Genomic DNA, 55503 nt, shown 5'->3' on the forward strand with positions numbered 1-55503 from the left:
GTGAGCCGGCCGTCGGCTTCGGCCAGGATGGCGCGGCACAGCACCACGGACGCCCGCGGCGCCGGGGCGTCCCTGTCTCCCAGGGCCCCCTCGAAGGTGTCGGCCAGGTCGGCGGCGCGGCCGAGCTGACCGGCGGCGACCAGGGCCGCGACCCGTGCCGGGGCGAACTCGACGGCCCGGGACCAGATGCCGCCGCTGACGGCGATCTCGGCCGGCTGGTCGGTGAGGCGGAGCGCCTCCTCGACCTCGCCGTCGCGCAGGCACAGCTGCGCCAGCGCGGCCGCGGCCTCGATGCGTTGCTGGTCGTCGCGTCCGGCGAAGCGCAGGCGTGCCTCCGCTGCCTCCCGGTCCCCGGCGGCGGCCTCGATCAGGCCCGCCACGAGCGCGGCCTCGCACCGGTCCTTCAGCCGTACGCCGCCGTCGTCGTCGACCAGCCGCGCCGTCCGCTCGGCGAGTCCCGGCCAGGCGCCGGTGAACCAGTCGAGGTGGGCCCGGGAGGAGGCGATGCTGTCGAGGTAGTCCAGGAGCTGGTGGCGCTCGGCGAGTGCCTGGGCCGTGGCCAGCCGTGCCCTGGCCTCGTCGTACCGGCCCCACCTCGTCGCCTCCTCGCCGACGTTCGTGTGTCCTATCGCGACGATGGCCGCCGCCCGGGGATCGGAGACGTCGTCCGGGATCTGCCGGGCCGCGTCCCAGCCGGCCTCCTCGCCGAGCATGAGCAGCGCGAAGGCGCGTTCCACGAACAGGCGCAGCCGGTCGTGGGAGGCCATCGCCTGGGCCAGCGGCGGTGCTTCCTGCAGCCACCGCAGGTGCTCCGCGACAGGGCGTGCGTTCCCCAGGGGCAGGGCGAGCAGGATGCGGGCGCGCGGCGCCTCCGGCGAGTCCAGTGCGAGATGGGGCACCGCCCGCAGGATCTCGAAGCGGCCCGCCTCGATCTCTCCCGCCACCATGAGGACCCGGCCGACCTGGAAGCGGACCAGGGCCTGCTGTCCCGGCGTCAGGACCTGGCCGCAGAGGGCCGCTCGCAGCGCGTCGATGGTCTTCGAGTACGGGTCGGAACCGGACAGCGCCTGGAACTGGATCTTCGTCACCAGCCGTACCAGCGGTTCCGCCGGGAGGGCCACGGTGGTCACCAGGCTGTGCAGTAGCAGTGCCGAGGTGGCCACGTCTCCGGACTGGACGCAGAGGTCGGCCGCCTGCTCGGTGTACCGGCACGCGGCGTCGACCTCGCCGGCCAGCCGGAAGTGCCGGGCCAACTGCGCCACCGGCGGCAGCGGCCATCGCTCCAGTGCCCGGCCCGCGCGCAGGTGCATGGCGCGCCGCTCCTCGGCCGGGATGGCGTCGTACACGGCGTGACACGCGAGCGAGTGACGGAACGACCACTGCCCGGGCCTGTCCTCACGCAGCAGGCCGCAGCCGAGCGCTTCGGCCGCTTGCGCGGCGAACCGGTCCTCGGGCAGGCCGGTCACGGCCCTCAGGGTCGCGTGGTCGGCCGGGCCGGACAGTACCGACACCGCGTACAGGACGGTCCGGACATCGGGCCGGAGCCGCTGGACGCGTTCGAGCATGGCGTCGCGGATCGTGGGCGGCACGTCGATGCGGTCCAGCCGGCGCCGTGCCCACCCGCCGTCCTGGCTGATCAGGTCGGCCCTGTCGTGCATCAGCCGCACCGACTCCTCCACCGCCAGCGGCACACCCTCCGTGCGTGCGTGCAGGAAGGTCGCGAACTCGGTCGAGACGTGTCCGTCGGCCAGCATCGACGAGACGAACGACGCGGTCTCGGGGATGTCCAGCGGCTGCAGTGTCAGCCTGACCAGGTGCGCGTCGGCTGGCGGCCGGGAGGACAGCCGCAACAGCAGCGAGTCGGCGGGCACTTCCTCCCGCCGGTAGGTCAGCACCACGCTCAGCGTCTGCGGTCGGCGGGAGACCAGGAACAACAGGAACTCCAGCGTCGCCTCGTCCGCCCAGTGCACGTCCTCGATCGCCAGCACCGCGACGTCGAGCCGTCCGAGGACCTCGACGAACGCGCGAAACAGCCGGTGCCGGGCGGCGCTCGCGTCCTCCAGTGGCTCCGGCGCGGGAGGCAGGTCGTCGGCCCACTCGGGGAACAGGGGCCGCAGCGCACCGCCCAGCCCGCTCAGCCCCAGGGTGGCAACGTTGTCAACACCGTCGCGCACCGCGTCCACGACCGCCCCGAGCGTGTACGGCACCCGCAACTCCGGGCAGGCCCCGACGAGGACACGACGTCCCCGCTCGGCCTGCGACCCCAGGAATTCGCGCAACAGCCGGGTCTTGCCGATACCCGCCTCACCTTCGAGCAGGACGAGCGCGGGGGCCGGCCCGAGCGCCCCGCCCAGGGCGGCGAGCTCCCGCTCCCGGCCCACGAACCGCGGCCCGGAGAGCGCCGGATGCCGACCGGCATCGGTCTGGGTCCGTCCAGCCACCGTCCGCTCCCTTGATCGATCAACGCCACGCCGGTGCTGACTTTATCCGGGAGAGATCATTTGGGTGGCGGTACCGGCTCGGACAGCTGAACGACGAGCGATCCCGCGGGCTCCTCGTACGGGGTCGCCATCGCCGTCGGGCATGTTCCCGGCGCCGACGCGGTGCCTGCCGGTCGCCGGGCACGCCGACACGCGCAGGAGGGCCTCCTCGCGTCACCCGGATGGGCTAATCGCACGGCGCCCGCGGACGTCTCGTGCTGGCCTGGAGGGGGTGTACGAGCGAGGCGACACCATGTGCGACCTGCGGCAACACTATGTCGGCCCCACCCCATCGCCGACCGGCGCAGCATCCGAAATCGCCGCGTGTCGCCCGCACAGACCACAACCACGGGAGTAACCCATGGCTGACCCCACGAAGAGCAGCGGCGGCGGCATGATGGACGAGCTGCAGGCACTGCTCGAGGGTGCGACGAAGCTCCTGAGCGACAGCGGCCTGAAGGGCGTCGTCGACTCATGGCTCGGCAACGGTCCCAACGAACCGGTCACGACGAGGCAGATCGAGGACGCGTTCGGCGCCGACAAGGTGGCCGAGGCCAGCAAGCAGGCCGGCGTGAAGCCCGACGCCCTCGCCGCCGAACTGCCCGAGGTCATCGACAAGGCATCTCCCGACGGCAAGATCGACATACGCAGTAGCAGCATCGAGCCGTCCTCCATCGACGCCCGCAAGGAATCGGTCATCGACGTGCTGGGCCACACGATCGAGCGCCGCGGGTGACCACCTGCGACGACCGTCCCAGGGCCGGCGCTCACCCGTAGCGCCGGCCCTGTCCGTTCCGGATCACGGTGCCGGAGCAGCCCTTTCCGCACCCGCGGCAACTCGTACGCGTTGAAGGCGGTAGAAGAGGTGGTCGTCGTGGAGTGAGGGGGCGGGAAGACGTGGACGTGTACGAAGCCGTGGACAGTCGCCGGGCGGTGCGGGCGTTCAGCGACGCGCCGGTGTCCAAGGAGACGCTGGAGAGAGTGCTGGCCGCGGCGACGCGGGCTCCGTCGAGCGGCAACCTCCAGCCCTGGCATGTGTACGTCGTGACCGGCGAGCCCTTGGCCGACCTGAAGCGGCGCGCGACGGGCAGGGCGCTGGCGGGAGACCCGGGTGACGATCGGGAGTACCCCATGTACCCGGCCGAACTGGCCTCTCCCTATCTGGACCGCTTCTCCGCCGCGGCCGCCCAGCGGTACCAAGCACTGGGGATCGAGCGCGACGACCCCGACAGGCCCAGGAAGATCGCGGCCTTGAACTCGGAGGCGTTCGGGGCGCCGGTCGTCCTGTTCTGCTACCTCGACCGGACGATGGGGCTCGGACAGTGGGCCGACGCGGGGATGTACCTGCAGACGGTCATGCTGTTGCTGAGGGCGGAAGGCCTGCACAGTTGCCCCCAGGTGATGTGGACCATGTACCGCAGGACCGTCAGCCAGGCCGTCGGGGCAAGCGACGGCCTCGTGCTGTTCTGCGGCGTCGCGGTGGGCTTCGAGAAGGAAGGCGTGCCTCGACTGCGCACGGGCCGCGCGGACATCACGGAGACGGTGAGCTTCGTCGGGACGTGACCGCCGGGCCCAGCGGAGCCTTCGCCCCGCTGCTTGTCAGTAGCGGTGGCCGGGCCAGTGCGGATCCGTCCAGCGGTCCTCGCCCGTGAGTCCGAGCAACCGTATGCGGTGCTGCAGCCCGGTCGACGCGCCCGACTCACGGAGCCGGGCGGCACCGTGACCGAGGAGCCAGGCGACCAGTTCGGCGCGCATCTCCTCTTCGTCGTGCTCGTACCACCCGATGTACCACGGCAGGCCGTCCCCCAGGAGTTGGTACTCCCAATCCGCCGCCGCGTCAGCGAGGCGCCGGTCGCTGAGGTGCCCGGTCTGTTGCTGCCATGCGGCAAGCCAGGGGCGGAGTGTTCCTGATGCCTCCGCGCACATCACCAGGACCTGGTGCGCCGGGACGGCCGCGTCCGGGTCGGTAAGGCTCTGCGCCCACCAGGCGTGCAGGAACTCGTGTACCGGAGCGGCGTGGTCGTCGGGCCACTGCTGCCAGTGGCCGCGGGCGAAGGACGTCCCGGCTTCTTCCAGCCGGAACATGGGGTCCGCGCCGTCGGCGACAAGGGCCCGGGAGAACTGCGGCAGGATACGGCGCGCCACAGCCGCGTCGTCGGTCCAGTCGACGGCCTGCCAGGTCCGGCGCAGGAGGTCCGGCTCGAGCATCACCTCCGGCGTCTTCAGGAGGGCGAGCTCCTCCGGACTTCCCCAGTGACATTCGCAGTTGTGCTCGTCCGGATGTGCGGTCATGCCCCGGACGGTGACGGCGAGGTCGTCCAGGGCTGCGTCGAGTCGGCGACGTGCGGGATGGTCGGCGAGATGCATGATGTGCCCGGCCTTCGAGGGACTCCGCGCGGCTTCCGCCGGGCGAAGATCACTACGTTGGTCGATCGGGCTCCTTGCGCACGAACGGGGCGGCGTACTCCGACGGCGAGACGGCCCGCGTCGCCATGGCGGTTGCTTCGCGTCCTGGTTGGAAGCGACTACAGGCTGCGCGCGGTGATGTCGCCGTAGGAGGTGGTCGCGTGGATGTCCAGGTCGGCGGCATCACCGTCGGTGTTCTTGAGGGCGTTGTGGATCCGGCCGTAGGCGGTGCCGGCGTCCAGTGAGGCGGAGGCTCCGCGGGCGGCGCCCACCGAGATCCCGCCGTGCTCGGTCCGCAGTGTGACGGTGCCGCGTACGGCTTCGGTGATGAGGAGGTCGCCCTTCTGGGTGCTGATCTCGGCGGGGCCGCCCAGGCGTCCGACGGCGATGTCGCCGGCGAGGACGGAGATGCGGGCGCTCTCGGTCTCGTCGAGCTTGACCGTGGCCTGCTGGCCCTCGAAGACGACGTCGCCGAGCCGTCCCACGCCGCGGAGTTCGGCGGCGGCCGCCTTCGCCTCGATGCGGGAGCCGGTGGGCAGTTGGACCGTCACGTCGACGGACCCGGATGCGCCGAGGATCCGGCTCTTCGCCGCCGGGAGCTCGATCCGCAGCACGCCGTCACGGTAGGCGACCTCGGCCTGCTCCGCCGCCTTCACGTCGCGGCTCTTCGCGGCGTCCGCGGGCAGGACCTCGACGGTGGCGTCGGCCCGGTCGGCGGCGATGAACCGGATGCGCCCGGCGGGGACGTCGAGGACGGCCAGGATCGGGGCGGGGGTGTCGAACTTCTGCATCGTGCTCTCCTTCGTCTCCATCGGGCGCCGGTGCGTCCCGGTGTTTCTGACAAAAGAAACGCTACGTTGCGTTCGCTGATACGGCAACAGATTTGTTGCACAACTAGCGCATCATTGCAGGTCATTGCTGAGAATTCATTGCAATGGTTGTGGACGCAATGCAACGCCTTATCCTCAGGGCATTGCAATGGATGAAAGGTGAACGCTACAGAGAAGACCCTGCGACAGCTGCTACGCGGAGCAGCCCGCGACACTTTCCGGCGGCACCTGAGAGCCAGGCCCACATCCCCGATGGACGGCGGGCCTCGATGGGCACACGGCCCACCCGTCGCTACGACCTCAGCCCGTCGCGGCCCGGCGCCAGGCGGAGGCGAGAGCGATGCGCTGGAGTTGCCGCGTGGTCAGGACGGGTTCGGCCCGGGACGCGGGCAGTTGGTAGGCGGGCGCGTTGACCGCGGTGATCACCACGCGCAGGCCGTCGGTGCGCAGCGCCGGGGGCAGCAGGTCGGCGATGGTGTCGGTGATCTGACGGCCGGTCATCCTGGGGACGAGCGACGTTCCGGGTAGAGCGGTCCGCGGGACGGGCGTGGCGGACAGGACGGGCTTCCAGGCGGGTGAACCGGCGATGGCCGCGAGGGCCTTCGCCGTCAGGGGAAGCGGGGACTCCCCGGTCGTCGGGCTCCCTGTGGCACCAGGGGCCTGTGAGACGAACACCTGGGTGCCGTCCTTGTGGGTGAGCAGCGTGGTCAGCACTGCCGCCCCCGACGGTCGCTTCTCGTCCGCCGGGGACCGGTCCTGCGTGAGCAGGGCTCCGTCGGACAGCCGGGCCCGCGTGCAGCGGCTGTACGGGTGATAGGCCGAGTCGGGACACGTCGAGAACTGCTCGGGTATTGGAAGCGAGTACCGGTTCACGGTGACCGTGAGCCGTGCATCACGATCGCCCGACGACGACCGGCTGCTGCTGAACGTCGCCGCTCCGCGGGGCTTTTGCCCGTGTCGTGGCGCCATGTACGCGACCCGCGACGGCCGTACGGGGGCCGGCGTTTGACCTTACGATTGCCCTTACGTGCGGGCGCTGATACGTCACCTCGCCAACGTGGCGATAGGGGCTGTCCCGGTGATCGCCATCGCGAACGGCGGGTGGACGGAAGAGGGATGTGATGACGTCACCCGGATTCCCAAGGCTGCAGGAACGCGTCAGGGAGTTGTCGGACGAGCAGCGGTACGCGGACGCGTACCGCCTCGTCACCGACGAGGGGCCGCAGTTCACAGAGAACGAATCGGACGTCTACTACCTGCGGTCGTGTGCGGCCGCACGGATGGGTGATGCCGACCTCGCCGTGGCACTCTTGCGAGAGGCCCTGGCGCGGGGCCACTGGTACGGCGAAGTGTTACTGCGTCAGTCGCCGTCCTGGGACTTCTTGCAGGGCACGGCCGACTTCGAGGAGGCGGCGCGTGAAAGCACGGCTCGCCAGCGAGCCGCCTCCGGCCCGTCGCGCTACCTCGCCATGGGCCACGAAGCCGGGGCGGAGCAGTACCGCGCTGTCGTCGCCCTGCATGGCAACGGCGGGAACGCCCACGAATCGATGAGCGGCTGGCGAGGGGTCGTGGGCGAAGGCCGACTGCTCGTGGCCTTCCAGTCCTCGCAGTGGATCGCACGCAATCGCGCTGTCTGGGACGACGAGGCCGTGGCCCTGCGGGACGTCCGCGAACAGTACGCGGCGCTGACGGCGGATCGCCGGTTGGACCCGGGTCACCTGGTCGTCGCGGGCTTCTCCATGGGCGCCGAGACCGCCTTGCGCACGGCGCTCGAAGGGAGTGTCCCGGCGCGTGGCTTCGTCCTGCTGGGGATGGCCGGGCCGCGTACTGCCCACCCTGCGTCCTGGATGCCGTTCATCGAGAGGCGGCGCCGGAGCGGCCTTCCGTTGCGCGGCTTCTTCTTGGTGGGCGCGGACGACGACGGCGGCGTGCGGTACGAGAAGCTGTCCGCACTCGCCGGTTTTCTCGCCTCGCAGGGAGTCCCCTGCGAGGTGGAGGTGCTGCCGGGACTCGGGCACGAGTATCCGGGCGACCTTCTCCCCCACATCAGGCGGGCACTCGCCTTCATCGACTCGGACGACCGGGGACACGCCGTCGCCGACGGTCCTTCGTCTGCTTCGTAGGGCGCAGCGGGACGCCCAGGGGTGCCACGCGTCACGGCCGGCCGGGCGCTGTTCCCCCACGCGGCGCGCCCGGCCTGCCCTTGCGGGCGTGCGCCCGCACTCAGCCTTCCGTGACCCGGATGATCGTCTTGCCGGGGGTGCGGCGCCCCTTGTGGGTGAAGGCTGCGGGTGCCTCGGACAGGGGCAGCACATCCCCGACGATCGGCTTGAGTCGGCCGTCCCGGACCCGCTGGACGAGGTCCGCGAGACGTGCCCGGTCGACCTCGACGACGAAGAAGACGGCCCGCCCGTCGTCGGGCTGGACGGTTGGTGGCTCCGCGATGGTGACGAGCGTGCCGCCGGCGCGGACCAGCGCCGTCGAGCGTTCGAGGATGTCGCCGCCGAACACATCGAGTACCAGGTCGACCTTGCCGACGTCTTCGAGCCGGTCGTTCTGCAGGTCCACGAACGCGTCCGCGCCGAGATCGAGCGCGGTGCTCCTGCCCGCGGCCCGGCCGGTGCCGATCACCCTGGCGCCCGCCTCGCGTGCCAGCTGCACGGCGATCGACCCGACCCCTCCCGTGGCGCCGTGGATCAAGACGGTCCGGCCCGTGGTGAGGTGCCCGTGGTCAAAGAGGCCCTGCCATGCGGTCAGCCCGGAGATCGGCAGCGCGGCGGCCACCGTGTGGTCGACGTCCACCGGGAGCGGAGCGAGATTGCGGGCCTCCACCGCGACGTACTCGGCCAGTGAGCCGTTCCGGGTCCAGTCGGCCAGTCCGAACACCCGCTGGCCCACGGTCAGGCCCGTGGTTCCGTAGCCCAGTTCGGCCACGACGCCCGACAGTTCGTGCCCGGGTACGCTCGGCGTCCGGTCACGGCCGGCCCGGTCGGACCAGGTTCCCGGCCACTCGAGCTCCCCCGGCGTGAAGCCCGCGGCGTGCACCCGTACGATGACGTCGTTCTCGGCGGCGTGCGGGTGGGGCATGTCGGTGAGCGAGAGCCCATCGGCTCCGGCGTTCCGGTCCCGAGCGGTGACGGCTTGCATGACAAGTCCTCTCTTAAGCAAATTTACCCATCAGAATTTCGCCGACGCGGAAAGACCATTCACTGTTCGGCGCGCACGAGAATCCATGACCACACCAAGATATCGGCACCATCGCAGAGAATCGTTCTGCGCTTTGTCATGAATTCCCTCTGCCATCAACAAGCGCTCGGTGAGCGATCCCTTCGCTATGAGGTCGGCTCCGACCCTCGGTCTGCGAGTCCGCGCGCATCCTGCCCCCGAGAGGCCCGAGAGCACGTGACCGGCCGGCGTGGAGGGCGGCACCCATGGAGAGCACCCCGACGAACACGACGTACAGGTAGCCCGTGGTCTCCAGTCCCCACACGGGAGCCGCGAACCCCGCCGCGAGGGCGGGGAGGCTCAGCGCCGCGTAGCTGATCACGTAGACGGCGGAGAAGACCTCCGACCGCGACTTCGCGCTCGTGACCTCACTGATCACGCGGAGGCTGCCGTTGAAGGTCAGGCCGACCCCCAGCCCCGCGACGACCGCCCCGCCCGCAGAGACGAGCGGTGACGCGAGAGCCATGGCGACCGCCAGTCCGGCCGCGCCCAGGGCCAGGAGCACCGCTCCCAGCAGGGTGGCGAGCCGAGCCGTGTGCCGCACGGACCACAAGCCGCCCACGCTGTTGGCCAGGAACAGCACTGCGATGCCGAGTCCGCCCGCGGCGCCGGACCGCACGTGCAGGACGTCTCTCACCAGCGATGGGGTGAGCGCGAGGAACAGCCCCGTGACGGACCACCCTGCGACGAGGGCGGGGACGGACGCGAGAAACGCCGGCCGGACATCCCGGGGGACCCGGACCCTGAGACGCAGCAACGCCAGTCCACCGGCGCGTGGGGCGCGCGTCTCGGGCATCGCGAGGACGACCGCGGCCAGAACCACGAACGTGCAGGTGAGGACGGGAAAGACGTACGCGTCGGGACGCGGGGTGAACCGGACCAGCAACCCCACCGTCCCGGCGCCGGCGGCCATGCCGAAACTCGTGCCCACCGCCGTCATCGTCGGCCCCAGATGCGGACGCCCCTGGGGCGAGAGCTCGACCAGACCGGCGGCGAGACCGCCCGTGGCCGCCCCGGTGGCGATGCCCTGCACCACCCGCGCGACCAGGAGGGACACGACTCCCTCGGCCGTCCAGAAGATCGCCGTGCTGGCCGCCGCCACCAGGAGGGCGGCGGCCAGCACCGGGCGGCGACCCACGTGGTCGCTCAGCGATCCGACCGTGAGCAGGGCACCGAGCAGACCCACGACGTACACCGCGAAGACCACCGTCAGCATCGTGACCGACAATCCCCAACGCGCCCGGTACAGGGGGTAGATCGGTGAGGGTGCGCTCGCCGTGGCCATCATCACCACGTTCGCGGAGACGAGCACGGTGAAGGCGGCGCCTCGTCCGAGACGGACGCCGGCGCGACGCCGGTTCACATGTTTCATCACGTCGTCCACTACAGCTGTCTGATCAGCTCGGCCAGGGCGCGCCCATGATGCGCTCGACTGTGGTCGTACGACGGAACCCGGGGATGAAGTGCTCCAGCACGTCCGCGTTCACGGTCCCGTTCGTGGTCTCCGGGCGGTGCTGGAGTCCGTCGACGAAGGCCTGCAGGAACTCGTTCTTGAAGTCGCCCCGCGGATGGAGGGCGATCACCTCTTCCACCTGGGCGCGATCCAGCTCGTCCAGGCCCAGGCCGAGCACGTCGGTCAGGACGCCGAGATTCGTGATGGCGATCTCCGGGCCCATCCGGTCGGGAATTCCCGGTGTCGTGTGCAGCGCGATGGCCGTCCAGACGACGTCGGCGGCCGTGGCCGGGAAACCGCGCTCCAGCATGAACTTGCGCGCGTGGTCGGCTCCGTCGACCTCGAACCGCTGCTCCACGTCGGAAAAGGGCGTCATGAGGCCGGTGTCGTGGAACATGGAGGCCAGGTAGAGCAGCTCCGGGTCGGGGTCGAGACCGAGCCTGCGGGCATGAATGGCGCCGAAGACGAAAACGCGCCGGGAGTGATGGTAGATGAGGGGGCTGGTCGTCTCCTGGACGAGTCGGGTGGCTTCGGCGACCGCGGCTGTTTCGGGAATCTCTACACCGGCGATGATCTCGGTCATGACCTCTGCGCTTTCTTATTTCGGTGTGTTATGAAGGAACGGTGCCTCCGACTTCCACACTGCCGACCACCGGGCGTTCGGCGCCACCGCAGTCCCGCCACGAGTCACCCGAATCCGGACGGGCGGAGAATGGCGGTGTGAACCCTGCTGCGCATCAGGTCGTGATCCTCGTCTATGACGGGGTCACGCTGCTGGACGTCGCCGGCCCCGCGGAGGTGTTCGCGGAAGCGAACCGGTTCGGGGCCGACTACCAGGTCGTGCTGGTCTCACCGACCGGGGACGACGTCGCCTCGTCCATCGGGGTCCGGATCGCCGTCTCCGGCGCCGCCACGGAGCTCGCCCCTCATACGTTCCTGGTGGCCGGCTCGGACCTCTACCCGCGCAACGCCGTAGCCCGTGACCTGCTCGAAGCGGCGCAGACGCTGGCCGTCAAGGCCGACCGGGTCGCGTCGATCTGCACCGGGGCATTCGTCCTCGGCGCCGCCGGTCTCCTGGACGGCAAGCGCGCGACCACGCACTGGAAGGTCACGGACCAACTCGCGGCACGGCACCGGGCCAGCCGCGTCGAGCCCGACGCGATCTACGTCCGTGACGGCACCACGTACACCTCGGCGGGCGTGACCGCCGGCATCGACCTCGCGCTGGCACTCGTCGAGGAGGACTACGGCCCTGATCTGACCCGCGACGTCGCCCGTTCCCTGGTGGTGTATCTGCAGCGTTCGGGCGGCCAGTCGCAGTTCTCCGCCCCGCTGCAGGGACCACCGCCCCGCTCCCCGGCCATCCGCAGGATCACCGACCTGGTGACGGCCGATCCCGCGGGCAACTACTCGGTCGGCGAGCTCGCCAAGCACCTCAATTTGAGCCCCCGGCACCTCACCCGGCTCTTCCGCGACGAACTTTCCACCACGCCGGCCCGGTACGTGGAGTCGGTCCGGTTCGACATGGCGAAAGCCCTGCTCGACCAAGGGCACACCGCGACCCAGGTGGCGTCCCTCGCCGGATTCCCGAGTTACGAGAGCATGCGGAGGGTTTTCGTGAGGCGAATGGCGATAAGCCCCGCCGCGTATCAACGCCGCTTCAGGACCGCGCACCGCGCCGGAACCGGGCAGCAGTGAGCACGCATCGCATTCGCTGAACTTGATATGTCGGATCCGCACAAGCGGCACAGCAGCGACCCACGGGGGCGACAGCCGTGCCCCTCAGCGGCACGGTCAGGTCGGCGGGGGCGACCATCATGCGTCACGGTGATGCTGACCTCGCCGGGACCGGGAAGCGGCTCCTCGGCGTCAATGAGCTCGATGACGTCGGGCCCGCCGTAGCGGCTGATGGACGTGGCCTTCATCAGGGACTCCTCATGTGCAGCCCGTTCGCCGGAACCGACGCTCGGACCATGTCCGTACCGCTGCCCGAAGCAGACAGCGGACGGCCTCGGTCACCGCCGACCGGCGGGAGATGGGACCCATCCCCACAGGCTCAGGAAGCAGGCGTCTCCAGCCGCCGGCAACCCGCCGGCTCCGGACCATCCCCGCAAGGTGCGGGCACTGGGAGCAGGGGGCGATCGGCCGCCTCGCATTCGCCGGTCCCGTGCGGGTCATGCCCTCGATCAGTGGTGCTCCCACGAAACCGTGAAGCGGCCGGCATGGGGAAGTGTCGGTTCTGAAGGCAGGCGTTCGTCGTAGGGTGAGGGGCGGCCGAAGCAGGCCAACGGCCAAGGGAGGCACGTATGACGCGGTACCTGATCTCGTTCGATGACGGCGCGATGACCTTCCCCGAGGAGGAGTTGCCCGAGGTGGCCGAGGCCTCGCACGAGGTGGTGCGCAAAGCTCAGGACGCCGGTGTGTGGGTCTTCGGCGGTGGACTGGAAAGGCAGCAGGCGAGCGTCGTGGCCACCGACGGGTCCGTCACGGATGGCCCGTACCCGGAGACCAAGGCGGTGCTCGGCGGGTTCTCGATCATCGATGTGCCCTCACGTGAGGACGCGCTGGAGTGGGCTGCCAAGATCGCTGCCGCATGCCGCTGTGCGCAGGAGGTCCGGGAGATCATGCCCGACTCGACCGTCTGATCGAAGACGACCCGCGGCGGCTGGGGCCTGGTTCGGCAGTGCCTTGTGACCTATGGGCGCGATCGGCATGCCAGCCCTGCAGAACGCTCAGTGCAACGACCGGACAGTACCGGCGTTGCCGTGCCGTCGGTCAGGTAGTCGGCGGCACGATGTCAGAGGGGCTGCTTAGGGTGACGTGCAAGACCAAGGGTAAGTGTGCCGGGGTGTTCGAGTCGTCGGTGGGGTTGTCATGGCCTGGTGGAACGGGGAGCCGGAAGATCGGCCGCAATGGGTGCTCGATCCGCTGGCGGGGGTGGGCCCGTTGCGGTTCGGGATGGACTCCGATGAGGTCGAGGCGGCGCTGGGAGGAGTACCCCGCAGTGGCTCGCAGGTCGCCCGGAACGGTCTCCTTCGACGGCATCGACCTGATCGGCAAAATGAGCCTGGTCGTCAGGTGCTCGGGCGATCTCGGTCCGAACGGGCTCAACATGTACGTCCGGTCCGCCCGAGCGGGTGACGTCATGGTCAGCGAGGCGAGGTTGTGCGCCGCCGGCTGGGAAGACCATGGCTGACACCACCAGAGGGCTCGATCGCGCATGTCCGAGGTCTATCCGATCCGGCAGTTGAAGGAGCCCGCATGACACAGGCTGAGCAGAACAACCGTCGGCCACGGCGCATCGACGAACTTCAGGACGTCTACGACTTTCTGGACGAGGTACGCCTTCGCCCTAGCATGTTCGTCCGCGGGGGCTCCCTGCAGCACCTCAACTCGACGCTGTACGGGTATCGCCTGGCCATGGGCATCCACGGCATCGAGGAAGACTTCCCCTTCTGCACCCCGGGTGCGGAACCGCCCTTCAGCCGGTGGCTTTGCCAGCGCAACGGCGAGGAAAGCTCGCTGGGCTGGTCGACGCAGATCGAGCGCGAGGCCGAGGCCACCGGAACACCAGCGATCGAGCTGTTCTTCAGCCTGCTCGACCAGTTCCGAGCCGAGCACGATCAAGCGGGGCGATAGCCCTCTCCAGGCTAGCGTCGCTCCGCCGGCCGCCGGCGCCACGCGGGGTCAGTCGTCGGCTTCGGCCACTGCCTTCTGCCATGGCCACCGCCCGGTGATCTCGAGCTCGAGAGAAAAGCTGAGGAAGGTCCGGATGCCCACGATCACGGCCAGTACTCCGACGCTTGCGTACGTCGGTGCGACGGCGACCGTGCGGATGATGTCGCCGGCTACGAGGAACTCCAGCCCCAGCAGGATCGACCGCCCGACGCGACGGCGGTAGTCGCGGTACACGCCTGCCTGTCGGCGACCGAGCCGCACGGCCGCGAGGACGGTCGCCAAGAGCGTCCCCACGACGATGACGGCTACGCCCGCGGCGTCAACGGCTCGACCGGCCAGCTCCACGACGTGTTGGAGCTCCACAGAATCCCCTCTCGCACCGACCCGGGTCCGCTCGTCCATGGTCCGCAAGCTCTGTTACCACCGCACCCTCGCGCAGTGGACCGGCGACCGTCGACGGCGCCCGTTGAAAACGTAATCATCGGGCGGACGCGAGCGCCATTCCCCCGCTGCGAGTTCTTCAGCGCATTCCGTCGAGTACTTCGTCAGTCGACAGCAAGGCATGGGCGAAGAAGCGGTAGTTGATGATCGCCGCCTGATAGCCGTCGCCCCATTCCGGGTGCCGGGGTCCGGCTGTCGCATCCCTGACCACGGCTACCTCGAATCCCTCCTCGATGAGGTGACGCATGTGGGACTCGACGCACATGTTCGCCAGCATCCCGCCGAGAACAATCCTTTGCATTCCCCGCTTGCGCAGTTGCAGCACCAAGTCGTTGGATTCCGGACCGAACACCTTGTGCGGGCTGGCGACCACCGTTCTGCCGTCTTCGATATAAGGCTTGAAGCGGTCCAGCCAGTCTGCCCCGGAGTTTCGGAACCCGGTCAGATCGAGCTGTCCCGCCCGTGCGAACGTGTGGGTTTCCAGCTCGCTCGTCTCGAGCGGCCCGTTCATTCGCCATCCGTTGTCGGTCGGGTAGAAGTAATGGGGCGAGATGAAGACCTCATATCCGCCCGCCTTGGCCGCCTCGAAGATTCTCTCCATGTTCTCGACGGTTCTGTTCTCCGTGACGCTCGCCCCCACCGCGTCCCAGTTCGCTCCGCTCTCGCTCAGCACGTCGTTCTGTGGGTCAATGAAAACGACCGCCGTGTCGGTATTCCTGATTTCCACCTGGTGCTCCTCACGCGACAACGAACCACTGGCGTGACAATTACCGGTACAGCGGATGTCCTTCCGAAGCACATTCCGATCCGGAGACGCGAGGTACCTTCCCGCGGAGGCGCTGTCCCGGTCATTCGGCCCTCCGTTCCACTTTGCCCCATCGCGGGGCGTTCTGCATCGGTGTATTGCTGCACCTCGGTCCTCGTCCCTGCCCTCCCCGGCGAAGCGCGGGCGGCCGTGAATCCTGACATCACTTGATCAGCGGCTGGTCACATGTGACGGCCGCCGGTCACCTCGATGACCGTCCCCGTGAGGTACGACGCGAGGTCCGATGCGAGGAAGAGCGCCACCGAGGCCACCTCCGGCGCCTCGCCGGCGCGTCGCATCGGGATCTCGGCGAGTTTCGCGTCCCGGATGTGGGCCGGCATCGCCTCGGTCGTCGGCGAGCGGATCAGACCCGGGGCGACGGCGTTCACCCGCACGCCGTGGTGGGCCGTCTCCTTGGCCGCGGCCTTGGTGAGCCCGATGATTCCGGCCTTCGCCGCCGAGTAGTTGGTCTGGCCGACGAAGCCGACCTTGCCGGAGATGGAGGAGAGGTTCACGATCGCGCCGGAGCGCTGTTCGCGCATGACGGCGGCGGCCAGTCGGGTGCCGTTCCAGCAGCCCTTGAGGTGTACGGCGACGACCTGCTCGAACTGCTCCTCGGTCATCGTCCGCATGGTCGCGTCACGGGTGATGCCTGCGTTGTTGACCATCACATCGAGCCTGCCGAACGTCGAGACGCACAGGTCCACGGCGCTCTGGACGTCCGCCGCGGCGGTGACGTCGCACGCCGCCGTCACGACCCGGTCGCCCGCGTCGAGGCGTTCCGCGGCACTGCGGGCGGCGTCGGCGTCGCGGTCGGCGATGACGACCCGCGCGCCTTCGCGCAGGAACGTCGCGACCGTCGTGAGCCCGATGCCCTGGGCGCCTCCGGTGACGATGGCGGCGCGGTCCCTCAGCAGACCCATCGATGTCCTCCAGGAATGGTGTGTGCGGCCGGCGTGCGCCCGTACGTGTCCGGGTCGAGCCGGCCGAGCGCGTCGGAAAGGTGGGAGTCCGAGTGGTTGACGAGTGGTGCGACGAGCAGCAGATGGGCGAGGTGGTCGACGTCGAACCGCAGTGACGCGAGGTCGGGTTCGGTCAGTTCGTGGGCGCCGGAGCGGCGGTGGGCCGCTCGCGATCCGGCGCCGTACGACGGTTGCAGGGCCTGCCCCGGGCCGGCCGTGAGCAAGGTGGTGCCGCGGCACTCCGCGTCGGCGACGAACGCCCCGTCGCGGGTGCGGGCGTATGCGAGGGCACGCCCGAGGACGGCCGGTTCGAGGAAGGGAAGGTCCGCGGGGAGTGAGGCCACGGCGCATCGGGGGTGGATCGCCCGGGCCGTCTGCTCGCCCTGCCGGAGGGCCTCGTTGAGGCCGGGGCCGTCGGTCAGGACGGGGCGCACGTCGAGGTCGTCGACGGCGTCGAAGTCCTGGAGGCGGTCGAGTACGACGATGACCTCGCCGACCCCGGGTGCCGCCCGTGCGGCCGTCACGGTGTCGCGGAGCAGGGCGCGGGCGACGCTCCGACGGTCCCGCGGGACCAGTTCGAGGCGGCTCTTGGCCAGTCGCAGGTCCTTCTGCGGGATGACGATCACCCAGTCCGACCGTCTCATCGCAGGAACCCGACGCTCAACGGCAGGGCGCGGTGCACCTCGGTGTCGAACCCGAGCGCGGCCCGCGCGCGCTCGGCGGTGACGTCGTCGTAGGTGGTGGTGCGCTGTCGGGTGGTCCTGCCCGCCGCGGTCGCCAGGTCCTTGATACCGGCGATCGTCCACATCGACCCGTTGGTCGATCCGGCCATGCGGCTGATGGTCTCCTCCATCAGCGTGCCGCCGAGGTCGCTGGCTCCGCCGCGCAGCATGTCGACGCAACTCTCCGGACCGAGCTTCACCCAGGAGCAGGCGATGTTGTCGATGTGGCCGTGCATGAGGAGCCGTGCCAGTGCGTGGACGGCACGGTTGTCGCGGCGCGACGGGCCCGGACGGGCGATGCCGGCCAGGTAGATGGGCGAGCTCTGGTGCACGAAGGGCAGCGGCACGAACTCGGTGAATCCGCCGGTCTCCTGCTGCAGCCGGACCAACGTCCGCATGTGGTCGACCCAGTGGCGCGGCTCTTCGACATGGCCGTAACCCGACGGGTACGTCGGGACGTCGTTCCCGCCCGACGGCGAACCCCCGCCTTTCCGGCTGGGAAGGACGGGGGTTCGCCGTCGGGAGGTCACGTACGCGGGTCGCGCGTGCTCCACGTGCCGTGTCACGGGCCGGTGGTGCCGGGCGTTCTCACGCCCGGCCCGGGGCACTTCATGCGCCCGCGGCGTCCTCGGCCTCCCAACGCAGCAGGTCGCCCGGCTGGCACTCCAGCACCTCGCAGAGCGCGGCGAGCGTCGCGAAGCGCACCGCCTTGGCACGGCCGTTCTTGAGCACGGCGAGGTTGGCGGGCGTGATCCCCACGCGGTCCGCGAGCTCGCCCACGGACATCTTCCGCCTGGCCAGCATCACGTCGATGTCGACGGAGATCGGCATCAGATCACCTCGTCCAACTCGGCCCGCATCTGCGTCGCCTCGACGTCGCGCGCGACGGCCTGGGCGAGCAGCATCCGCAGCACGAGCACCATCAGCGCGACCCCCAGGATGGCCACGCCGACCCCGCCCATGATGACGGTGACGCCCGGGTCCTCCCGCTGGCCCGGAGCATTGATGGCCGTGACCGCGAACCACACGAGGGCGGCCGCCACGATCGCGCCGATCATGACGTCCACGTACCGGAAGGCGGCGTGGGAGAACACGGTTCCGCGTTGCACCATCCCCACAAGCCGCCAGACGCAGACCAGGGCAACCTGGGCCGACAGCATCCCCAGGATCGTGATCAGGCGCAGCGGGGTCAGCGGGAGCGACCCGTCCTCCGGGTCGTTGCCCGACACCAACGCCCACACCATCCCCGCCTGTACGAACACGGTGCCGGCAAACACCACCACCAGCACGGCGCGCAGCGCACGCACGGTCAGCTTTCCCATGACCTACCCTTCCATCGAGTTACGATGGAAACCTATCGAATCTCGATAGGTGAAGCAAGGGCGGGGACGGAGGGTGGGCGGCGCCACGCACCGTTGCGGAACGCTGTGGCGGTTCCCCGAACCCGGAAGAACCGGCCGAGTGCCTACGCATGCGTGTCACGCCGGTAGGTGTAGAGGATGAAGCCCTCGTGGAACCTGCCCACCTTGTCGTACAGCGCGCGAGCCGGGGCGTCTTCCAGGGTGTTCCAGTAGAGGCCAGGGGCGCCGTGTTCCTCCGCGTCGCGTGCGACCCATTCGATCAGCGCGGTCGCGACACCCTGCCGCCGGACCTCCGCGTCCACGAACAGGTCCGCCAGGTAGCACTTCCCTGCGTACCAGACGCTGGCGTGGAACAGGTAGTGCGCGATGCCGACCATCCTGCCGTCCAGCCGGGCGGCGATCCCGCGTATCCGCTCGTCGTCGAGCAGGCGTCGCCAGGTCCGTTCGTAGCTGTCGTCGTGGCGTTCGACGTCGAAGTACGTGTCCTTGCCGCGGGCCAGCACTTCCCAGCAGGCGCGGTCGGACTCGGTCAGGAAGCTGATCTCCACCATGGTGCCCATCCTGCCGCGCCGCCGGATCGGCGGTGGACGTCCGGCGGCAAGCCGGCGTCCGGCCGTCACGGGGGCGGGACGTGCCCCGGGGTGCGACGCCGGAAGTGGCGTCGGAAGTGGCGTCGGCTGATCGCTTGCCGCTGTCCGGGGACGGTGAGATCATCTGGCGCACACGTCGAAAGCGGGGTGCTGTGATGGGGGACGACGTCAGCGACCTGCACGGCGACGGTCCGGGTCCGGACCGCCGGGCATCTGCTCCTGTGCGCCGCCCTGCTCACCGCAGGCGATACCGGATCCTCCGGAGACGGTGAGCGCGAAACAGGCGGTCCCGCCCGCCGAGATACCCGTTCCAACCGGCCGCATCGTATCGCGCCGGCTGGGACTTCTCACCCTGCCCGAGAGACTCGGATCCTCCTCGGCGGACCGTCGAGGCCGCTCGGGCCGCGGTGCGCAGGCTGGACCGCACCGGCGTGTGCGGGTGGATCGTCGACCTGCACGGAAACAACGGCGGCAGCATGGACCCCATGATCCGCGGACGCCCGCACGCCCGGTCCTTCGGCTCCCCCACCTACGGAACACCCTCGGGCTCGCGCTGAGCGACGACGCCCAACTGGTGATCGCCAGCGTCGCCGAGGCCGACCGCACCGGTCACCGCCACAACCCCGACTCCCCGCTGGCACCTGACCAACCGACCCGGCCCGGCCAGGCCGAAGCCGCGGCAAGAACATGGCTTCAACAGCAACCCGGGTGTGTACCGGTGGGCTGAGCCAGGGCCGCCGGAGGCCTTGAGCCCCCGTCGCATCCACCCCCGCCGGCGTCGCGAAAACAACGCGACAGCCTCCGGCCGGAGTCCGTACCGTCGCCCCCATGAACGCAGAATCCACCACCCTGACGTGGCGACCGCTCACCACAGGCGACGCGAAGACGTCGGCCGACCTCCTCAACGCCATGGAGGCCGAGGACAAGATCGGCGAGAACTACGAGGAGGCGGACACCCTCCAGGAACTGGTGGATCCCTACGCGGACTTGGAGCGCGCGAGCCTCGCCGCCTTCGACGGCGACGTGATGGTCGGCTACATGAAGGCCACCTACAAGCCGACCGCCGAGGACGTGCACCGGATCATGGTCGACGGCGGCGTGCACCCGCACTACCGTCGCCAGGGTGTAGGCACCGTGCTGCTGAAGGCCGGGATAGCGGGCGCGAAGGCGTTGCACGCACTGCACCAGCCGACCCTGAAGCTCGAGGTCCAGGTCCAGAACTGCGAGCGCATCGCCGGTGCGGCCGAGCTCTTCCGCTCCCAGGGTTTCGCACCCGCCCGCTACTACCACTTCATGGAGCATCCGCTCGGTGACGCGATCCCGGACGCGGTGATCCCCGACGGGCTGCGGATCGAGCCGTGGTCGGAGCAGAACGACGAGGAGTTCCGGATGATCCGGAACGAGGCGTTCAAGGACCATTGGGGTACCGTGCCGGTGCCCGTGGACGCCTGGAGGAACAAGATCACCAATCACACCTTCCGGCCCGAGGTGAGCTTCCTGCTCCGGGACGCCGCGAACGGGGCCCCGGCGGGCATGCTGGTGACCATGTCGTGGGAGGCCGACACGGTGGCCACCGGCGTGCGCGAGGCACACTTCATGCTCATCGGGACGCTCCGCGACTACCGCAAGCGCGGCGTCGCCGGCGGCCTGATCCGGCACGCGCTGCGCAGCGCCGCCGACCAGGGCTACGGGAAGGCCAGCCTGAGCGTGGACTCGACCAATCCCAGTGGGGCGTTCGGGATCTACGAGAAGGCCGGGTTCGCGCCCAAGGAGCGGTACGTCCGCTGGGCGCTCGACGTCTGACGGCTTCGGTCCCCGGGGGCTCGGTCGGGTGAGTGCCTTGAGCCGGTAGGGCGTCGACCACTCCGAAAACCGATGGACACGCTCCAGGGCGCTCCGCGATCATCCAGCGCTGTGACAGATGAACCCGCCCGCCCGTCCCCGGCCCCGAGCGGCCTGAGGTCAGTGAGATTCGTCGATCTCACGAGCACGGCCATGACCGCCTTGCTGGACGACGACCTCGCCCGGGCCAGTGCCGAAGCAGGGGTCGAGTTCACGGACTACTTCCTCACCGACCAGGCGAAGTGGGTTTGGCGGTACCGGGTCAACCAGCTGGCCTCGGACGCGGGCAGCGCGGGGTGGCTCACCCGAGCCGTGGTGGCCGAGCCCGAAGGCGTCGTCGTGGGGTACGCCGGGTTCCACGGACCGCCCGATGGGGCGGGCATGGTGGAGATCGGCTATTCGGTGGCCCCCGGCCACCGTCGCCAGGGGTACGCCAGGACGATGTTGACCGAGTTGCTGCGTCGCGCCGCCGCCGAATCTGGAGTCAAGACCGCGCGGGTGACGATCAGTCCCGAGAACACCGCATCCCTGGCCACGATTTCCGGCTTCGGCTTCGTGGAGGTCGGAGAGCAGTGGGACGAGGTGGACGGCCTCGAGCTCGTCTTCGAAGTCCCGGTCTGAACAGGCTGGTGCCAGAAGGCGGCTCTCCGTCCCGAAGAGCCCTACGCGCCAACCCGGTCATGCCGATGACTGCTTGCGTTCCAGCAGGGTGACCGTGACGCCGGGCGCGACATGGCGCTCACCGACAGGTGTGAATCCGCGCCGACGGTAGAGCGCGAGCGCAGGCAGGTTGGCGGTCGCCGTGGAGACGACGGTCAGCTCCGCGGGCTCGACCGAATCCAGTGCGCCGAGTAGTGCCGTTGCGACGCCGAGGCGATGCGCGTCGGGATGGACCACGAGGCGGCAGATGTCCAGAGCACCGTTCGGCAAGCGGGTCCAGGCGACCGCTCCGACGAGCCTCGACCCGTCGCGGACCCCGAGGAAGGACTCGTCGCACGTGCGCAGTTGGTCAAGGGACTCGTGCAGGGGCGGGATGCCGTCGAACCCGATGAGACGGGCTTCCACGGCGTAGGAGATCCGCTGAAGGTCCCACAGCTGACGCAGGGTGCCGGGATCGGCGAGGTCGAGCCGGACCGGTGCCGCGAATGGCCGGTGGAATGCGGTGGCGGGGTGGGGGTTGCCGGTCATGCTCCGATCCTTTCAGAATGCCCGGCCGGGGACGCCGCTCTCGCACCGCGTGGAGGCCCCAATGAGGCACCGCCGAATTGGTCCGCCGACACATCCGCGAAATGGATCCGGCTCCGGTACCACTCACCGCCTAGCGTTGCAGGTACGACCAGGGACCGTCCGCCCCGATGGGACGGTTCCGTCTGATCACAGGAGAGTGGACCATGCATGTCTTCGTTGCCGGTGCCACCGGCGCTGTCGGCCGTCAGCTCGTTCCGCTGCTGCTGGCCGAGGGCCACCACGTCACGGGAATCTCGCGTGGCTCGGCGGGTGTCGAGCGCATTCGGCAGCAGGGGGCGACAGCCGTCCAGGCGGACGTGTTCGACCGGGAGGCGCTGCACCGGGTCCTGGCGAGCGCCGCGCCGGACGCGGTGATCCATCAGCTCACCGACCTGTCGGACGCGGACGGGGAGGCGACCAACCGGCTGCGGCGCGAGGGGACGGGCAACCTGGTGGACGCGGCGGTGTCCGCCGGCGTGACCAGGATCGTCGCCCAGTCCATCTCCTGGGCGTACGCGCCCGGGGAGGGGCCGGCCGACGAGAGCACACCGCTGGACGTCGGGGCGGCACCGCCGCGCGGGGGGATGGTGGAGGGCGTCCGGGCGCTGGAGGAGAAGGCCGCCGAAGTGGAGACGGCGGTGCAGCTGCGGTACGGCATCCTGTACGGCCCGGGCACCTGGTACGCACCCGGAGGGCCCGTCGCCGCGGCGCTGGCCGGGGATCCGTCCGCCCGGTTCCTCGGGAGCACCGAGGCGGACCTTTCGGTGATGTCGTTCCTCCACGTCGCCGACGCCGCCCGGGCCGCCGTCGCCGCGCTCGCCTGGCCCTCGGGTCCCGTCAACATCGTCGACGACGAACCCGCGCAGGCCCGCGAGTGGCTGCCGGCGCTGGCCCGCGCCTTGGGCGTTCCGGCCCCCGGGCCCGTACCCGGTCGCCTGGACTGGGCGCGGGGTGCGTCCAACGGGCTGGCCCGGTCGCGCGGGTGGCGACCCGGGTATCCCTCGTGGCGCTCCGGCTTCGCGGCGCAGATGGCCTGACGCGGGCCGGCGGGCCGCCACAGGTCGCGGCCCGCCACGGGTCGCGGGCGACGGAATTGGTCCCGTGTTCCGCGCGGGGAATGGTCCGCGTGTGAGGGTGCAGGCCCACGTACGTTCGGGCCATGACCGCTGCAGCGCCCGCGCCCATGAAGATCTGTGTCTTCCTCTCCGCCGCCGACCTCGATGAGCGCTACACGCGGCCGGCCCGCGCATTCGGGGAGCTCGTCGGCGCAGGGGGCCACACCCTGGTGTGGGGCGGGTCGGACACCGGGCTGATGAAGGTCGTCGCCGACGCCGTACGGGAGTCGGGCGGGCGGCTCGCCGGGGTATCGGTCGGCTTCCTACGGGAATGGGCCAGGCAGGACGCCGACGCGATGGTCTTCGCCGAGGACCTCGCCTCGCGGAAGGCCCAGCTGCTCGCCACGTCCGACGCGGTCGTGGTGATGGCCGGCGGCTTGGGAACCCTGGACGAGGCGACCGAGGTCCTGGAACTGAGGAAGCACGGTCTGCACGCCAAGCCCGTCGTGCTGCTGAACACGGCGGGCTTCTACGACGGGTTGGTCCTCCAGCTCCGGCGGATGGACGAGGAGGGGTTCCTGCCGGTGCCCCTGGCGGAACTGCTCCTCGTCGCCGACACCGGTGCCGCCGCGTTCGCGGAGCTGGAGGCCTCCCTTGGGGCCGCCCGGCAGGTCCCCCTCGTGGGGCGCCCCCTCAACTGAGGACCTGGGGCAGCACGCCGCACAGGGTGTCGAGTGCGCCCTTCCACGCGCTGTCCGAGGGGGCCGCGTAGTTGACCACCAAGGCGTCGCGCTCGGGCAGCTGCCAGCCGGAGTCCTGCGCTTCGTGGCCGAATTCCCGGAGCCCGCTCACCACGAGACCCTCCCGGGCCGCCGCCTGGACGACCGAGTTCTCCGTCCCCGCGGGGAGTTCGAGGACGACCTGAAGCCCCGCCTCCATGCCGGCCGCCCGGACGCCGGGCGCCCGCTCCGCCAGGGCTGCGACCAGTTGGTCACGGCGGCGCCGGTAGCGCTGTCGCATCGACCGCACATGCCGGTCGTAGGCGCCCGAGGTGATGAACTCGGCCAGCGTGAGCTGCTCCAGGGTGCTGGACATGTAGTCGCCGTACCCCTTGGCCTCCACGACCTCGGGGACCAGCTCGTCCGGGAGCACCATCCAGCCGAGCCGTACCCCCGGGGCGAGTGACTTGCTCGCCGAGCCGAAGTACACCACGCGCTGGGGGTCGAGGCCCTGCAGGGCGCCCACGGGCTGGCGGTCGTACCGGAACTCCCCGTCGTAGTCGTCCTCCAGGATCAGGCCGCCCGTGTCCCGCGCCCAGGCGACGGCCGCGGTGCGCCGCTCCGGGCACAGGGCGACTCCCGTCGGGTACTGGTGCGCCGGGGTCATCAGTACCGCTCCCACTCCCCGCAGGCGGGCCAGGTCGTCGGTGCGTGCGCCGTGCTCGTCGACGTACAGGGGCGGGGTCCGCAGGCCGGCGTTGGTCAGCAGGTCGCGGTAGAGGTCCAGGCCGTACGCCTCGACGGCGACCGCTCGCGCCTTGCGGACCCTGAGGACCTGGGCCATCAGTGCCAGTCCGTGGTGGAAGCCGGAGCAGACGACGATCCGCTCCGGCTCGGCGTACACCCCGCGGGCCCGTGCCAGGTAGTCCGCGAGCGCGGCGCGCAGCTCCGGACGGCCGCGGGGGTCGCCGTAGCCCAGGGCGTCGTTCGGCGCGGCGGTCAGGGCGCGGCGTGCGGCGGCGAGCCACTGGGTGCGGGGGAACCTCGCGAGGTCCGGCGAACCCGGCTGCATGGCGTACCTGGGGCGGGTCCGGACGGGCCTGGCGCGGGGAGCGCCGGTCGGAGGGCTGTGCGGCTCGGCCCTGGGTGCCACCCGGGTGCCGGAGCCCTGCTGGGCGGTGAGCCAGCCCTCGGCGACCAGCTCCGCGTACGCCTCGACGACGGTGTTGCGGGAGACGCCCAGGTCCGCGGCGAGCGAGCGGGACGGCGGCAGCCGGGTACCGGGCGCGAGGCGCCCCGTGCGTACGGCTTCCCGCAGCGCGTCGGTGAGCCCGGTGCGCAGCTTGGTCCCGCGCAGTTCCAGATGCAGGTCGGCGCCGATCGCGGACGCAGGCGGTTCGGCGGCGGAATTGGTCCGGGAATCCCTCATGTAATTGGACCATACTCCAGTACCACCCGATCCGTAGCGTTGCCGGCATGACGATGAACGAAGCACATGAGCACACCACCCGACTTCCGGAGCACACGGCACGCATGGACTGGGCGAAGCTCGCCCCTGAGGCCTTCAAGGCGCTGGTCCGACTGGACTCGGCCGCGGGCCGCGGTGTCGACGCCGCCCTGCTGCACCTGGTGAAGGTCCGCGCGTCGCAGATCAACCACTGCGCCTTCTGCCTGGACATGCACAGCAAGGACGCCATGGCCGCCGGCGAGTCCGCGGAGCGCGTGATCCAGCTCGGCGCCTGGACGGAGGCGAGGCACTTCTACACGGCACGGGAGATCGCGGCCATCGAGCTCACCGAGGCGATCACCGTCGTGACGGACGGATTCGTCCCGGACGAGGTGTACGCCAGGACCGCCGCGCAGTTCGACGCGACCGAACTCGCCCACCTCATCGCCGCGATCGTGGCGATCAACGCCTTCAACCGCATCGGCGTCTCGACCCGCATGGTCCCCGGCCACTACACGCCGAACGCCTGACACGCCCGTCCGGCCGGGTCCCTGCCCGGCCGGGCCGGCCCGGCGGCCGACGCGTCCCCCGGCCGCTTCCCCCGCTCGTGGCTCCTCCCCCGGCAGCAGACGTCAGGGGTGCCCCGCCGGCGACCACCCCGACCAGGAGATCCACGTGGGTACCGCTTCCCCTCCGCCACGCCGACCGGCCCTGGCCCGTGCCGCCGACGAGTTCGTCCTCACGACCTTCCTGCTGTTCCTCGCGGTGACGGTCGTGCGATGGCTGCGTGACCCGCAATCGTCCCTCTACATCGCCGACCTGCGCATCGCCCTCGTCGTGATCGGCGCCGTCAGCGGGGCCATCCTCACCGGCCTGATCCTCAGCCCTCCCGGACGGCGCAGCGGCGGCCACACCAACCCCGCCGTCACCGTGGGCCTGTGGCTGATGGGCGCCTTCCCCGGACGGCACGTCCTGCCGTACGTGCTGGCCCAGCTCGCCGGTTCCGCCGCCGGTACGGGCCTGGCACGCCTCGCCTGGGGTCCGGCGGTGGCGCTCCCGTCGGTCTCGCACGCCGCGATCCGGCCCGCCCCGACCTGGCAGCCCGTGCCGGTCCTCCTCGGAGAGGTCGGGGGAATGCTGGCACTGACCCTCGTCGTCGCGTTCTTCGTCGCCCGCCCCCGGTTCATCCGCGGTCTGGCGCCCGTCATCGGGCTGTCCGTGGGGGTGGTGATCGCCACCCTCGGCCCGCTCAGCGGGGGCTCGGTCAACCCGGCCCGCCAGTTCGGTCCTGCGGTCTTCTCCGGGCAGACCACCGACCTCGCGATCTACCTGGTCGGGCCCATCATCGGGGCGGCACTCGGGGCCGGGCTCTACCGGTTGCGGGTCCGGGCGCGCCGCACCCGCGTCACCGCGGCGGCCACCGCCGCACCCGCCGCGCCCGCCACGCCCGGCCCGCGGCGTGTCCAACTGCTCGTCGGCGGCGCTTTGTTCGTATCGGCGTTCAGCCTCAGGCCCGCGATCACCAGCCTCGGCCCCCTGCTGGAGGAGGTCCGTACCTCCCTCGGCATGAGCGGCACGGTGGCGGGCCTGCTCATCTCCCTGCCGGCCCTGTCGTTCGCCGTGTTCGGCGCCGCGGCGCCCCGGTTGTCCCGCCGGTACGGTCCGGCGGCCGTGATCTGCACGGGCATGGCACTGGTCGCCACCGGCCTTTTCCTGCGCCCCTTCGCCGGGCACACCGTGCCGTTCCTCGCCGCCGGCGCGCTCGCCCTGAGCGGCATAGCCGTCGGCAACGTCCTGATGCCCGTCGTCGTCAAACGCTGGTTCCCGCGCCGCGTCGGCACCATGACCGGCCTGTACGCGATGGCCCTCTCCTGCGGTACGGCCCTGGCCGCCGCGCTCAGCGTCCCGGTGACCGGCGCCCTGGGCGGCGACTGGAGGCTCGGTCTGGCCGCCTGGGGCGCGGTCGGCGCCGTCGCCGTGCTGCCCTGGCTGCCCCTGGTACGGGACCGGTCCCGGCACGCCTCGGCCGCCGCCGGTGCGTTCGCCGGGACTCCGGCCACGCCGACGGGCCGCATCACGGGCAGTCCGACGGCCTGGGCACTCACCGTCTACTTCGGCCTCCAGTCGGCCGCCGCCTTCGTCGCCATGGGCTGGCTGCCGCAGATCCTCCGCGACGCGGGTGTGCCGGCCTCCGCCGCCGGCCTGATGCTCGGGGTGTCGATGGCGGTGGGCGTACCCATGTCCTTCGTCCTGCCCGCGATCGGCGGACGGCTGCCCGGTCAGGGACCTCTCGTCGTCGTCCTGGGCCTGTTCGGGGTCGTCGGCTACACGGGGCTGTGGGCGGCGCCCGGTGCCGCGCCGTGGGTGTGGACCGTGCTCATCGGGGTCTCCAACTGCGCCTTCTCACTGGCCCTCACCATGATCGGGATGCGCGCGCGCACCGGCCCCGGCGTCGTACGGCTCTCCGCCTTCGTGCAGTGCACCGGTTACCTGCTCTCCGTCCCCGCGCCGATCCTCATCGGAGCCCTCTACCAGCACACCGGCGGGTGGGACCTGCCCGTCGCCGCGATGCTCCTGCTGCTCGTGCCGCAGATCGCCGCGGGCGTGCTGGCCGGCCGGGACCGGACGGTGGAGGACGAACTCCGGCACGGCGCGAAGGCCCCCGCCCCTGCGCAACCGGTGCGCGGTCCCCAAGGCGCCCGGCTCAGGGCCCGCGACGAGTAGCCGCGCCCCAGAGCGACGAACCGCGGGGGCTGACCATGCGCCGTCTGCCCGTCGAGGTCTCGCTCGGCCCGGGACCCGGCAGGGGCCGGACCGTCGTCGACCGCCGCCTGCGCGTCGGCGAGTCCGAGATCCACGAGGGGGCCAGCGAGCCACGGTTGCCGCGAGGACCGCCGTTCGCGGCGGAACCTACTTCTGCAGGAAGGACTGCAGCAGGTTCGTCACTTCCTGGGGCTTCTCCTCGGTCACCCAGTGACCCGACCCCTTGATGACCCGGCCCTCGACGTTCACGGCGTAGTCACGCCACTGGTCGGCGATCTTGCCGCCGAACGACGCCTGGCCGCCGATCGCCAGGACCGGCATCCGCAGCTTGCCTTCCGCCAGGAACTTCTTGTTCTGGTCCACGTCCCCGCGGAGCTCGCGGTACATCTTCATCCAGGCCACCGTGCGGCCCGGCTCCTTCAGGTAATGGGCGTAGAAGTCGTAGTCGTCCTTCGAGAACGCCGATTGGTCGGCCAGGAGCTCCTCGATGAAGCCCTGGACGAAGACGCGCTCGTGACCGGAGATGAGCTGCTCGGCGAGCGGCAGCTGGAACAGGCCGAAGTGCCACATCGAGGGGGTCTTCGGGTTGGCCTCCAGCGCCGGGAAGCGGTACAGGCTGTCGTCCGGGATGGGAGCCTCCATCACGGCCAGGCGGCGCACCTCCTTCGGCCACTGGGCCGCGTAGGCGTAGCTGACCCACAGACCGACGTCGTGCCCGACCACCTGGACACCGTTGTTCAGCTTCAACTGCTTCAGCAGCTCATGCACGTCCTTGGCCATCTGTGCCTTCGTGTAACCGCCCCTGGTGACCTCGGAGTTGCCGGCGCCGCGAAGGTCGACCGCGATCACGGTGTGGTTCTTGGACAGCGGGCCCATCTGGTCCCGCCACTCGGCCCACGACTGGGGGAAGCCGTGGATCAGCACGACCGGTGGACCCTTGCCGCCTCGCAGGTAGTGCATGCGGAAGCCGTTCACTTCCGCGTACTTGGACGTGAAACCGGGGGGAGGTTTCGCCTGCGGGAAGGACGACGGGGAGGGAGACTCTCCCACCGCCGTGTCCTGCCCGCGGCTGTCGCCCCACGCTCCGGCGCTCGCGCTCGGGCAGACCAGCAGGACGGCAGCGAGCACTGCGATGAGCGCGATGAACCTGCCGGTTTTCCTGGTTGGTGTATCCACGATTCACCCACCTGAAGTGATTCGTACGAGGGAAGTCGAGGTGTTGCCGCAGGCCACCGGTGCGCGTGACCAGGGCGAAACGAAAGCAGTGGACGCTGTCGCACCGGCGACGCCGCGCACGACCCAGGGGCCGTGGGTTCTCCCGCAGCGGTGAGGCGTGTGGGCAAAGGGCAGATGGCCTGCCCTCCAGGCTGTACACGCCGGCGGGGGCAGAGCTGAAGGTCGGGCCCTACGCGACCATCATGAGCACAGCACGCGGGGATACGCCATTGGGGGGACGGCCGCCCACCACTGACAGCCCGGTCGCCGACGTCACGCGGGGCGCCGCCCTCCGGCGGAGGTCAGCGCACCCGGATGCCGGCGCGGAAGACGGCCCGCACGTCGAGGAGCGCTGCGGGGTCCTTGACGGGATCGCCGTCGACGGCCAGCAGGTCGGCGTCGGCACCGGCGGTGATCCGTCCCTTGCGGCCCTCCACACGGCACAGCCGGGCGGCCAGGCTGGTCACGGAGATCAGGGCGTCGGCGGGGGCCACGCCCAGGCGGACGAGGGCGCCGACGCCGTGCGGGAGGACGTCGTGGGGCTTGTCGGGCCCGATGCCCGCGTCCGAGCCGATGACCACGGCGGCGCCCGCGGCGTGCAGGTTGCCGAAGGTGTTCAGGATGGTCCGGACGTGCGCGGCCAGGGCCGGGGGCGGGTTGAACGCCGCGCCGGGGACCATGCCCAGGGTGAGGCTGGCGAACGTGCCGCTGTCCACGATGGCCGCGGCGAGGTCGGGGTCGTACGTGGCGCCGTCGGCGCCGAGGAAGGTGACGTGCTCCAGGCTGTCGACGCCCGCGTCGAGGGCGTCCCTGATGGCCTGGACGCCGTGTGCGTGGGCGGCCACCGGCAGGCCGAGACGGTGTGCCTCGTGCACGACCGCGCGCAGGTCCTCCGGGCCGTACTGGGAGACGTGCGGGGGCACGGAACCGGGCGTCATGTTGCCGCCACTGGCCATGATCTTGATGACGGCGCAGCCGCGGGCGTGGCGCTCGCGCACCGCGGCGCGCAGTGCCTCGGGGCCCTCGGTCTCGCCGCCGAAGAAGTGGCAGTGCCCGCCGGGCGTGGTGAGCGGGGGGCCTGCGGCGAGGATCTCCGGCCCGTGCTCCGGGGCCCGGGCGAACTCCTCGACGAGGGTCAGCGAGAGGTAGTCGCGGTCACCGAGGTCGCGGACGGTGGTGATGCCGGCCCGGAGCGCCGCCTGGGCCGCGGCCCGCATCTGCGCCAGCAGGTCCGGGTCGCCGGTCGCGGTCAGGGAGGTCACCGGGTCGGGGCTCGCGTCGAACGCGAGGTGGGTGTGGGTGTCGATGAGGCCGGGCAGCAGGCATGTCCGCGGGCCGAGGTCGAGGACCGGGGTGCCGTCGGTCGGCAGCGCGCCGGTGCGGTCCACGCGGAGGATGCGGTCACCTCTGACATGGACCGTGGCAGGTCCTGAGCGAGTGAACCCGTCGAACATCGAACCGGCGTGTATGGCAGTGGTGTTGAGCAAGGTGGTTCCCCTTGAAGAGCAGTGCCGGCCCGCGGGACGGCATGCGTCGTCACGGAGACGGCGAGGATCGGGCGGCGGCCCGGGGCCGGCCGGGATCAGGCCAGCGTGCCCATCCGGCGGACGGCTTCGGTGAGGATCTCCGGCGACGTGGCGAAGTTGAGGCGTACGTGCCCCGCGCCGCCCGTGCCGAACTCCAGGCCCGGGGAGAGGGCGACCCGGCCGCGTTCCAGGAAGGCGGCCGCGGGATCGTCGCCGAGGCCGAGGGCGCGGCAGTCCAGCCACGCCAGGTACGTCCCCTCGGGCCGGCGGTACCGGACGCCGGGAAGGTGCCGCTCGAGCAGTTCGCCGAGGAGGCGGCGGTTGTCGTCGAGGCCGGCGAGCAGCGCGTCCAGCCAGCCGCCGCCGAGCCGCAGGGCGGCGGTCTGGGCGATGACGCCGATGCCGCTCAGCTCATGGGCGACGCTCAGGGGGATGCGTCGCAGGACGTCGTCCGCCTCCTGCGCCCAGGCGAGCATTCCGGCGCGGAAGCCCGACAGGTGCCACCCCTTGGAGGCGGAGTAGACGGCGACGGCGTCCTCGGTGCCGGGGACCGAGAGGTACGGCACATGGTGCGCGCCGGCCGGGACGAGCGGCGCGTGGATCTCGTTGGAGACGACCCGCACCCCGGACTGCCGCGCCAGTCCCGCCACCGCGGCCAGTTCCTGCGCCGTATGGACCGTCCCGGTCGGGTTGTGGGGGCTGCACAGCAGGAAGACCGTGGGGCGGCCGCCGTCGGCCGTCCGGCCGAACGCGGCCCGCAGCGCCTCGAGGTCGATGCGGTGGTCGGGTCCCAGCGGGGCCTCCACGACGCGGCGGCCCAGTCCCTCCGCGATGTGCCGGTGGAGCCCGTACCCCGGGGAGTTGACGACGACCACGTCCCCGGGCTCCGTCGTCACCTTGAGCGTCTCGGCGATGCCCGTCAGGGCGGAGGGGACGACCATCGTCCGCTCCGTCGCCATGCGCCATCCCCAGCGTTTGGCGGCGAATTGGTCCCAGGCCTCCGCCATCGTCGCGTCGAAGGGCGGGTAGCCGGTGTCCCCGCGTTCGAAGGCCAGGGACACCGCGTCCACGACCGCGGGGGCCGGGGTCGCGTCCATGTCGGCGATCCACAGCGGCAGGACGTCCGCCGGATGGTGACGCCACTTGATGCCCTTGCGGCGCCGCAGTTCGTCGATCGTGAGCCGCCGCAGCGGATTGCCCGCCCGCCGTGCCGTGTCGTCGGCCGTCTCGAATCCTGCGGGTGCCATGACCTTCCTCCGGTGGACGTGCGACACGGTCACGCGCCGGGTCCGCCGGGACGGACCATCGCCGGAGAGCGTGAGCGCGCCTTCCGGACTGCCGTCCTCACCCTAACAGAGTGCTTGACGCGTCAAGCACGCGGGGTCGCACCATGCCTGGCCGTACGGCACCCCGGAACGCCGCTCCCCGGCTCGGTGCGGAAAAAATGCGATGATCGGCCTTCTCACCCCCCCAACGGCGCTCGCCGGGGACCGTGGCGGCGTTCGACTTCTCCACCGGTGACGCGCCGGAGAACATCACCGTCGACCGGACGGGTCGCTGACCCTCTCGATGCGGGGAAGCTTCGCCGGCAAGCCCCCCGGAACTGGTGCGCCTCGGCGCCTCCGGCAGGCACCGGACGGTGCTGGTGACCGGCGTCCTGGGCGACACCTTCACCGGCAACACCCGCGGCGCCGACGGGACGGTCCACTACACCCTCTGGTCGAGCGACCCCGCGCGCGCCGGCGTCCGGAAGCTCGCCCCGGACAGCCGCACCGCCCGCCGCATCCGCACTGCCGGCCGACGGCCTGCCCAACGGACTGGCCGTCGAACCCGGCGGGCGCACCCTCTACGTCGCGGACAGCCGCAAGGGCACCATCCGGGCCGTACCCGCGGCAGGCGGGAAGGCGCTCCCCTGGCTCACCGACCAGGCCCTCGCGCCGCTCCCGGCACCCTCCACCAGGTGGCCGGGGGCGCGGCCGGCATGGACGATGGACGATTTCAGCTTCCTCGGCGACCGGTCCGACCGGTCCGACCGGTCCGACGTGGTGCTGGCCGCGGTCAACGCCGCGAACCGCGTCGACGTGATCTACCCGGACGGCACCCGGGCGACGGTGCTCACGGCGGCGCACGGGCTCGCCTCGCCCACGGCCACCGCGGTGCGCGGCACCATCCTCCACGTCACCGAGGCCGGCGTGCAGGAACCCCATCACGCGCAGGTGCAGCGTGCGAGGATCCACCCCCGCGCCCCGCGTCCCACCACGGGCTGAGGCGACGCACGGGGGTGTTCACGTCCGGGCTTCCCTGCGGGCGCCCCGCGGGGCGACGTGGCCGGCGGCGTGGTGCAGCGAGCGCCAGGCCACCACCGCCCAGGCCGCGACGAGCAGGACGTAGAGCACGACGGCGGTCCACACGAAGGGCTCTGATCCGGTGCGGGTGGCGAGGGCACCCGTGCCGGTGACGCAGGCGCCGAGCGGGAAGATGAAGGACCACCAGCTGGGCGCGAAGGGGAGTCCCGCGCGCAGCTGCCGTACGGTCAGCGCCGCGGCGAGCACCAGCCACAGCATCGCGAAGCCCCACAGCCCGATTCCGCCCAGCAGCGCGAACGCCGCCGCGGCCCGGGCGTACGGAGCGGGCAGCGCGCTGGGCGCCGCCGTGGCCAGCGAGCCCATCGCCGTGACCGCCTGGTCGACGGCGCCCAGGCCGATCCACACCGTGGGCACCACCGCTCCCGTGGGTGCGTCGTGGTGGACCAGCCGGCTGAAGACCATCGCCAGTACCAGCAGGACCGCCACCAGGCCGAGCCCGAGCATCGCGTAGCAGCCGAGCAGCAGGGCCAGCCGCGGCTGCCCTGCCGGTGTGTGCGGGACCAGCAGGGCGCCCGTCGCCGCGGAGACCAGCGGCGGCACCACCGGCAGCAGCCAGCCGCCGAACGCCGCGTCCGGAGCGAAGCGGTGCCGGGTGACCATCACGTACGGCACCGCGCAGGCCGCCGCCAGGCCGAGTACGGTGCCCAGTGACCACAGCGCCCAGTCCACGTTCAGGGCCGTATGCGCTCCGAGCACCTGCCGGCCGAGCAGCTGCGCGCCCGCCCCCACCGTGAGCAGTGCCATCGGAGGGGCCCCGAGGAACGGCGCCAGCATCGGATCGCCGGCGTGCACCCGCAGCGTCCGCTGCCTGAGGTAGCCGGCCGCAAGGACGACCAGGAGCAGTGCGGCACCCGCCCAGACCACCGTGGCCGCGTCGCGCAGCCAGGCGGAGCTCCGCGGCAGGGTGACCGCCGCGTTGGCGACGATGCCGGTGCCCATGACCGCCGCGAACCAGCTGGGGCCCAGGTGCGGACGTCGCGTCCCGGTCAAGGCCGGCAGCCGAGGGCGTGCATGGGTGGCGTGCCGGGGCCCCGCGTCGCTCCGGGGCGGGAGGGACCGGGTATCGCTGGGGTCGGATGTCACGGCGGAGAACGCTTCTTTCCTCGCATCGGGAATCGCCGTCGGCAATCGGCACACCGCCCCCAGGCCCAACAGCTCACGGGCCGCGGCCGCAGCCGTCGGCTCGTTGGCCCTACGACGTTACGGTGACGTTCGGCTCCCTCCGCATCACTGCGCGTGCCATGACACCCTCACATCAGGACGTCCGGCCGGCGGAACCCAGCGGGCGCCGTACGCACCGGCGCTGCACGGCGCGGGGGAACGTCCTGATGTGACGCCTCCCCGGCACCTTCGGCCCTCGGCGTCGGCCCGGCACCGTCCTAAGGTCGGTGGTGCCACACGGTCAGCGATGCGCGCACCCCGCCGGCACGGGACGGGGCCGCTCCCCCACCGGGAGCCCTGCGCGGATGACGGGGCCCTTGCGACTGCGCCCGCCATCGGCTGTCCCGAATGAGGAAAGAAGGCGATCCACCCAGTGGCGTCGACATCCAGCGCCGAAGAACCGGCACTCCAAGGACCGGAATTCGGCCTCAACGAATGGCTCGTGGACGAACTGTACGAGCGCTACCTGCGCGATCCCGGATCGGTCGACGAGCAGTGGAGGGACTTCTTCGTCTCCCCCGCCGCCACCGCCGGACGTCAGGAGCGTGCCGGCACGCCGTCCCCGCACGAGGACGCGCGAGAAGCGGCTGCCAAGGCCGTGCGCGTCGCCGCGCTCATCCACGCCTACCGCGTACGCGGACACCTGGTGGCCGACACCAACCCCCTGGCGGCGGGTCGGGTGGCCACGCACCCGGAGCTCGACATCGCGGCCTTCGGGCTGCGCGACGAGGACCTGGAGGCGGAGTTCGTCGTCGACGGCTTCGCCGGGCGCGACACCATGACGTTGCGCGGTGTGCTGGACGTCCTGCGCAGGTCCTACTGCGGGACGGTGGGCGCCGAGTACATGCACATCCAGGCCTTCGAGGAGCGCCGCTGGGTGCAGGAGCGGATCGAGGCGCCTTCGCCCCGGCCGGACCGTGCCGACCAGTTGCAGGTCCTCTACCGGCTCGGTGCCGCGGAGGCCTTCGAGACCTTCCTGCAGACCAAGTACGTCGGCCAGAAGCGGTACTCGCTCGAAGGCGGCGAGTCGGCAATCGTGCTGCTCGACGCCCTGCTGCTCCGCAGCATCCGGCACGGGATGCGGGAGGCGGTCATCGGGATGGCCCACCGGGGCCGGCTCAACGTCCTGGCCAACATCATCGGCAAGTCGTACGGGAACATCTTCCACGAGTTCGAGGACGCGGTGGACATCCTGTCGGTCCAGGGGACCGGCGACGTGAAGTACCACCTCGGCGCGGAAGGGACCTACCACGCCCTGGACGGGGGCGCGATCGCCGTCTCCGTCGTGGCGAACCCCTCCCACCTGGAGATCGTCGGGCCGGTGGCCGAGGGGGTCGTGCGCGCCAAGCAGGACCTGGCCGACGGCGACGGCGGGGCGTTCCCCGTCCTGCCGGTCGTCGTCCACGGCGATGCCGCGTTCGCCGGGCAGGGCGTGGTCTCCGAGACGCTGAACATGTCGCAGCTGCCCGGCTACCGCACCGGCGGGACGGTGCACGTCGTCATCAACAACCAGCTCGGTTTCACGACCTCGCCCGCCAGCGGCCGCTCCAGCACCTACGCCACCGCCGTCGCGCGCACGGTCGAGGCCCCGATCTTCCACGTCAACGCGGACGACCCCGAGGCCGTCGTACGGATCGCACGCCTGGCCTTCGACTACCGCCAGGCGTTCCACAAGGACGTCGTGATCGACCTGATCTGCTACCGGCGCCACGGGCACAGCGAGGTCGACGACCCGTCCATCACCCAGCCGGCCATGTACGACCGCATCGACGCCACGCCTTCGGTGCGCAAGCTGTACGCCCAGGCCCTGGTCGACCGGGGGGCCATCGACGAGCGGCAGGCCGAAGGCGCCCTGCGGGACTACCGGGAGCGCCTGGAGCAGGCCTTCGCCGAGACGCGGGCCCTGACGGCGGCCGGTTCCCCGAAGCCGGCCACCCCCGCGGACCACCGGGACGACACCGCGGTGCCGGTGCCGACCGCGATCACGGAGGCGGCCGCCCGGCACGTGATCGCCTCCCAGACCGGGCAGCCCGCCGACTTCACCGTGCACCCGCGCGTCCTGCCGCAGCTCCACCGGCGCGCCACGATGCTGGACGCCGGCACGATCGACTGGGCCACCGCCGAGACCCTGGCGATCGGCTCCCTGCTCATGGAGGGGGTGCCGGTGCGGCTGTCCGGACAGGACTCCCGCCGCGGCACGTTCGGCCAGCGTCACGCGGTGCTCACCGACCGGCGCACCGGGGCGGAGCACACCCCGCTGAACGGCCTCGGCGCGGGCAGCGCGGGCTTCTCCCCCTACGACTCGATGCTGTCCGAGATGGCGGCCCTGGCCTTCGAATACGGCTACTCGCTGGAGCGGCCCGACGCGCTGGTGCTGTGGGAAGCCCAGTTCGGCGACTTCGCCAACGGCGCGCAGAGCGTCGTCGACGAGTACATCGCGTCGTCGGAACAGAAGTGGGGCGAACGCTCCGGGGTGACGCTGCTGCTGCCCCACGGACTGGAGGGTCAGGGTCCTGACCACTCCTCCGGCAGGATCGAGCGGTTCCTCCAGCTGTGCGCGCAGGGGAACATGACCGTCGCCGTCCCGACGCTGCCCGCGAACTACTTCCACCTGCTCAGGCAGCAGGCGCTCGGTGAGCGCAGGAGGCCCCTGGTGGTGTTCACCCCCAAGTCGATGCTGCGGCTGAAGGAGGCCACCTCGGGGCTGGCGGACTTCACCACGGGCTCCTTCCGACCGGTCGTACCGGACCGGGACGTCGACGGCGCACAGGCCCGGCGCGTGCTGCTGTGCTCGGGGAAGGTCTTCTACGACCTGGACGCGTACCGGCGGAACGCCGGCCTGCGGGACACCGCGATCATCCGGCTGGAGCGTCCCTACCCCTTCCCGGACGAGGAACTCGGCGCGGAGCTCGCCCGCTTGCCCCGTGACGCCGAGGTGCGGTGGGTGCAGGAGGAGCCGGAGAACCAAGGGGCCTGGTCCTTCGTCAGGCCGCACGTGGAACGGCTGGCGGGCCGCCCCCTCGGATGCGTCAGCCGGCCGTCCGCCTCGGCCCCCGCGGTGGGTTCCGCCCGGCGGCATGCCGCGCAGCAGAAGGAGCTCGTGGAGTCGGCCTTCCGCTGACCACTCCCGCGACGGCGCACGACACCCCTGGGACCGTCCTCCCGGGGGTGTCCGTCGTAGGGGGACCGCTGCGACGGCGTGCCGGCCGCGGGCCGTACGATCCGGCGCATGATCCGGATCTCCTGGGCTCTGATGGCCCAGCACGTGGACGAGTGGTCGGGAACCGACCTGGACGAGGGCGCCGCGGTCCTCGAGGACAGGGTGCGCGCGGCGGTCGCCACGATCGGCCTGAAGCCCGAGGCCGTACAGCATTGGTGGGCGGACTTCCTCACGCCCGTGGTCGATTCACTCCGTACGGAGGGCGCTGCCGCTCTCGCCCGGGGCGAGTCGTGGAGCAAGGCGGCCGGACCGTTCCTCGCCTGCGCCTCGCGGGTCGGCTGACCGGACGGAGCCGCGGCGCGAAGGTCTCCAAGCGGCGAACAGGTCCGCCCAGTGCGTGAATCCGGGGTAGTCGGAACGGACGCCGTGCCGGGCCGACAGGGCCCTGACGATGCCGAGGCCCCGGCCGTGCTCGTCCGGGTCGGTGGCGCCCGCCGCCGCGCGGAGCCCTTCCGACGGACCCGAGTCGGTGACCTCGACGCGCACCGCGCTGCGCCCGTCGACCTCGGTCCACGACAGACGCAGACCCGCAGGGCCGTCGGTGTGCACGATGGCGTTGGTGGCCAGCTCCGATATGACCAGCAGCACGTCCTCGGCGACCGGCGGGGCCATCTCCCACTCGGCCAGGATCTTCCGCACCCTTCGCCGCATGAGGGACAGGGCGCTGTGGAAGTGCGGCAGCGTGCAGGCGTGTTCATCGTCGTTCAGGGGTGTCGGCTCCGGATGCGCCGCCTCGGTGTCCTCCACCGCGCTCCGTGCCCGCGGCGCCTCTGCTTCGGGGCAGGCCGACGCACGTCGCCCGCGGCGACCGGGTTCGGGAGTCGGACCGATGGAGGTCATGGTGATCGCCTTCTGCTCGCTTCGGGCCGCCGACGTCCACCTGCGACTCCTACCCGAGAAGGCGGCTTCACAACGGCCGAGGGCCGCTGTTTCCCAAGCGTTCAACTCCCGGAAGCCTGTTGCCCGTGGCCTCGCTCACGGCCGGCCATGACGCACATCGCCGTGTGCTACGCGCCCGCCGTCGGGCTCAGGTCCCCGGCGCCCAGGCCGGTCGTCCGGAAACTGGCCCGGAACGCCGCCGGCGTCACCCCCAGGTGTCGTACGAACGCCCGGCGCAGGGACTCGGGCGAGCCGAATCCCGTGCGCCGCGCCACGACGGCCATGGGGTCGTCACCGGTCTCCAGCATCGCCTGGGCGGCCTCCAGCCTGACCTGCTCCACGTACCGTCCCGGACTGGTGCCCACCTCGTCGTAGAACAGCCGCGTGACGTGGCGGACGCTGACGCCGGCCCTGCGGGCCATGGCCGTCAGGGAGTGGTTGCCCCCGGGGTTCTCCGCTACCGAGTCCAGGACCTCGCGGAGCATCTCCTGGCGCGGGTGCGGCAGCCGGGAGCGCGCGCTGAACTGGGACTGGCCGCCCGGTCGCTGCATGAAGACGACCATGTCCTTGGCGACCGCCCGGGCGACCTCCGCCCCGTAGTGCTCCTCGACGAGAGCCAAGGACAGGTCGATGCCGGCGCTGACGCCGGCCGAGGTCATCATCTTCCCGTCGCGGACGAAGATGGCGTCCGGCTCGACCTTCACGGACGGGTAGCGCAGCCCCAGTTCCCGGGTCTGCCTCCAGTGCGTCGCCGCCCGCCGGCCGTCCAGCAGCCCGGCCGCGGCCAGCAGGAAGGCCCCGGTGCACACCGATGCCGTGCAGCGGGCCTTCCCGCTCAGTCCCCGTACGGCGTCCAGCAGGGCGTCGTCCTTGATCACGGTTTCCCATTCCGGGCCGCCCGGGACCACCAGGACGTCGCACGTCTCGTGCACGTCGGCGACGGACAGGTCGGCACTGAGACGCGTCCCGGCGGCGGTGACCACCTCCGCCCCGTCCTCGGACACAACCTGCACCCGGTACGGTCCGCCCCATTCGTTCGCCGAGGCGAAGACTTCGATGGGGCCCGTCACGTCGAGCAGCCGCACCCCCGGGAAGACGAACACCAGCACCGTGAGCGGACCCGCTCCAGGCTGCTTGTGAAACATGGGACACCTCCCGGTCATGCGCCGCGCGGACCGCGGTCGCCGCGGTTCCCCGAGGACCCCAGGACGACGACGGCGGAACCGCCGTTCCCCGGCTTTCCACCCGCCATCGTGCGCGCGCGACCCGCGCCGACGCCACGACCTGTTTGCTCCCTCCTGAGAGGCACAACCTCCCAGGCCGCACACCGGCACCACGCCGTCTCATGCGGCGGGCGCCTGAGGGCTGCGGGCACCCAGCAGCGCAAGGCAGTTGACCCACAGCGGGCCGAGCTGCGCCGTGCTGTTGTAGAGCTTGGCGAACAGGACCCGGCCCTCGAGCTGTGCCACCACGGAACGGGCGGCCGCCCGCGTGTCCGGGACGGTCACCTCGCCCCGCCGCAGAGCCTCGACGACGACCGACTCCACCATGCCGACCTGCGCTTCGAAGATCTCCCGCAGGCGTTCGCGGACGACTTCCGTCAGTTCGCCCGACTCGACCGCGAAGTTGGCGAACATGCAGCCCGCGACGATGCCGCAGTCCCGCTGTCCCGCACCTTGCTGGGCGCTGGTGGCCTCGAAGAGCGTCCGCAACCGCGACAGGGGTTCCGCGTCGGGATCGAGGAGGCGGAGCCAGACGCGTCGTTGCGCGTTCCAGTGCTCGTCGATGACGCTGAGCGCGAGTGCCTCCTTGGAGGCGAAGAAGTAGTGGAAACTGCCCCTGGGCACTCCGGCCGCTCTGCAGATCTCCGCCAGCCCCAGCGCCGCGTAGCCACGTTGGTCGAACAGCGTGTGAGCGGCGCTCAGAATCTTCTCCCTGGCACCACTGGTGCTTCCCATACGAGAACTATACGACCGGTCACCTACTGGACCCGCCCCGCTCCGCGGTACGTCCGGATATGAGGGCCCGATGGCATGTCCTTCCGCCACGGCCCTCTCCCCCCGCCGTGTTGCACCTCATGGCACGGGACGAGGACGGACCGCGCGAGAGCTCGCGTCCGTCGCGTCCGAGCGCAGACGGACCCGGAAGGAACCTGCATGACTCCGAGGCAGTACACCGACGGCTTCCGACCGGAGCTCGTCGTCATCCCTTGCGGCTCCCGCAAGTTGGACCACCGGGCCAGGGCGGCCGACATGTACATCGGCAGCTACCACCGCGCGTGCCGGAAGGCCGCCGAGGCGCTCCAACCGGACCGGCTCGTGATCCTCTCCGCCCGGTACGGCCTGCTGGACCTCGACGACGAGATCGACCCGTACGACACCCCGCACGGGCACGCCGACGCGGTCACCGACGCAGTTCTCCGCGCCCAGGCGGAAGACCTCCGGATCGCCGCCGTCGACCCCGTCGTCATCCTCGGCGGCGCCCGTCACGTCGCGCTCGCCAGGGCCGTGTGGCCGCACGGCCTCACCCCGCTGAGCGGAACCAGGGGCATGGGTGAGCAATTCGCACGCCTCGCGGCGATGGCACGCGCAGAAGCCACGCGCCCCCCCGCCACGGCGAAGACACGCGATGCCCGGCGGACCGTGGCACTGCGCCGCCTCAACAGCTGATCGGGCGACCACGCCGGCGGGCCGGCCCGGGCCCCCGGCGCTCCGGCCCCCGCGGGCCGTCAGCCGTCAGCCGTCAACCGTCAACCGTCAACCGGAGACCGTGCGACGGCCCACGCTCATGTACGTGAAGCCCAGCCCTGCCATGCCGGCCCGGTCCAGCACGTTCCTGCCGTCGAACACCAGCGGCCGGCGCATGACGTCCCTGGCCTGCTCCCAGGGCACTTCGGCCAGTTGGGGCCACTCGGTGACGATCAGCGCCGCGTCGGCCCCGGTCATCGCCTCCAGAGGGGTGGCGTGGCGGGTCGTCGACGACCACGGTTCGACGTCGCCGGGCTGCGCGAGGGGGTCCCAGGTCCGGACCGTGGCGCCCTCGGTCAGCAGCCGGGACGCGATGACCGTACTGGGCGCCTCGCGCATGTCGTCCGTACCGGCCTTGAAGGCCATGCCGAGCAGGGCGACCGTCGTGCCGCCCAGGCCGCCCAGCTCCGCCTTCAGCCGCTGGATCGCCCGCCGCGGCTGCAGGTCGTTGACCTCGATGACGGCGGTCAGCAGCTGGAAGGCGTAGCCGGCGTTGCTGGCCATCGCCCGCAGCGCCCGGGAGTCCTTGGGGAAGCAACTGCCGCCGTAGCCGAGGCCCGCCTGCATGAAGTACGGGCCCAGCCGGTGGTCCAGGCCGATCGCGCGGGTCACGTGCTCGATGTCGGCTCCGGTCGCCTCGCACATCGTCGCGATCTCGTTCGTGAACGTGATCTTCGTGGCGAGCAGGGCGTTCGCGGCGAGCTTGACCATCTCGGCGGACGCGGTGTCCATCACCTCCACGGGGCCGTCGATGCCGTGGTGCAGGCTCCTGACCAGGTCGGCGGTGGCGGGGTCGTCCACGCCGATGACGATCCGGTCCGGGTGCAGGAAGTCGCCGACCGCCTTGCCCTCGGCGGTGAACTCCGGGTTCGAGGCGTAGCCGACGTGCGTCAGGCCGGCAGCGTCCAGGGCGGCGCGCACCCGCACCGCGGTGCCCACCGGCACCGTGCTCTTGACCACGACCGCCGCCAGGTGCGACGCGGTCTTCAGCGCGTCGATCACCGACCACACCCGGGACAGGTCCGCGTCCCCCGACGCCGTGGGCGGGGTGTCCACGCAGACGTAGGCGACCTCGGCGTCCCTGACGGCTGCCTCTGCGTCCAGGGTGAACGTCAGCCGTTCCTTGTTGCGGGCGATCAGGTCTCCGAGGCCGGGCTCGTAGATCGGCACGTCACCCGCCTCGAGGAGACGGATCCTCTCCGGCTGGACGTCACGGAGCACGACGTCGTGACCCAGTTCGGCGAAGCAGGCCCCGGTCACCAGGCCGATGTAGCCGGCGCCGAAGATGGCGATACGACGTTGCGACGGCTGAGGCATGCGCGGTGTTCCGTTCGTTCTCGAGGCGAGCCCCGCACCCGGGTGGGGCACTCGCTCCCGCTGGGACCGTGGCCGGGGCCGGGGCCGGCGCCCTGGATCCCGTCCGGCTCTCTGGCTGGTGCGGGGCAGCATAGCCCCTTTCGGACGCCTGCCTGACGGGCCGTGAGACCGGGCATGAGCGTGGGGCGACCCGCTCGGGCCGCCCCACGGACATGAGCTCGGTGCCGGTCGTCAGTGCCGGCCGATGTCCTTGATCTTCTCCTTGGCCTGGCGCGCGTCGCCCTTGGCCTGCTCCATGCGGCCCTCGGCGGTCAGCCGCTCGTTGCCCACGGCCTCTCCAGCGGCCTCCTTGGCCTTGCCGACGGCCTGCTCGGTCTTCGCCTTGGCCTTCTCATTGGCGGCCATGCTGCTCACCTTCCCAGGTATCGAGGTCATGTTCTGTGGTTCGCCTGACCGCTGGGCGGCGTCGCAAACACCACTCACTCGTGCGCGGGAACCCGTGGACTGCCGGGCTTGGGCGGGGGTAGGCGGGTGACGCACCGAGGGTGCAGGCTGGAACATACCGACGAGGAGGGTTGCCGAGATGCAGATCGCAGTGGCCGGTGGCAGTGTCGCGGCGACGCAGGAGCACGGCGCTGCGGACGCGCTTCCCGAGGTGCCGGGCAATATGACGCCGCCCGAGATCCGGCAGGTCTCCAAGGTGATGTTCGCCCGGCTGCAGGCCTTGGAGGAGGGCACAGCCGAGTACCAGTACGTGCGCAACACGCTCATCGAGATGAACACCTCGCTGGTGCACTTCGCGGCCCGCCGGTTCTCCCAGCGCGCCGATCAGATGGAGGACATCGTGCAGGTGGGCACGATCGGCCTCATCAAGGCGGTCGACCGGTTCGATCCCGCCTACGGCGTGGAGTTCGTGACCTTCGCGGTGCCGACCATCGTGGGCGAGATGAAGCGGTTCTTCCGCGACACCAGCTGGTCGGTCCACGTGCCCCGGCGCCTGCAGGAACTCCGCATCGAGGTGGCCAAGGCCACCGACGCCCTGGAAGCCGAACTGGACCGGGCCCCGACGACGGCCGAACTGGCGTCCCGCCTGGAGATCACCGAGGAGCAGGTGCTGGAGGCCCTGACCGCCGCCAACGCCTACTCGGCCGCCTCGCTCGACGCGCCGGCGACCGAGGACGACGACGGCAGCGCTGCCTGGGCGGAGCGCCTGGGCTACGACGACGCCGCCTACGGCAAGGTCGACGACATCGAGGCGGTCAAGCCCCTCATCCGGCAGCTGTCCGAGCGGGATCGGCTGATCCTCTCCCTCCGCTTCGGGCACGACATGACCCAGGCCGAGATCGGCGCCCACCTGGGCGTCTCGCAGATGCAGGTCTCCCGGCTCCTGTCGCGGATCCTCACCCGCCTGCGCGCCCAGGCGCTGACTCGTTGAGCCGACGGAACCCGGCTTCCCCCGGCCGCCCCGGACCCCGTGGTGTCAGAGGGGCTGGAGCCGGCGGCGCAGGAGGCAGAATTCGTTGCCTTCCGGGTCGGCCAGCACGTGCCAGTTCTCGGTGCCGGTCTGGCCGACGTCGGCGGGCCTCGCGCCCAGCGCGAGCAAGCGCTCCAGCTCGGCGTCCTGGTCGCGGTCGACCGGGTTGACGTCGATGTGCAGCGGGAGCCTCCCGGTCCGTGGATTGCTGCTCGGGCTGAGGATGAGGGTGGGCTGCGGGCCGCCGAAGCCGACGCCGGGCGGCCCGATCTCGATGCTTCCGTCGTCCTCCCGGCCGAGTTCGACGTAGCCGAGGACCTCGCTCCAGAACGCGGCGAGCCTCTCGGCGTCGGCGGCATGGATGACCAGCTCACTGATGCGGCATGACATGCCCGGGAGTGTAGGCAGCCACGGCGCACCGCGCGATCGCCTTCTGCTCGGCGGCCGCCGCGGATGCGAGCCGCGTCACGGCGAAAAAGCGTTCGCTTACTTCTCGAAGCAAGTAATCTTGAGGCATGTCTGACGTCATGCCGCAGCAGGAAGCGGCCCCGGAGGGAATCACGCCCCTCAGCCCGGATGAAGAGGCGGTCATCCGGTCGCTGCACCGCGTCATCTACGCCCTGCCCCGCGCCATGGACGCCGATCTGGTCCGCGAGCAGCGGCTTCCACTGACCGAGTACATGGCCCTGATGCACCTGTCCGAGGCACCGGAGCGGCAGATGCGGATGACCGATCTCGCCGTCGCCTGCGAGCGGTCGCTCAGCGGGATGACGCGGGCCGTGTACCGGCTGCAGAGCGACGGGCTCGTCCAGCGCGTCAAGGACACCCAGGACGCCCGCGGCTGGAACGCGGTCCTCACCGACGCCGGCCTCGCCCGGCTGCGGGAGGCGTGGCCGACCAATCTGGCCTCCGTACGGCGTCGTTTCCTCGACCACCTCGACGGCCTGGACCTCAAGGCGCTCGCCGCGGCCCTGGCGAGGATCGCCTCCTGACGCGACCGCCCCGGCTGTCAGGCCCGCCCGGACCGGCCGGTGACGGGCCCGTGGTCCGAGGGCGGAAGCAGGCCGTGCAGGACAAGCGCGGAGAGCGCGTCGGCCATGGTGTTCCTGTCGCGCTCCGCCGTCGGGAGTTCGTCGGGGTTGAGCCGGTCGGCGATCGGGTCTTGCGCCAGAGCCAGCGCGGGGCCCGTGACGGCGAAGTACAGGACGTGCGGGGGGACGCGCGGCATGCGGCCCGCCGTCATGAGGCCGTCGACCGTCGGCTCGATGCTGTCCCAGAACGGCTTGATGAACCGCTGGTGGAGATAGTCCAGGCGACCGGAGTCCCGGGTCGACTCGTCGGTGAGCAACCGGTTCATGGCGGAGTCGTTCGCGGCGAGGCGGTACAGGTGGACGACGACGGCCCGTAGGCGTTCGCCGTCGTCGTGGCACTCGGCCAGGAGCCGGTCGAGCGCGGGCTGGGCGTCCCGCAGCGCGAAGTCCACCACCGCGCGCCAGAAGTCGCCCTTCGACCCGTACCGTTCGTGGACGAAGTTGTGGCTGACGCCGAGCCGCCGGGCCAACTCCCGCATGGTGGTGGCGGCGTAGCCGAGCTCGGCGAAGGTGTCCAGGCCCCGCCGGAGGATCTCGCTCTCGCGCAGCCGGACGGGGGCGTACTTCCCGCGCGCCGTCGCCGCCGGCGCCTGATCGGGTGTTCCGTCGGTCACTCTGGCATCGCTCCGTTCGGCGTCGGCCGGCTGACGTCGATCGCACTCCCCCTCGGTCACCGCGCCGGTCATGCCCCCGGTACTGGCGCATCGCGCCTGGTGGGCGGCGCGCGCGTCCGAAATCCCCGGCGGGATGGCGAGGCGATCGCCGGTGATCCAAGTCTTCCATGCCGGTCATCGGCCGGGTGGCCGCGGGATGGCCCCCACCGGAAACCGCTTGACGCTTGTCAAGCCCGGGAGGATGCTTGACGTGTCAATCACTTCGGTGCTCTCGGGCACCGATGATCAGCTGAGGAGTGCCCCGTGATCTTCCACAAGACCCGTGAGGCCGCATCCACCCCCGTCACTCCCACGTCCATGGGACGCAAGAAGGTGCCGGCCGCCATGACCGGCCTCGCCGTCGCCGCCGCCCTGACCGCCGTGGCCGTCCCGGCCGCGGCCCAGAGCCCGGCACCGAACGCCGCCTCGTCCGGCCACGCGGCCCACCACCACTACCTCTCGCCGCTGCAGGTCACCTCGGCGTACTACGCCAGCTACAACGGCGACCTGGCCGCCGGATTCGACCGCTACATCTCCAAGGACCTGGTGCTCCACGGCTTCAACGGCCCCGAGAACCGGGACGACTGGATCACGGGCGACCTCGACATCAAGGCCGGGCTCACCGGCTTCAAGATGACCGTCCTGGACCAGATCGTGGAGGGCGACAAGGTCGTCACCCGCTGGAGCTTCGCGGGGCGTCACACCGGCACGGTCTTCGGCATCCCCGCCTCCGGCCGCGACGTCCAGCTCAGCGGCATCTCCATCGACCGCGTCATCCACGGCCAGTCCGTCGAGCACTGGTCGGAGGGCAACTTCGGGGTGTTCCTGGACGAGCTCCGCGGTGGGACGCCTCCCGGCACCGTTCCCCCCACCACGAAGTAGCGCATCGCACGGCCCGCCTCACCAGGCCGTGGCACGCACCCCGGGCGCCCGCCCGCAGCGAGCGCCCGGGGGGCCACGGCATCGCACACACGCACGCACACACCCGCACACCCGCACACCCGCACACCCGCACACCCGCACAGACCAGGAGCACTCCCATGACACCTCTTCTTGACGGCAAGATCGTGCTGATCACCGGCACCGGCGGAGGCATGGGCCGCGTCGCGGCCCAGGTGTTCGCCGGAGAAGGCGCCAAGGTCGTCGGAGCCGACATCAACCCCGACGCCAACGAGGAGACGACCGAACTCGTCCGCCGCGCGGGCGGCGAGATGACCGGCATCGCTCCGGTCGACCTCACCGACCCCGAGCAAGTGCGGCGCCTCGTCGAAGGTGCCGCGGCCGCCTACGGCGGGCTCGACGTCGTCTACAACAACGCCGCCTCGTTGCGTTTCGGCCCGCTGCCCGACTTCTCCGTCGAGGACTGGCACGCCACCATCACCGGCGAACTCGACATCCCCTTCTTCGTCTCGGAATTCGCCTGGCCCCACCTGGTGCGCCGCGGGGGCGGCGTCATCATCAACGTCGCCTCCATGGCCGGCATGATCGCCGGGGAGAACCCCCCGATGGTCGGGCACACCGCTGCCAACGCCGGCGTCATCGGCATGACCCGGCAACTCGCGCTCGAAGGCGCCCCGCACGGGATCCGCGCGGTGGCCATCAGCCCCGGCCCCGTCCTGACCCCTGCCAGCGACCGCGACCTCGGCGACAACCAGACCGCCCGCGACGCGATCACCGGCAAGACCCTCCTCAAGCGCTTCGCCCGACCTGAAGAGATCGTCGACCTCGCCGCCTTCCTCGCCTCCGACCGAGCCTCCTACATCACCGGGGCGAACTACGCCGTCGACGGCGGCGCCAGCGCCTGGTGACGCGGCACGCCCGGCCCCACCCCTGAAGCTCCGGGGTGGGGCGGAACACGCACACGCCCGGCCCGCGGCCCCCAGTGGGCGGTCCGCGGACGGCCCGTACGGACTCAGGCGGTGTGCCAGCGGACCCCGGTCAGCTGCTGCGAGCGCTCCCACAGCCGGCGTCCGAGCTCCGGGTCCTGGGCCACCGCCGACAGTTGCACGGGGATGGGATGCCCGGATCGTCCGCCCTTGCCGTCAGGTCCGATGTAGGAGCCCGCGGCGAGATCGGGCTCGGTCGCCGCGTAGAGCTGGGGCAGGGCTCCCCTCTCCGGACTCTGCGCGAAGAGCCTGCCGGACACGCGCATGGCGATCCCCACGGGCCCGGTGCCCTTGCTCTGCATCGGCGTGTTGCTGTAGCCGGGGTGCGCGAGAACGCTGGTGATCGGCGACGAAGACGACCGCTCGCGCCGGGCGAGCTCCACGCCGAAGACCGCGTTGGCCAGCTTCGATGCCGAGTAGGCGGCGAGGGGCGTGTACTTCCGCGACCACGCGGCGTCGTCCAGGTCGAGTTCGCCCTTCTCGTGCATGTACGACGTCACGGTGACCACCCGCGGTGCCGGCGACCGGCGCAGCACCGGTTCCAGCAGCGCCGTGAGGGCGAAGTGGCCGAGGTGGTTCGCGGCGAGGTGGCGCTCGGCGCCCTGCGCGGTCACGGAGTGCTCGACCATGGAGATGCCCGCGTTGTTGACCAGTACGTCGACGGACTCCTCCTCGCCGATCTCCTCCGCCGCCCGGCGGATCGAGTCCACGTCCAGCAGATCGACCCGGCGCACCGCGACCTCGGCGCCGGGATACGCCCCGCGCAGCGAGGACGCCACCGCTTCCCCCCGTGCGGTGTCACGGCGGCGAGCAGTACCCGGCCGCCGTGCGCGGCGAGCTCGCGCGCCGTCACCAGACCGAGACCGCTGGTCGCGCCCGTCACGACGAAGGTACGGCCCTCCTGTGGGGCGATGCGGTCAGCGGTCCATCCCTTGCTGGATCCTGTCGGCATCTTCGATCTCGCATTCTTCTCGGCACGGTCCCGGTCACCCCGCGCCGGCAGCTCCGGGGCCGTGCAAGAAGCTAAACCTTTCCATTAGTGTGAAGGTCAAGCGGCGACGCCGGTCGCCCGCAGTGCGGCGGCGAGGCGCACCGGATGCCCAGCCAAGGAGGGCGATGTGAAGATCGGGGACCTGGCCGAGAAGACGGGTGTCGCGCCGCGGCTGCTCCGCTACTACGAGGAGGTCGGCATCCTCCACCCCTTCCGGAGCGCCAACGGGTACCGCAGCTACGGCGAGCCCGCCGTCGACCGCGTCCTGCAGATCCGCGAACTCCTCGAAGCCGGCCTGACGACGGAGATGATCCGCGAGGTCCTGCCCTGCCTCGATGCCGCGAAGGAGGGGACGGAGGTCCGGTCCTGCCCGGCGGCGAAGGACCTGGACGGACTGCGACGTCAGCTCAGCAGCATCGAGCGACGCATCGAGGTGCTGCAGCGCAACCGGCACGCGATCAAGGCGTACCTGCGCGCCTGGGAGGACGCCGGAGCCGCGACGCCCGCGGCCTCCGACGAGGTTCCGGGCGCGGTCGCGGGGTGACCGGCGGCGACATGCCGCGAACCGCCGCCGACGATGTCTCCAGGGCCTCCGTGTCAGTGCGCACACCTAGGGTGCCGGACATGATCACAGGCCGAGCGCCGGGCTGTTCGGATCCTCGTGGGGGTTGGGATGTTCTGGCGGAACAAGAAGCCTGAAGAGCGTGCGCAGTGGGAGCTTGATCCGCTGGTGGGTGTGGGTCCGCTGCGGTTCGGGATGAGTCCCGACCAGGTCAAGGCAGCGCTGGACGGGGCGGACGTCCACGTGTCACAAAGCAGGGAATGCACCTTGTCCTGGCAGCGGTACGGGGGCCTCGGAGTGACCGCGATCTACGGGCCGGGGACGCGGCTGGCCGCCGTCGCGATCCAGGCGTACGAGGGTCCGCAGGTACGGCTGCGGGACGTGGAACTGATCGCCCGAGCCCCGTCCGAGGTGCGCGCGGGCATCCACGCTCTCGCCCGTGGCGAGGGGGTGGAGGTCCGGGTGAACTGGAGCGGTGATCCCGAGGTCGCCGCGTGGGGCGTGTCCCTGGGTACCGCACTGGAGTGGGGGCAGGATCCGCAGGGGTACGCGGTGCGGAGGGACGCGGTGATCACCGACGCCCTGCTCGTCGGCCCGGAGCTGGCCGAGGACCCGTACGGGGCCGATCCGGTCATCCAATGGTGTGACGTCCGCGCACGGGAGACGAACCCGGGGGCATGGCCGGTGAGGGCCGGGCAGGACAGACCGCACTGGGGCTTCACTCCGCTGGAGAGCGTCGGTCCGCTCCGGTTCGGGATGCTCCCGCAGCAGGTCGTGGCCGCCTTGGGCGGCGAGGTACCGGCCGAACGGCAGGGCCACTATCCGTGGCCGGTCCACAGGAAGGCCGGGCATTGGTACCTGGATGAGGACCGGTTTCACGACGCCGGGGTGACCGCCCACTACTGGCACCTAGAGGGGTTCCCCACCTTGGCGGCCGTGACCGTGCACGGACGGACCGGTCCCCAGGTCACCTTCGCCGGAATGGAGTTGATCGGCAGGACGCTGTCCGCAGTCGACACGGACCTGACCCGGTACATCGAGAAGCAGCGGATCGACCTGCTCATCGGCTGCGGCGGCGACCTGGGTCCGGACGGGGCCCATATGTACGTGCGGGCCGCCAGAGCCGAGGACACCGTGGTCAGCGAAGCCCGGTTCTTCGTGGAGGACTGGGACGACCACTGATGCCCCACGACCCGCCCTCGGCCGTGGGACGCCATGACGCGACGAGTCGGATGTGACGGCGGTGCTGTTGCGGCATCAAGAGGTCGAAGACGATTCCGTCCTGCGCGGCGGCGAAGGAGCCGGACGGGGATCCGCACCGCTTGCCGGGGAGGCACTTCGTCGCTGCGTCGGCGGTTCGAACCGCGGACGCCGTGACGGAATGCCGACCCGGCGCATGCACCGCCGGCGTCAGTCGCCGCGCCCGACGCCGCGATCGGGTGCGCTCATGTCCCCCGTGCCGGGCGTGCCGTCGGCGAGCCCGTAGCGCAGGTACACGGTGCCCGTCGGGCTGGCGGCGGGCGGTTCGAGGAGCGTGACGTTCGTGGGGACCGCGCCGCCGTCGAACACCTTCTTCCCGACGCCGAGCACGATCGGGTGCATCCAGAGGTCGAGACGGTCGAAGAGCTTCTCACGCAGGAGGGTCTGGACCAGGTTCAGGCTCCCGACGACCTTCACGTGCTCGTGCCGGTCGCGGATCTCGCGCACCGCGCCGGCCAGGTCCGGGCCGAGCTGAGTGGACCCCGCCCACGAGAGGTCGGGCCTGCCGCGGGAGGCCACGTACTTCGGGACGCTGTTGAAGAGCGTGGCGATCTCGCCGTCCTCGCCGCCCTTCTGGTGCGGCCAGTAGGCGGCGAAGATGTCGTACGTCCGCCGGCCGAGAAGCAGGGCGTCCGTGCCCTCGTACGCGGCACCGACCTGCGCCCCGGAGACCTCGTCCAGCAGGGGCGCCTGCCAGCCGCCGAACGGGAACCCCTCCGGGTCCTCGTCGGGGCCGCCGGGCGCCTGCCCGACGAGGTCGAGGGTCGCGAACATTTCGATGTGGATCAGGCCCATGTCTGACTTCCGATGCGTTGGTCGTCTCGGTCGGGAGGTAGACCGGTGGGCGCCTGGGAACTCATCGCTGCGACGGCATCCGGCTTCGTACGCCTGCGGGCGGCAGCCAGGCGTAGTCCGGCCAGGCACCGGCACGGGCACGACGAGGCCCCCGGTCGGGCTGCGCCCGACCGGGGGCTCGGGAAGCCGGAGTGCTCGTACAGGCACACCGCTCCCCAGGAGCAGCGGCGGTCGACCGCGTTCGCCGGAGCGGCCGGGACCCCTCGGACCGCGTTGGAACGGGATGCACGACCTGCTGCCGGTCAGGTGCGTGGCCGGTCGCCCCGAGCTCGCCTCTTCCGCCCGCGTCACGCCGTTTCGGAATACCGCTCCCCCGCGTACGCGCACAGCACCGGGACGACCGCCTCCGCGCCTCCGGTCAGGCGGTCCAGCCGGTCCAGGACGTAGGCTTGGTGGCCGTCGGAGAGGTGGCTGGGGTGGTCGCCCGCGTGCGTGCCCGGCAGCGGCCACACGGTGAGGCACTGCCGGAGGTCGGGGCCGTACGGCCGCCGGCCGATCGTGACGGTGGCCATCTGCGGCCACCGGAAGTACCCCTCCTCGCCGGACACTTCGCGCATGCCGATGCCGTCGGCCCCGATCCGCAGCCGCAGCGGCCTGCGCCAGCGGACGTAGGAGAAACGCGCCTGGATCCAGAGGACCAGCGCCGCGAGCGCCGACAGTGTGACGGGGATGCCGGTTCCGGCTTCCCGCCCTGTCGCGCCGCGGTGGGCACGTCCGCCGGGTCCCCTCGCGCCGGTCGGCGCGGACGGATGCGACACGCGACGGCCGCCGTCGTTCACGCCTCCTCGGCGCCGTCGCCGATGAGGTCCGCCGGCGAGGCGGCGATCTCGTGCCAGAAGCCGATCATCATGCGCTCGAACCGCAACCCCACCTCCACCGTCGCCCGCTGGGGCGAGCCCGCGCGCAGCAGTCCGGAGGTGACGAGCTGCCGGTACTCCGCGAGTTGGCCCTCGTGGGCCTGGATCTGCTCCGCGGCGAGCCGGCTGATCGCGTCCACCGTGTCCGCGTCGCCGGGACCGCCGGCGTCACAGGCCTGCGGCTGGAAGTACAGCCGCAGCAGCCCCTCGTCGTGGATCTCGGTGATCGCCCGCGTCGGGGCGGCGAGCCACCGGCACAGCTCGCGTCGCCCCTCGTCGGTGAGTGACAGGGTGCGGCGATGGCGGCCGCCCTCTTCCTGGTGCTCGACGACCAGTCCGCGCCGCACCAGCCGTCCGGCCTCCGCGTACAGCTGCGAGCGGGGGAAGACCCAGAAGTGCCCGATGCTCAGGCGGATCCTCTGGTCGAGTTGGTAGGGGGTCGCGCCGTCCTGCCTGCTCAGCAGGCCGAGCACGACGTAGGCACTGATCGGCAGCACGGTCGGCATCGCTGTCTCCCGATTCGGACCATCTCGATCCCGACATTCCGGACATAACCATCCATACCGTACCGTGGAATGTGACGGTTGAGAGGACCGACACGACCGGCGCAAGCCAGCAAGCCGCACCGCTGGACGCCTCACCGGGCGCGATGACGTCCGGTGTTCGCCCGGTACCCACTCCCCCATCCAGCAGGAGGCAGTTTCGTGAGCACCACCTTGTTCGAGCCCATGACCCTGCGGTCACTGACCGTTCCGAACCGGATCTGGATGGCCGCCACGTGCCAGTCCACCGCCCCACCGGACGGCGAGCAGGCGGGCGTGCCGAACGACGGGCACTTCGCCCACCTGGCGGCGCGCGCCACCGGCGGCACCGGGCTCATCCTCACCGAACCCACCGCGGTCAGCCCCGAGGGCCGGACCGGCCCGTACGACCTCGGCATCTGGAACGACACCCAGGTCGAGGCCTTCCACCGGATCGCCACATTCCTCAAGTCCCAGGGCACCGTGCCCGGCATCCAGCTCGCCGCCGGGCACCGGGACGCCACCGAGGGGACCTGGGTCGACCGCAGGTTCCCCGGCTCCCCTGGCAGGCAGTACGGCTGGGCGCCCGGGGGTCCCACCGCCGTCCCGTTCGGCACCGGCTCCACCACGCCGGAACAGCTCAGCACCGAGCAGATCGGCCGGATCGTGGCGGACTTCGCCGACGCCGCCCGGCGCGCCCTGGACGCCGGCTTCCAGGTCGCCGAGATCCACGGCGTCCACGGCTACCTCATCAACCAGTTCCTCTCCCCGCACACCAACCGCCGCACCGACGGCTACGGCGGAGACTTCGCGGGCCGCACCCGCTTCGCGCTGGAGGTCGTCGACGCCGTCCGCGCCGTGTGGCCGCAGGACCTGCCGGTCTTCTTCCGCACGTCCGACCCCGACTGGCCGGAGGAGATCACCGACGACACCCTGCGCCTCGCCAAGGAGTTGCAGGCCCGGGGCGTGGACCTGATGGACGTCCCCACCGGCGGCGACCTCCTCCGCAACCAGACCGGCATGCCCGTCGCCGCCGTCGGCCCCCTCGCCGGGCCGGCCCAGGCGCAGGCCGTCGTCCGTTCCGGCCAGGCCGACGCCGTCCTCCTCGGCCAGGAGTTGCGCCGCGACCCGTACTGGGCACTCCGCGCGGCCACGTCGCTAGGCGGGAAGGTCAGCACCCGCCGGTACCAGGCGGCGTAAGTCACGGCTCGGCGGCCGGGACGCAGATCCGACGCCCGCGTCGGCGACCGCCACGTACCCGGCGTCACACCTCCAGGCCCACAGCCGCCTGGCCTGCACCTTCACCGCTCTTCAGCCCCATCCCCATTTCCCGGAGAGGAAACCATGCACGACAGCCCCCTGTTCGCCCCCGTCCGGCTCGGCGCCCTGTCCCTGTCCAACCGCTTCGTCATGCCGCCGATGACGCGAAGCCGCTCCCTGCCGGACGGCAGCCCCGGCCCCTCCGCGCCGCTCTACTACACCCAGCGCGCCTCGGCCGGACTGATCATCACGGAGGGCACCGTCGTCTCCGCCGAAGGTGTCGGCGGCCCCGGCATCCCGGGCCTGTGGAGCGACGCCCAGGTCCAGGGGTGGAAGCGCGTCACCGACGCGGTGCACGCCGCGGGGAGCACCATCGTCACGCAGCTGTGGCACACCGGCCGCGCCTCGCACCCCGTCTTCCAGCCCGACGGCAAGACCCCGGTCGGCCCCTCCCCCATCGCGATCGACGGCCTGGTCTTCACCGACGAGGGCCGCGTGCCCTTCGTGACGCCGCGACCGCTGGAGATCGACGAGATCCAGGCCGTCGTCGCCCAGTTCGCCCAGGCCGGCACGAACGCGCTGGCGGCCGGCTTCGACGGCGTGGAGGTCCACGCGGCCAACGGCTACCTGATCGACCAGTTCCTCCAGGACAGCGCCAACCGGCGCACGGACCGCTACGGCGGGAGCGTCGAGAACCGCGCACGCCTGCTGCTGGAGGTGGTCGACGCCCTGATCGAGACGGTGGGGGCGGACCGCATCGGCGTCCGTATATCCCCGAGCAGCGTCTTCCAGGACATGGCCGACTCCGACCCGGAGGCCCTGTTCGGCTACGTCGTGGACGCGCTCGCCGCTCGCGACCTGGCGTACCTGCACCTGGTGGAGCCGGGCATCGTCGGCAACGACGACTCCACGGCCGAGCGCCGGCCGGCCGACTCCATCGACAGTGCCTGGGCCCGCGAGCGCTACCCGGGCCGTCTGATCGCGACCGGCGGCTACGCACGCGAGGAGGCCCTGCGCGCCGTGGAGAACGGCACCGTCGACGCCGTCGGCTTCGGGCGCGACTTCATCGCCAACCCCGACCTGCCCGAGCGCCTGGCCCGCAACGCGGAGCTGCGCGAGGCGCTGCGGGGCACCTTCTTCGGTGGTGACGACCGCGGCTACCTCGACTACCCCTCCCTCGAAGCCGAGCGCCTCCTCGCCGAACTGCGCGGGGGACGTCTCGAGCCGGTGCCCGGCCTGGAGCTGAACTCCGGGACGCCGCTGGACACATGGCACCTGGCCTGGGCCCAACAGCAGCTCAGCGCCGCCCGAAACTGACCCGGACGGATACCGCACCCGGGTGCCGCCACCGGGTCCCTCAGCCCGACGACGCCTGGCTCAGCTTCTTGAGCTGGGCGTCGATGACGTGCCGGGGGACCTCGGTGGGTTTGCCGTTCACGCCGAAGAGGTTCGAGGCGAACGTCGTGACGGTCGTTCCGCTCCGGACCACCACGTAGGTGAAGACGACGGAGTGCGCGGGGCCCATGTCGTCCGCGGGCATGTCGAGCGTCATGCGGTACGCGAGCGCGTCGTCCCCCAGCGAAGGATCCGGCAGCTTGCGGATCTGCGAGTACGTCCAGCCGGTGACCGAGGACCCGGGTGGCGCGAACTTCGTGC

General features: G+C 71.3%; 56 protein-coding genes and 3 pseudogenes (2 of these 59 cut by a window edge). 26 read left to right on the forward strand and 33 right to left on the reverse strand.

Annotated features, from left to right (window positions below; genetic code table 11):
- On the reverse strand, window positions 1-2441 hold the 5' portion of the coding sequence (locus PV410_RS18920; protein ID WP_500325962.1) for a helix-turn-helix transcriptional regulator. The gene continues 490 nt to the left of window position 1, outside the view; 2441 of the gene's 2931 nt are visible here — the first part of the coding sequence; its start codon is at window positions 2439-2441; the stop codon falls past the left edge of the window.
- A gap of 400 nt (window positions 2442-2841) precedes the next feature.
- Between PV410_RS18920 and PV410_RS18925 the strand changes: the two genes are divergently transcribed.
- Window positions 2842-3216 (forward strand): YidB family protein, encoded by a 375-nt coding sequence (locus PV410_RS18925; RefSeq protein ID WP_499509873.1) that lies wholly within the window; start codon window positions 2842-2844, stop codon window positions 3214-3216.
- 161 nt (window positions 3217-3377) lie between these two features.
- On the forward strand, window positions 3378-4043 hold the full coding sequence (locus tag PV410_RS18930; RefSeq protein ID WP_500325964.1) for a nitroreductase: 666 nt from the start codon (window positions 3378-3380) through the stop codon (window positions 4041-4043).
- A 36-nt stretch (window positions 4044-4079) separates the two neighbouring features.
- Here the strand turns inward: PV410_RS18930 and PV410_RS18935 are convergent, their stop codons facing one another.
- The 3 genes from PV410_RS18935 to PV410_RS18945 form a co-directional block, all read right to left on the reverse strand.
- The gene (locus PV410_RS18935) at window positions 4080-4772 is read right to left on the reverse strand and encodes a hypothetical protein (protein ID WP_500325966.1); all 693 of its coding nucleotides are present in this window, start codon (window positions 4770-4772) and stop codon (window positions 4080-4082) included.
- Window positions 4773-5005: 233 nt separating this feature from the next.
- Complete coding sequence (locus PV410_RS18940; protein ID WP_500325968.1) at window positions 5006-5677, reverse strand: DUF4097 family beta strand repeat-containing protein; 672 nt, start codon at window positions 5675-5677, stop codon at window positions 5006-5008.
- A gap of 339 nt (window positions 5678-6016) precedes the next feature.
- A complete protein-coding gene (locus PV410_RS18945; RefSeq protein WP_500325969.1) occupies window positions 6017-6589 on the reverse strand; it encodes a hypothetical protein in 573 nt (190 codons plus the stop codon).
- 248 nt (window positions 6590-6837) lie between these two features.
- Here PV410_RS18945 and PV410_RS18950 point away from each other — a divergent pair, with 248 nt between their 5' ends.
- Window positions 6838-7839, forward strand: a complete 1002-nt coding sequence (locus tag PV410_RS18950; RefSeq protein WP_500325970.1) for an alpha/beta hydrolase — start codon at window positions 6838-6840, stop codon at window positions 7837-7839.
- A gap of 100 nt (window positions 7840-7939) precedes the next feature.
- On the opposite strand, the gene PV410_RS18955 is transcribed toward PV410_RS18950, so the two are convergent.
- The 3 genes from PV410_RS18955 to PV410_RS18965 all read right to left on the reverse strand — a co-directional run bounded on the left by PV410_RS18955 (window position 7940) and on the right by PV410_RS18965 (window position 10977).
- Entirely contained in the window at window positions 7940-8863 is a 924-nt protein-coding gene (locus PV410_RS18955; RefSeq protein ID WP_500325972.1) for an NADP-dependent oxidoreductase, read from the reverse strand.
- A 136-nt stretch (window positions 8864-8999) separates the two neighbouring features.
- Complete coding sequence (locus PV410_RS18960; RefSeq protein WP_500325973.1) at window positions 9000-10313, reverse strand: MFS transporter; 1314 nt, start codon at window positions 10311-10313, stop codon at window positions 9000-9002.
- 25 nt (window positions 10314-10338) lie between these two features.
- Window positions 10339-10977, reverse strand: a complete 639-nt coding sequence (locus PV410_RS18965) for an HD domain-containing protein (RefSeq protein WP_500325975.1) — start codon at window positions 10975-10977, stop codon at window positions 10339-10341.
- Window positions 10978-11114: 137 nt separating this feature from the next.
- Between PV410_RS18965 and PV410_RS18970 the strand changes: the two genes are divergently transcribed.
- The 4 genes from PV410_RS18970 (at window position 11115) to PV410_RS18985 (ending at window position 14033) form a co-directional block, all read left to right on the forward strand.
- Complete coding sequence (locus PV410_RS18970) at window positions 11115-12092, forward strand: GlxA family transcriptional regulator (protein WP_500325977.1); 978 nt, start codon at window positions 11115-11117, stop codon at window positions 12090-12092.
- A gap of 608 nt (window positions 12093-12700) precedes the next feature.
- On the forward strand, window positions 12701-13039 hold the full coding sequence (locus tag PV410_RS18975) for a YciI family protein (RefSeq protein ID WP_500325979.1): 339 nt from the start codon (window positions 12701-12703) through the stop codon (window positions 13037-13039).
- A 359-nt stretch (window positions 13040-13398) separates the two neighbouring features.
- The gene (locus PV410_RS18980) at window positions 13399-13590 is read left to right on the forward strand and encodes a hypothetical protein (RefSeq protein ID WP_500325981.1); all 192 of its coding nucleotides are present in this window, start codon (window positions 13399-13401) and stop codon (window positions 13588-13590) included.
- 65 nt (window positions 13591-13655) lie between these two features.
- Window positions 13656-14033 carry a hypothetical protein gene (locus PV410_RS18985; protein ID WP_500325983.1) on the forward strand — a complete coding sequence of 126 codons (378 nt, stop codon included), beginning with the start codon at window positions 13656-13658 and terminating at the stop codon, window positions 14031-14033.
- Window positions 14034-14081: 48 nt separating this feature from the next.
- On the opposite strand, the gene PV410_RS18990 is transcribed toward PV410_RS18985, so the two are convergent.
- The 8 genes and pseudogenes from PV410_RS18990 to PV410_RS19025 form a co-directional block, all read right to left on the reverse strand.
- A complete protein-coding gene (locus PV410_RS18990; RefSeq protein ID WP_500325984.1) occupies window positions 14082-14474 on the reverse strand; it encodes a DUF1622 domain-containing protein in 393 nt (130 codons plus the stop codon).
- Window positions 14475-14592: 118 nt separating this feature from the next.
- On the reverse strand, window positions 14593-15240 hold the full coding sequence (locus PV410_RS18995) for a cysteine hydrolase family protein (protein ID WP_500325985.1): 648 nt from the start codon (window positions 15238-15240) through the stop codon (window positions 14593-14595).
- 260 nt (window positions 15241-15500) lie between these two features.
- Window positions 15501-16241, reverse strand: coding sequence for a 3-oxoacyl-ACP reductase FabG (gene fabG / locus PV410_RS19000; protein WP_500325987.1), 741 nt, complete (start codon window positions 16239-16241; stop codon window positions 15501-15503).
- Window positions 16229-16924 carry a 2-phospho-L-lactate guanylyltransferase gene (gene cofC / locus PV410_RS19005; protein ID WP_500325989.1) on the reverse strand — a complete coding sequence of 232 codons (696 nt, stop codon included), beginning with the start codon at window positions 16922-16924 and terminating at the stop codon, window positions 16229-16231. The genes fabG and cofC overlap by 13 nt, the downstream gene beginning before the upstream one ends.
- Window positions 16921-17439: pseudogene (gene fbiC / locus PV410_RS19010) on the reverse strand (7,8-didemethyl-8-hydroxy-5-deazariboflavin synthase); the annotation flags it as partial. The pseudogene fbiC and the gene cofC, both read right to left, overlap by 4 nt.
- A gap of 172 nt (window positions 17440-17611) precedes the next feature.
- Window positions 17612-17833, reverse strand: a complete 222-nt coding sequence (locus tag PV410_RS19015; protein ID WP_499509914.1) for a helix-turn-helix domain-containing protein — start codon at window positions 17831-17833, stop codon at window positions 17612-17614.
- Window positions 17833-18324, reverse strand: a complete 492-nt coding sequence (locus PV410_RS19020) for a DUF2975 domain-containing protein (RefSeq protein WP_500325991.1) — start codon at window positions 18322-18324, stop codon at window positions 17833-17835. Before PV410_RS19020 ends, PV410_RS19015 begins: the two co-directional genes overlap by 1 nt.
- Window positions 18325-18467: 143 nt before the next feature.
- Window positions 18468-18914 carry a GNAT family N-acetyltransferase gene (locus PV410_RS19025; protein ID WP_500325993.1) on the reverse strand — a complete coding sequence of 149 codons (447 nt, stop codon included), beginning with the start codon at window positions 18912-18914 and terminating at the stop codon, window positions 18468-18470.
- A gap of 867 nt (window positions 18915-19781) precedes the next feature.
- Here PV410_RS19025 and PV410_RS19030 point away from each other — a divergent pair.
- Window positions 19782-20756 carry a GNAT family N-acetyltransferase gene (locus tag PV410_RS19030; RefSeq protein ID WP_500325995.1) on the forward strand — a complete coding sequence of 325 codons (975 nt, stop codon included), beginning with the start codon at window positions 19782-19784 and terminating at the stop codon, window positions 20754-20756.
- Window positions 20757-20948: 192 nt separating this feature from the next.
- The gene (locus PV410_RS19035; protein WP_500325997.1) at window positions 20949-21416 is read left to right on the forward strand and encodes a GNAT family N-acetyltransferase; all 468 of its coding nucleotides are present in this window, start codon (window positions 20949-20951) and stop codon (window positions 21414-21416) included.
- 57 nt (window positions 21417-21473) lie between these two features.
- On the opposite strand, the gene PV410_RS19040 is transcribed toward PV410_RS19035, so the two are convergent.
- Window positions 21474-21983, reverse strand: a complete 510-nt coding sequence (locus PV410_RS19040; protein ID WP_500325999.1) for a GNAT family N-acetyltransferase — start codon at window positions 21981-21983, stop codon at window positions 21474-21476.
- 203 nt (window positions 21984-22186) lie between these two features.
- Here PV410_RS19040 and PV410_RS19045 point away from each other — a divergent pair, with 203 nt between their 5' ends.
- Together PV410_RS19045 and PV410_RS19050 are read left to right on the forward strand one after the other, a co-directional pair.
- On the forward strand, window positions 22187-23059 hold the full coding sequence (locus PV410_RS19045; protein ID WP_500326001.1) for an NAD-dependent epimerase/dehydratase family protein: 873 nt from the start codon (window positions 22187-22189) through the stop codon (window positions 23057-23059).
- Window positions 23060-23205: 146 nt separating this feature from the next.
- Window positions 23206-23778, forward strand: coding sequence for an LOG family protein (locus PV410_RS19050; RefSeq protein ID WP_500326216.1), 573 nt, complete (start codon window positions 23206-23208; stop codon window positions 23776-23778).
- On the opposite strand, the gene pdxR is transcribed toward PV410_RS19050, so the two are convergent.
- Complete coding sequence (gene pdxR / locus PV410_RS19055; protein ID WP_500326003.1) at window positions 23771-25225, reverse strand: MocR-like pyridoxine biosynthesis transcription factor PdxR; 1455 nt, start codon at window positions 25223-25225, stop codon at window positions 23771-23773. The two genes, PV410_RS19050 and pdxR, sit on opposite strands and share 8 nt — an antisense overlap.
- Window positions 25226-25272: 47 nt before the next feature.
- On the opposite strand from pdxR, the gene PV410_RS19060 reads away from it, so the two are divergent.
- From PV410_RS19060 to PV410_RS19070, 3 genes and pseudogenes are all read left to right on the forward strand, one after another.
- Window positions 25273-25773: a carboxymuconolactone decarboxylase family protein gene (locus PV410_RS19060; RefSeq protein WP_500326005.1), complete on the forward strand. Its 501-nt coding sequence runs from the start codon at window positions 25273-25275 to the stop codon at window positions 25771-25773.
- 244 nt (window positions 25774-26017) lie between these two features.
- Window positions 26018-26557 (forward strand): annotated as a pseudogene (locus tag PV410_RS19065) (MIP/aquaporin family protein); the annotation flags it as partial.
- A 63-nt stretch (window positions 26558-26620) separates the two neighbouring features.
- Window positions 26621-27967 (forward strand): CynX/NimT family MFS transporter, encoded by a 1347-nt coding sequence (locus PV410_RS19070; RefSeq protein ID WP_500326218.1) that lies wholly within the window; start codon window positions 26621-26623, stop codon window positions 27965-27967.
- Between the two features lie 186 nt (window positions 27968-28153).
- On the opposite strand, the gene PV410_RS19075 is transcribed toward PV410_RS19070, so the two are convergent.
- From PV410_RS19075 to PV410_RS19085, 3 genes are all read right to left on the reverse strand, one after another.
- Window positions 28154-29182 (reverse strand): alpha/beta fold hydrolase, encoded by a 1029-nt coding sequence (locus PV410_RS19075; protein WP_500326007.1) that lies wholly within the window; start codon window positions 29180-29182, stop codon window positions 28154-28156.
- A 341-nt stretch (window positions 29183-29523) separates the two neighbouring features.
- A complete protein-coding gene (locus tag PV410_RS19080; protein WP_500326009.1) occupies window positions 29524-30609 on the reverse strand; it encodes a metal-dependent hydrolase family protein in 1086 nt (361 codons plus the stop codon).
- A gap of 194 nt (window positions 30610-30803) precedes the next feature.
- Window positions 30804-31994 carry a MalY/PatB family protein gene (locus PV410_RS19085; protein WP_500326011.1) on the reverse strand — a complete coding sequence of 397 codons (1191 nt, stop codon included), beginning with the start codon at window positions 31992-31994 and terminating at the stop codon, window positions 30804-30806.
- Window positions 31995-32735: 741 nt separating this feature from the next.
- Here PV410_RS19085 and PV410_RS19090 point away from each other — a divergent pair.
- Entirely contained in the window at window positions 32736-33014 is a 279-nt protein-coding gene (locus PV410_RS19090) for a hypothetical protein (protein WP_500326013.1), read from the forward strand.
- A gap of 18 nt (window positions 33015-33032) precedes the next feature.
- On the opposite strand, the gene PV410_RS19095 is transcribed toward PV410_RS19090, so the two are convergent.
- Window positions 33033-34103 carry a TDT family transporter gene (locus PV410_RS19095; protein ID WP_500326015.1) on the reverse strand — a complete coding sequence of 357 codons (1071 nt, stop codon included), beginning with the start codon at window positions 34101-34103 and terminating at the stop codon, window positions 33033-33035.
- A 553-nt stretch (window positions 34104-34656) separates the two neighbouring features.
- Between PV410_RS19095 and PV410_RS19100 the strand changes: the two are divergent.
- Window positions 34657-37395 (forward strand): annotated as a pseudogene (locus PV410_RS19100) (multifunctional oxoglutarate decarboxylase/oxoglutarate dehydrogenase thiamine pyrophosphate-binding subunit/dihydrolipoyllysine-residue succinyltransferase subunit); the annotation flags it as partial.
- A 108-nt stretch (window positions 37396-37503) separates the two neighbouring features.
- Entirely contained in the window at window positions 37504-37776 is a 273-nt protein-coding gene (locus tag PV410_RS19105) for a hypothetical protein (RefSeq protein ID WP_500326017.1), read from the forward strand.
- Here the strand turns inward: PV410_RS19105 and PV410_RS19110 are convergent.
- The 3 genes from PV410_RS19110 to PV410_RS19120 form a co-directional block, all read right to left on the reverse strand.
- Complete coding sequence (locus tag PV410_RS19110) at window positions 37681-38241, reverse strand: ATP-binding protein (RefSeq protein WP_500326019.1); 561 nt, start codon at window positions 38239-38241, stop codon at window positions 37681-37683. The two genes, PV410_RS19105 and PV410_RS19110, sit on opposite strands and share 96 nt — an antisense overlap.
- A 260-nt stretch (window positions 38242-38501) precedes the next feature.
- Window positions 38502-39518, reverse strand: a complete 1017-nt coding sequence (locus tag PV410_RS19115) for a GlxA family transcriptional regulator (RefSeq protein WP_500326021.1) — start codon at window positions 39516-39518, stop codon at window positions 38502-38504.
- A 198-nt stretch (window positions 39519-39716) separates the two neighbouring features.
- Window positions 39717-40331: a TetR/AcrR family transcriptional regulator gene (locus PV410_RS19120; RefSeq protein WP_500326023.1), complete on the reverse strand. Its 615-nt coding sequence runs from the start codon at window positions 40329-40331 to the stop codon at window positions 39717-39719.
- Window positions 40332-40529: 198 nt separating this feature from the next.
- Here PV410_RS19120 and PV410_RS19125 point away from each other — a divergent pair, with 198 nt between their 5' ends.
- A complete protein-coding gene (locus PV410_RS19125) occupies window positions 40530-41042 on the forward strand; it encodes a DUF6884 domain-containing protein (RefSeq protein ID WP_500326025.1) in 513 nt (170 codons plus the stop codon).
- Between the two features lie 87 nt (window positions 41043-41129).
- On the opposite strand, the gene PV410_RS19130 is transcribed toward PV410_RS19125, so the two are convergent.
- Both PV410_RS19130 and PV410_RS19135 read right to left on the reverse strand, forming a co-directional pair.
- Window positions 41130-42437 (reverse strand): UDP-glucose dehydrogenase family protein, encoded by a 1308-nt coding sequence (locus PV410_RS19130; RefSeq protein ID WP_500326027.1) that lies wholly within the window; start codon window positions 42435-42437, stop codon window positions 41130-41132.
- Window positions 42438-42668: 231 nt separating this feature from the next.
- Window positions 42669-42842 carry a CsbD family protein gene (locus tag PV410_RS19135; RefSeq protein WP_499509936.1) on the reverse strand — a complete coding sequence of 58 codons (174 nt, stop codon included), beginning with the start codon at window positions 42840-42842 and terminating at the stop codon, window positions 42669-42671.
- 178 nt (window positions 42843-43020) lie between these two features.
- Between PV410_RS19135 and PV410_RS19140 the strand changes: the two genes are divergently transcribed.
- Entirely contained in the window at window positions 43021-43872 is an 852-nt protein-coding gene (locus PV410_RS19140; RefSeq protein ID WP_500326029.1) for an RNA polymerase sigma factor SigF, read from the forward strand.
- Window positions 43873-43917: 45 nt separating this feature from the next.
- Here the strand turns inward: PV410_RS19140 and PV410_RS19145 are convergent, their stop codons facing one another.
- Window positions 43918-44301 carry a VOC family protein gene (locus tag PV410_RS19145; RefSeq protein ID WP_500326031.1) on the reverse strand — a complete coding sequence of 128 codons (384 nt, stop codon included), beginning with the start codon at window positions 44299-44301 and terminating at the stop codon, window positions 43918-43920.
- Window positions 44302-44426: 125 nt separating this feature from the next.
- Between PV410_RS19145 and PV410_RS19150 the strand changes: the two genes are divergently transcribed.
- The gene (locus PV410_RS19150) at window positions 44427-44903 is read left to right on the forward strand and encodes a MarR family winged helix-turn-helix transcriptional regulator (protein ID WP_500326033.1); all 477 of its coding nucleotides are present in this window, start codon (window positions 44427-44429) and stop codon (window positions 44901-44903) included.
- A 17-nt stretch (window positions 44904-44920) separates the two neighbouring features.
- Here PV410_RS19150 and PV410_RS19155 read toward each other — a convergent pair whose 3' ends face one another.
- Window positions 44921-45616: a TetR/AcrR family transcriptional regulator gene (locus tag PV410_RS19155; RefSeq protein ID WP_500326035.1), complete on the reverse strand. Its 696-nt coding sequence runs from the start codon at window positions 45614-45616 to the stop codon at window positions 44921-44923.
- A 303-nt stretch (window positions 45617-45919) separates the two neighbouring features.
- Between PV410_RS19155 and PV410_RS19160 the strand changes: the two genes are divergently transcribed.
- On the forward strand, window positions 45920-46537 hold the full coding sequence (locus PV410_RS19160; RefSeq protein WP_500326037.1) for an ester cyclase: 618 nt from the start codon (window positions 45920-45922) through the stop codon (window positions 46535-46537).
- Window positions 46538-46695: 158 nt separating this feature from the next.
- On the forward strand, window positions 46696-47463 hold the full coding sequence (locus tag PV410_RS19165) for an SDR family NAD(P)-dependent oxidoreductase (protein WP_500326039.1): 768 nt from the start codon (window positions 46696-46698) through the stop codon (window positions 47461-47463).
- Between the two features lie 104 nt (window positions 47464-47567).
- Here the strand turns inward: PV410_RS19165 and PV410_RS19170 are convergent, their stop codons facing one another.
- A complete protein-coding gene (locus PV410_RS19170; RefSeq protein ID WP_500326041.1) occupies window positions 47568-48320 on the reverse strand; it encodes an SDR family NAD(P)-dependent oxidoreductase in 753 nt (250 codons plus the stop codon).
- 339 nt (window positions 48321-48659) lie between these two features.
- Between PV410_RS19170 and PV410_RS19175 the strand changes: the two genes are divergently transcribed.
- Both PV410_RS19175 and PV410_RS19180 read left to right on the forward strand, forming a co-directional pair.
- Window positions 48660-49076 (forward strand): MerR family transcriptional regulator, encoded by a 417-nt coding sequence (locus tag PV410_RS19175; protein ID WP_500326043.1) that lies wholly within the window; start codon window positions 48660-48662, stop codon window positions 49074-49076.
- A gap of 285 nt (window positions 49077-49361) precedes the next feature.
- Entirely contained in the window at window positions 49362-50276 is a 915-nt protein-coding gene (locus PV410_RS19180; RefSeq protein WP_500326045.1) for a hypothetical protein, read from the forward strand.
- Between the two features lie 228 nt (window positions 50277-50504).
- Here the strand turns inward: PV410_RS19180 and PV410_RS19185 are convergent, their stop codons facing one another.
- The 3 genes from PV410_RS19185 to PV410_RS19195 form a co-directional block, all read right to left on the reverse strand.
- The gene (locus PV410_RS19185; protein WP_500326047.1) at window positions 50505-51149 is read right to left on the reverse strand and encodes a dihydrofolate reductase family protein; all 645 of its coding nucleotides are present in this window, start codon (window positions 51147-51149) and stop codon (window positions 50505-50507) included.
- A gap of 347 nt (window positions 51150-51496) precedes the next feature.
- A complete protein-coding gene (locus PV410_RS19190; protein WP_500326049.1) occupies window positions 51497-51988 on the reverse strand; it encodes a hypothetical protein in 492 nt (163 codons plus the stop codon).
- Entirely contained in the window at window positions 51985-52572 is a 588-nt protein-coding gene (locus PV410_RS19195) for a helix-turn-helix transcriptional regulator (protein WP_500326050.1), read from the reverse strand. The genes PV410_RS19190 and PV410_RS19195 overlap by 4 nt, the downstream gene beginning before the upstream one ends.
- Before the next feature lie 222 nt (window positions 52573-52794).
- On the opposite strand from PV410_RS19195, the gene PV410_RS19200 reads away from it, so the two are divergent.
- The gene (locus tag PV410_RS19200; RefSeq protein ID WP_500326219.1) at window positions 52795-53787 is read left to right on the forward strand and encodes an oxidoreductase; all 993 of its coding nucleotides are present in this window, start codon (window positions 52795-52797) and stop codon (window positions 53785-53787) included.
- A 144-nt stretch (window positions 53788-53931) separates the two neighbouring features.
- The gene (locus PV410_RS19205) at window positions 53932-55164 is read left to right on the forward strand and encodes an alkene reductase (protein WP_500326052.1); all 1233 of its coding nucleotides are present in this window, start codon (window positions 53932-53934) and stop codon (window positions 55162-55164) included.
- 40 nt (window positions 55165-55204) lie between these two features.
- Here PV410_RS19205 and PV410_RS19210 read toward each other — a convergent pair whose 3' ends face one another.
- A protein-coding gene (locus PV410_RS19210) for a hypothetical protein (protein WP_500326053.1) crosses the window boundary here: on the reverse strand, window positions 55205-55503 show its 3' portion. Its footprint extends 247 nt past the window's final position; only the last 299 of its 546 coding nucleotides appear in the window; its start codon lies beyond the right edge, outside the window — the gene reads right to left on this strand; its stop codon occupies window positions 55205-55207.

The sequence above is a fragment of the Streptomyces sp. PA03-5A genome (assembly GCF_033792725.1).
Taxonomy (GTDB): domain Bacteria; phylum Actinomycetota; class Actinomycetes; order Streptomycetales; family Streptomycetaceae; genus Actinacidiphila.

Coding starts and splice junctions, on each gene's coding strand:
- PV410_RS18925 (WP_499509873.1), top strand. CDS start 2,842: ATGGCTGACCCCACGAAGAGCAGCGGCGGCGGCATGATGGACGAGCTG.
- PV410_RS18935 (WP_500325966.1), bottom strand. CDS start 4,772: ATGACCGCACATCCGGACGAGCACAACTGCGAATGTCACTGGGGAAGT.
- PV410_RS18940 (WP_500325968.1), bottom strand. CDS start 5,677: ATGCAGAAGTTCGACACCCCCGCCCCGATCCTGGCCGTCCTCGACGTC.
- PV410_RS18950 (WP_500325970.1), top strand. CDS start 6,838: ATGACGTCACCCGGATTCCCAAGGCTGCAGGAACGCGTCAGGGAGTTG.
- PV410_RS18955 (WP_500325972.1), bottom strand. CDS start 8,863: ATGCAAGCCGTCACCGCTCGGGACCGGAACGCCGGAGCCGATGGGCTC.
- PV410_RS18960 (WP_500325973.1), bottom strand. CDS start 10,313: ATGAAACATGTGAACCGGCGTCGCGCCGGCGTCCGTCTCGGACGAGGC.
- PV410_RS18965 (WP_500325975.1), bottom strand. CDS start 10,977: ATGACCGAGATCATCGCCGGTGTAGAGATTCCCGAAACAGCCGCGGTC.
- PV410_RS18975 (WP_500325979.1), top strand. CDS start 12,701: ATGACGCGGTACCTGATCTCGTTCGATGACGGCGCGATGACCTTCCCC.
- PV410_RS18985 (WP_500325983.1), top strand. CDS start 13,656: ATGACACAGGCTGAGCAGAACAACCGTCGGCCACGGCGCATCGACGAA.
- PV410_RS18990 (WP_500325984.1), bottom strand. CDS start 14,474: ATGGACGAGCGGACCCGGGTCGGTGCGAGAGGGGATTCTGTGGAGCTC.
- fabG (WP_500325987.1), bottom strand. CDS start 16,241: ATGGGTCTGCTGAGGGACCGCGCCGCCATCGTCACCGGAGGCGCCCAG.
- cofC (WP_500325989.1), bottom strand. CDS start 16,924: ATGAGACGGTCGGACTGGGTGATCGTCATCCCGCAGAAGGACCTGCGA.
- PV410_RS19015 (WP_499509914.1), bottom strand. CDS start 17,833: ATGCCGATCTCCGTCGACATCGACGTGATGCTGGCCAGGCGGAAGATG.
- PV410_RS19020 (WP_500325991.1), bottom strand. CDS start 18,324: ATGGGAAAGCTGACCGTGCGTGCGCTGCGCGCCGTGCTGGTGGTGGTG.
- PV410_RS19025 (WP_500325993.1), bottom strand. CDS start 18,914: ATGGTGGAGATCAGCTTCCTGACCGAGTCCGACCGCGCCTGCTGGGAA.
- PV410_RS19030 (WP_500325995.1), top strand. CDS start 19,782: ATGAACGCAGAATCCACCACCCTGACGTGGCGACCGCTCACCACAGGC.
- PV410_RS19035 (WP_500325997.1), top strand. CDS start 20,949: ATGACCGCCTTGCTGGACGACGACCTCGCCCGGGCCAGTGCCGAAGCA.
- PV410_RS19040 (WP_500325999.1), bottom strand. CDS start 21,983: ATGACCGGCAACCCCCACCCCGCCACCGCATTCCACCGGCCATTCGCG.
- PV410_RS19045 (WP_500326001.1), top strand. CDS start 22,187: ATGCATGTCTTCGTTGCCGGTGCCACCGGCGCTGTCGGCCGTCAGCTC.
- PV410_RS19050 (WP_500326216.1), top strand. CDS start 23,206: ATGAAGATCTGTGTCTTCCTCTCCGCCGCCGACCTCGATGAGCGCTAC.
- pdxR (WP_500326003.1), bottom strand. CDS start 25,225: ATGAGGGATTCCCGGACCAATTCCGCCGCCGAACCGCCTGCGTCCGCG.
- PV410_RS19060 (WP_500326005.1), top strand. CDS start 25,273: ATGACGATGAACGAAGCACATGAGCACACCACCCGACTTCCGGAGCAC.
- PV410_RS19085 (WP_500326011.1), bottom strand. CDS start 31,994: ATGGCACCCGCAGGATTCGAGACGGCCGACGACACGGCACGGCGGGCG.
- PV410_RS19090 (WP_500326013.1), top strand. CDS start 32,736: ATGGACGATTTCAGCTTCCTCGGCGACCGGTCCGACCGGTCCGACCGG.
- PV410_RS19105 (WP_500326017.1), top strand. CDS start 37,504: ATGATCCGGATCTCCTGGGCTCTGATGGCCCAGCACGTGGACGAGTGG.
- PV410_RS19115 (WP_500326021.1), bottom strand. CDS start 39,518: ATGTTTCACAAGCAGCCTGGAGCGGGTCCGCTCACGGTGCTGGTGTTC.
- PV410_RS19120 (WP_500326023.1), bottom strand. CDS start 40,331: ATGGGAAGCACCAGTGGTGCCAGGGAGAAGATTCTGAGCGCCGCTCAC.
- PV410_RS19125 (WP_500326025.1), top strand. CDS start 40,530: ATGACTCCGAGGCAGTACACCGACGGCTTCCGACCGGAGCTCGTCGTC.
- PV410_RS19130 (WP_500326027.1), bottom strand. CDS start 42,437: ATGCCTCAGCCGTCGCAACGTCGTATCGCCATCTTCGGCGCCGGCTAC.
- PV410_RS19135 (WP_499509936.1), bottom strand. CDS start 42,842: ATGGCCGCCAATGAGAAGGCCAAGGCGAAGACCGAGCAGGCCGTCGGC.
- PV410_RS19140 (WP_500326029.1), top strand. CDS start 43,021: ATGCAGATCGCAGTGGCCGGTGGCAGTGTCGCGGCGACGCAGGAGCAC.
- PV410_RS19145 (WP_500326031.1), bottom strand. CDS start 44,301: ATGTCATGCCGCATCAGTGAGCTGGTCATCCATGCCGCCGACGCCGAG.
- PV410_RS19150 (WP_500326033.1), top strand. CDS start 44,427: ATGTCTGACGTCATGCCGCAGCAGGAAGCGGCCCCGGAGGGAATCACG.
- PV410_RS19165 (WP_500326039.1), top strand. CDS start 46,696: ATGACACCTCTTCTTGACGGCAAGATCGTGCTGATCACCGGCACCGGC.
- PV410_RS19185 (WP_500326047.1), bottom strand. CDS start 51,149: ATGGGCCTGATCCACATCGAAATGTTCGCGACCCTCGACCTCGTCGGG.
- PV410_RS19195 (WP_500326050.1), bottom strand. CDS start 52,572: ATGCCGACCGTGCTGCCGATCAGTGCCTACGTCGTGCTCGGCCTGCTG.
- PV410_RS19200 (WP_500326219.1), top strand. CDS start 52,795: ATGACCCTGCGGTCACTGACCGTTCCGAACCGGATCTGGATGGCCGCC.
- PV410_RS19205 (WP_500326052.1), top strand. CDS start 53,932: ATGCACGACAGCCCCCTGTTCGCCCCCGTCCGGCTCGGCGCCCTGTCC.